Source organism: Streptomyces sp. NPDC001880 (genome assembly GCF_053594575.1).
Window position 1 is genome coordinate 113,244 of the sequence record NZ_JBSFET010000005.1, and the last position, 57,142, is coordinate 170,385.

Annotated in this window: 48 protein-coding genes, 5 tRNA genes and 3 pseudogenes (1 of these 56 running past the window's edge); 22 read left to right on the plus strand and 34 right to left on the minus strand. The window is 69.6% G+C overall.

All coding sequences use genetic code 11. The features are described from left to right. On the plus strand, window positions 1–386 hold the 3' portion of the coding sequence (locus ACWCQ6_RS05010; protein ID WP_451085636.1) for a DUF3515 domain-containing protein. It extends 67 nt beyond the left edge of the window; only the last 386 of its 453 coding nucleotides appear in the window; the start codon falls outside the window, past its left edge; the stop codon is at window positions 384–386. Between the two features lie 48 nt (window positions 387–434). Here ACWCQ6_RS05010 and ACWCQ6_RS05015 read toward each other — a convergent pair whose 3' ends face one another. From ACWCQ6_RS05015 to ACWCQ6_RS05025, 3 genes are all read right to left on the minus strand, one after another. Then, complete coding sequence (locus tag ACWCQ6_RS05015) at window positions 435–1,592, minus strand: D-alanine--D-alanine ligase family protein (protein WP_451085512.1); 1,158 nt, start codon at window positions 1,590–1,592, stop codon at window positions 435–437. A 101-nt stretch (window positions 1,593–1,693) separates the two neighbouring features. After that, window positions 1,694–2,704, minus strand: a complete 1,011-nt coding sequence (locus ACWCQ6_RS05020; RefSeq protein ID WP_451085514.1) for an NAD(P)H-dependent glycerol-3-phosphate dehydrogenase — start codon at window positions 2,702–2,704, stop codon at window positions 1,694–1,696. Further along, window positions 2,701–3,453, minus strand: coding sequence for a lysophospholipid acyltransferase family protein (locus tag ACWCQ6_RS05025; protein WP_451085516.1), 753 nt, complete (start codon window positions 3,451–3,453; stop codon window positions 2,701–2,703). Before ACWCQ6_RS05025 ends, ACWCQ6_RS05020 begins: the two co-directional genes overlap by 4 nt. 167 nt (window positions 3,454–3,620) lie before the next feature. Between ACWCQ6_RS05025 and cofC the strand changes: the two genes are divergently transcribed. After that, window positions 3,621–4,340, plus strand: coding sequence for a 2-phospho-L-lactate guanylyltransferase (gene cofC, locus ACWCQ6_RS05030; protein WP_451085638.1), 720 nt, complete (start codon window positions 3,621–3,623; stop codon window positions 4,338–4,340). A 10-nt stretch (window positions 4,341–4,350) separates the two neighbouring features. Further along, a complete protein-coding gene (locus tag ACWCQ6_RS05035; RefSeq protein ID WP_451085518.1) occupies window positions 4,351–4,554 on the plus strand; it encodes a hypothetical protein in 204 nt (67 codons plus the stop codon). Window positions 4,555–4,662: 108 nt separating this feature from the next. Here the strand turns inward: ACWCQ6_RS05035 and ACWCQ6_RS05040 are convergent, their stop codons facing one another. The 4 genes from ACWCQ6_RS05040 to leuC form a co-directional block, all read right to left on the minus strand. Then, a complete protein-coding gene (locus ACWCQ6_RS05040) occupies window positions 4,663–5,322 on the minus strand; it encodes an HU family DNA-binding protein (RefSeq protein WP_451085520.1) in 660 nt (219 codons plus the stop codon). A 143-nt stretch (window positions 5,323–5,465) separates the two neighbouring features. Then, complete coding sequence (locus ACWCQ6_RS05045; RefSeq protein ID WP_072487271.1) at window positions 5,466–5,693, minus strand: SCO5555 family protein; 228 nt, start codon at window positions 5,691–5,693, stop codon at window positions 5,466–5,468. Between the two features lie 104 nt (window positions 5,694–5,797). Next, a complete protein-coding gene (gene leuD, locus ACWCQ6_RS05050; protein WP_451085522.1) occupies window positions 5,798–6,391 on the minus strand; it encodes a 3-isopropylmalate dehydratase small subunit in 594 nt (197 codons plus the stop codon). A 5-nt stretch (window positions 6,392–6,396) separates the two neighbouring features. Beyond that, the gene (gene leuC, locus ACWCQ6_RS05055) at window positions 6,397–7,821 is read right to left on the minus strand and encodes a 3-isopropylmalate dehydratase large subunit (RefSeq protein WP_451085524.1); all 1,425 of its coding nucleotides are present in this window, start codon (window positions 7,819–7,821) and stop codon (window positions 6,397–6,399) included. 174 nt (window positions 7,822–7,995) lie between these two features. Here leuC and ndgR point away from each other — a divergent pair, with 174 nt between their 5' ends. After that, window positions 7,996–8,712 carry an IclR family transcriptional regulator NdgR gene (gene ndgR / locus ACWCQ6_RS05060; RefSeq protein ID WP_030928691.1) on the plus strand — a complete coding sequence of 239 codons (717 nt, stop codon included), beginning with the start codon at window positions 7,996–7,998 and terminating at the stop codon, window positions 8,710–8,712. Between the two features lie 58 nt (window positions 8,713–8,770). Continuing rightward, window positions 8,771–9,322, plus strand: a pseudogene (locus ACWCQ6_RS05065) (MerR family transcriptional regulator); the annotation flags it as partial. An 85-nt stretch (window positions 9,323–9,407) separates the two neighbouring features. On the opposite strand, the gene ACWCQ6_RS05070 reads toward ACWCQ6_RS05065, so the two are convergent. From ACWCQ6_RS05070 to ACWCQ6_RS05110, 9 genes are all read right to left on the minus strand, one after another. Next, window positions 9,408–9,480 (minus strand) — tRNA-Glu (locus tag ACWCQ6_RS05070). A 26-nt stretch (window positions 9,481–9,506) separates the two neighbouring features. Then, window positions 9,507–9,578, minus strand: a tRNA-Gln gene (locus ACWCQ6_RS05075). 12 nt (window positions 9,579–9,590) lie between these two features. Continuing rightward, window positions 9,591–9,663 (minus strand) — tRNA-Glu (locus tag ACWCQ6_RS05080). A 60-nt stretch (window positions 9,664–9,723) separates the two neighbouring features. Beyond that, window positions 9,724–9,796, minus strand: a tRNA-Glu gene (locus ACWCQ6_RS05085). A 26-nt stretch (window positions 9,797–9,822) separates the two neighbouring features. Then, a tRNA-Gln gene (locus tag ACWCQ6_RS05090) sits at window positions 9,823–9,894 on the minus strand. A gap of 88 nt (window positions 9,895–9,982) precedes the next feature. Continuing rightward, window positions 9,983–10,702, minus strand: a complete 720-nt coding sequence (locus tag ACWCQ6_RS05095) for an HAD family hydrolase (RefSeq protein ID WP_451085526.1) — start codon at window positions 10,700–10,702, stop codon at window positions 9,983–9,985. Window positions 10,703–10,814: 112 nt separating this feature from the next. Beyond that, window positions 10,815–12,287 (minus strand): glutamate--tRNA ligase, encoded by a 1,473-nt coding sequence (gene gltX, locus ACWCQ6_RS05100; RefSeq protein ID WP_451085528.1) that lies wholly within the window; start codon window positions 12,285–12,287, stop codon window positions 10,815–10,817. After that, window positions 12,280–13,056: a fumarylacetoacetate hydrolase family protein gene (locus tag ACWCQ6_RS05105; RefSeq protein WP_072487282.1), complete on the minus strand. Its 777-nt coding sequence runs from the start codon at window positions 13,054–13,056 to the stop codon at window positions 12,280–12,282. Before ACWCQ6_RS05105 ends, gltX begins: the two co-directional genes overlap by 8 nt. 152 nt (window positions 13,057–13,208) lie before the next feature. Further along, window positions 13,209–13,397, minus strand: a complete 189-nt coding sequence (locus ACWCQ6_RS05110; RefSeq protein ID WP_451085530.1) for a hypothetical protein — start codon at window positions 13,395–13,397, stop codon at window positions 13,209–13,211. A gap of 580 nt (window positions 13,398–13,977) precedes the next feature. Here ACWCQ6_RS05110 and ACWCQ6_RS05115 point away from each other — a divergent pair. The 9 genes from ACWCQ6_RS05115 to ACWCQ6_RS05155 all read left to right on the plus strand — a co-directional run bounded on the left by ACWCQ6_RS05115 (window position 13,978) and on the right by ACWCQ6_RS05155 (window position 25,891). Continuing rightward, complete coding sequence (locus ACWCQ6_RS05115) at window positions 13,978–17,715, plus strand: nitrate- and nitrite sensing domain-containing protein (RefSeq protein WP_451085532.1); 3,738 nt, start codon at window positions 13,978–13,980, stop codon at window positions 17,713–17,715. Further along, window positions 17,716–18,138, plus strand: a complete 423-nt coding sequence (locus ACWCQ6_RS05120) for a roadblock/LC7 domain-containing protein (protein WP_003966009.1) — start codon at window positions 17,716–17,718, stop codon at window positions 18,136–18,138. It abuts the gene before it with no gap. Window positions 18,139–18,271: 133 nt separating this feature from the next. Further along, window positions 18,272–18,679 carry a DUF742 domain-containing protein gene (locus ACWCQ6_RS05125; protein ID WP_003966010.1) on the plus strand — a complete coding sequence of 136 codons (408 nt, stop codon included), beginning with the start codon at window positions 18,272–18,274 and terminating at the stop codon, window positions 18,677–18,679. Continuing rightward, window positions 18,660–19,241 (plus strand): GTP-binding protein, encoded by a 582-nt coding sequence (locus ACWCQ6_RS05130; protein ID WP_072487286.1) that lies wholly within the window; start codon window positions 18,660–18,662, stop codon window positions 19,239–19,241. The genes ACWCQ6_RS05125 and ACWCQ6_RS05130 overlap by 20 nt, the downstream gene beginning before the upstream one ends. A gap of 347 nt (window positions 19,242–19,588) precedes the next feature. Further along, window positions 19,589–22,681 carry a nitrate- and nitrite sensing domain-containing protein gene (locus tag ACWCQ6_RS05135; RefSeq protein WP_451085534.1) on the plus strand — a complete coding sequence of 1,031 codons (3,093 nt, stop codon included), beginning with the start codon at window positions 19,589–19,591 and terminating at the stop codon, window positions 22,679–22,681. A 10-nt stretch (window positions 22,682–22,691) separates the two neighbouring features. Beyond that, window positions 22,692–23,105, plus strand: a complete 414-nt coding sequence (locus ACWCQ6_RS05140) for a roadblock/LC7 domain-containing protein (protein ID WP_006127847.1) — start codon at window positions 22,692–22,694, stop codon at window positions 23,103–23,105. An 89-nt stretch (window positions 23,106–23,194) separates the two neighbouring features. Next, window positions 23,195–23,818, plus strand: coding sequence for a DUF742 domain-containing protein (locus tag ACWCQ6_RS05145; protein ID WP_451085536.1), 624 nt, complete (start codon window positions 23,195–23,197; stop codon window positions 23,816–23,818). Then, entirely contained in the window at window positions 23,799–24,380 is a 582-nt protein-coding gene (locus tag ACWCQ6_RS05150; RefSeq protein WP_014048542.1) for a GTP-binding protein, read from the plus strand. The genes ACWCQ6_RS05145 and ACWCQ6_RS05150 overlap by 20 nt, the downstream gene beginning before the upstream one ends. A 272-nt stretch (window positions 24,381–24,652) precedes the next feature. Then, window positions 24,653–25,891, plus strand: coding sequence for an IS30 family transposase (locus ACWCQ6_RS05155; RefSeq protein ID WP_451085538.1), 1,239 nt, complete (start codon window positions 24,653–24,655; stop codon window positions 25,889–25,891). Between the two features lie 75 nt (window positions 25,892–25,966). Here ACWCQ6_RS05155 and ACWCQ6_RS05160 read toward each other — a convergent pair whose 3' ends face one another. The 9 genes from ACWCQ6_RS05160 to ACWCQ6_RS05200 all read right to left on the minus strand — a co-directional run bounded on the left by ACWCQ6_RS05160 (window position 25,967) and on the right by ACWCQ6_RS05200 (window position 40,618). Beyond that, window positions 25,967–26,170, minus strand: coding sequence for an acyl-CoA carboxylase subunit epsilon (locus ACWCQ6_RS05160; protein WP_451085540.1), 204 nt, complete (start codon window positions 26,168–26,170; stop codon window positions 25,967–25,969). A 70-nt stretch (window positions 26,171–26,240) separates the two neighbouring features. Next, on the minus strand, window positions 26,241–27,824 hold the full coding sequence (locus ACWCQ6_RS05165) for an acyl-CoA carboxylase subunit beta (RefSeq protein ID WP_451085542.1): 1,584 nt from the start codon (window positions 27,822–27,824) through the stop codon (window positions 26,241–26,243). Between the two features lie 153 nt (window positions 27,825–27,977). Further along, complete coding sequence (locus ACWCQ6_RS05170; protein ID WP_451085544.1) at window positions 27,978–29,228, minus strand: carbohydrate ABC transporter substrate-binding protein; 1,251 nt, start codon at window positions 29,226–29,228, stop codon at window positions 27,978–27,980. After that, entirely contained in the window at window positions 29,225–30,229 is a 1,005-nt protein-coding gene (locus tag ACWCQ6_RS05175) for a hypothetical protein (RefSeq protein ID WP_451085546.1), read from the minus strand. Before ACWCQ6_RS05175 ends, ACWCQ6_RS05170 begins: the two co-directional genes overlap by 4 nt. Further along, window positions 30,226–31,635, minus strand: a complete 1,410-nt coding sequence (locus ACWCQ6_RS05180; RefSeq protein ID WP_451085548.1) for a hypothetical protein — start codon at window positions 31,633–31,635, stop codon at window positions 30,226–30,228. The genes ACWCQ6_RS05175 and ACWCQ6_RS05180 overlap by 4 nt, the downstream gene beginning before the upstream one ends. Continuing rightward, entirely contained in the window at window positions 31,636–33,981 is a 2,346-nt protein-coding gene (locus tag ACWCQ6_RS05185; RefSeq protein ID WP_451085550.1) for a tetratricopeptide repeat protein, read from the minus strand. Next, a complete protein-coding gene (locus tag ACWCQ6_RS05190) occupies window positions 33,978–35,360 on the minus strand; it encodes a S1 family peptidase (RefSeq protein WP_451085552.1) in 1,383 nt (460 codons plus the stop codon). The genes ACWCQ6_RS05185 and ACWCQ6_RS05190 overlap by 4 nt, the downstream gene beginning before the upstream one ends. A gap of 160 nt (window positions 35,361–35,520) precedes the next feature. After that, window positions 35,521–39,396: an endo-alpha-N-acetylgalactosaminidase family protein gene (locus ACWCQ6_RS05195; RefSeq protein WP_451085554.1), complete on the minus strand. Its 3,876-nt coding sequence runs from the start codon at window positions 39,394–39,396 to the stop codon at window positions 35,521–35,523. A gap of 124 nt (window positions 39,397–39,520) precedes the next feature. Next, window positions 39,521–40,618 (minus strand): GlxA family transcriptional regulator, encoded by a 1,098-nt coding sequence (locus tag ACWCQ6_RS05200; RefSeq protein ID WP_451085556.1) that lies wholly within the window; start codon window positions 40,616–40,618, stop codon window positions 39,521–39,523. A gap of 158 nt (window positions 40,619–40,776) precedes the next feature. Between ACWCQ6_RS05200 and ACWCQ6_RS05205 the strand changes: the two genes are divergently transcribed. Together ACWCQ6_RS05205 and ACWCQ6_RS05210 are read left to right on the plus strand one after the other, a co-directional pair. Next, a complete protein-coding gene (locus ACWCQ6_RS05205) occupies window positions 40,777–41,613 on the plus strand; it encodes a S1 family peptidase (protein WP_451085558.1) in 837 nt (278 codons plus the stop codon). Between the two features lie 110 nt (window positions 41,614–41,723). Further along, entirely contained in the window at window positions 41,724–42,695 is a 972-nt protein-coding gene (locus ACWCQ6_RS05210) for a GlxA family transcriptional regulator (RefSeq protein WP_451085560.1), read from the plus strand. Window positions 42,696–42,705: 10 nt separating this feature from the next. Here ACWCQ6_RS05210 and ACWCQ6_RS05215 read toward each other — a convergent pair whose 3' ends face one another. Continuing rightward, window positions 42,706–43,578: an MBL fold metallo-hydrolase gene (locus ACWCQ6_RS05215; RefSeq protein ID WP_451085562.1), complete on the minus strand. Its 873-nt coding sequence runs from the start codon at window positions 43,576–43,578 to the stop codon at window positions 42,706–42,708. Between the two features lie 118 nt (window positions 43,579–43,696). Then, on the minus strand, window positions 43,697–44,146 hold the full coding sequence (locus ACWCQ6_RS05220; protein ID WP_451085564.1) for an ATP-binding protein: 450 nt from the start codon (window positions 44,144–44,146) through the stop codon (window positions 43,697–43,699). A gap of 111 nt (window positions 44,147–44,257) precedes the next feature. Between ACWCQ6_RS05220 and ACWCQ6_RS05225 the strand changes: the two genes are divergently transcribed. From ACWCQ6_RS05225 to ACWCQ6_RS05240, 4 genes and pseudogenes are all read left to right on the plus strand, one after another. After that, window positions 44,258–45,082, plus strand: coding sequence for a helix-turn-helix domain-containing protein (locus tag ACWCQ6_RS05225; protein ID WP_451085566.1), 825 nt, complete (start codon window positions 44,258–44,260; stop codon window positions 45,080–45,082). Then, window positions 45,079–45,342 (plus strand): DUF397 domain-containing protein, encoded by a 264-nt coding sequence (locus ACWCQ6_RS05230; RefSeq protein WP_451085568.1) that lies wholly within the window; start codon window positions 45,079–45,081, stop codon window positions 45,340–45,342. Before ACWCQ6_RS05225 ends, ACWCQ6_RS05230 begins: the two co-directional genes overlap by 4 nt. Before the next feature lie 45 nt (window positions 45,343–45,387). Beyond that, a pseudogene (locus tag ACWCQ6_RS05235) lies at window positions 45,388–45,755 on the plus strand (beta-1,3-glucanase family protein); the annotation flags it as partial. 57 nt (window positions 45,756–45,812) lie between these two features. After that, a pseudogene (locus tag ACWCQ6_RS05240) lies at window positions 45,813–46,101 on the plus strand (DUF1905 domain-containing protein). A 19-nt stretch (window positions 46,102–46,120) separates the two neighbouring features. Here ACWCQ6_RS05240 and ACWCQ6_RS05245 read toward each other — a convergent pair. After that, window positions 46,121–46,879: a hypothetical protein gene (locus tag ACWCQ6_RS05245; protein WP_451085570.1), complete on the minus strand. Its 759-nt coding sequence runs from the start codon at window positions 46,877–46,879 to the stop codon at window positions 46,121–46,123. A gap of 328 nt (window positions 46,880–47,207) precedes the next feature. Here ACWCQ6_RS05245 and ACWCQ6_RS05250 point away from each other — a divergent pair, with 328 nt between their 5' ends. After that, window positions 47,208–48,119, plus strand: coding sequence for a winged helix-turn-helix domain-containing protein (locus ACWCQ6_RS05250; RefSeq protein WP_451085572.1), 912 nt, complete (start codon window positions 47,208–47,210; stop codon window positions 48,117–48,119). Window positions 48,120–48,143: 24 nt separating this feature from the next. Here ACWCQ6_RS05250 and ACWCQ6_RS05255 read toward each other — a convergent pair whose 3' ends face one another. The 5 genes from ACWCQ6_RS05255 to ACWCQ6_RS05275 form a co-directional block, all read right to left on the minus strand. Further along, complete coding sequence (locus ACWCQ6_RS05255) at window positions 48,144–48,653, minus strand: SUKH-4 family immunity protein (protein WP_451085574.1); 510 nt, start codon at window positions 48,651–48,653, stop codon at window positions 48,144–48,146. A gap of 113 nt (window positions 48,654–48,766) precedes the next feature. After that, window positions 48,767–49,198 (minus strand): hypothetical protein, encoded by a 432-nt coding sequence (locus ACWCQ6_RS05260; protein WP_451085576.1) that lies wholly within the window; start codon window positions 49,196–49,198, stop codon window positions 48,767–48,769. 90 nt (window positions 49,199–49,288) lie between these two features. Continuing rightward, entirely contained in the window at window positions 49,289–53,161 is a 3,873-nt protein-coding gene (locus ACWCQ6_RS05265; RefSeq protein ID WP_451085578.1) for an RHS repeat-associated core domain-containing protein, read from the minus strand. Window positions 53,162–53,723: 562 nt separating this feature from the next. After that, window positions 53,724–54,335: an ALF repeat-containing protein gene (locus tag ACWCQ6_RS05270; RefSeq protein WP_451085580.1), complete on the minus strand. Its 612-nt coding sequence runs from the start codon at window positions 54,333–54,335 to the stop codon at window positions 53,724–53,726. Between the two features lie 221 nt (window positions 54,336–54,556). Next, the gene (locus tag ACWCQ6_RS05275) at window positions 54,557–55,081 is read right to left on the minus strand and encodes a hypothetical protein (protein ID WP_451085582.1); all 525 of its coding nucleotides are present in this window, start codon (window positions 55,079–55,081) and stop codon (window positions 54,557–54,559) included. Between the two features lie 247 nt (window positions 55,082–55,328). Here ACWCQ6_RS05275 and ACWCQ6_RS05280 point away from each other — a divergent pair, with 247 nt between their 5' ends. Further along, window positions 55,329–55,961, plus strand: a complete 633-nt coding sequence (locus tag ACWCQ6_RS05280; RefSeq protein WP_451085584.1) for a YceI family protein — start codon at window positions 55,329–55,331, stop codon at window positions 55,959–55,961. Window positions 55,962–56,114: 153 nt separating this feature from the next. Here the strand turns inward: ACWCQ6_RS05280 and ACWCQ6_RS05285 are convergent, their stop codons facing one another. After that, window positions 56,115–57,128, minus strand: a complete 1,014-nt coding sequence (locus ACWCQ6_RS05285) for an NAD(P)/FAD-dependent oxidoreductase (RefSeq protein WP_451085640.1) — start codon at window positions 57,126–57,128, stop codon at window positions 56,115–56,117. Window positions 57,129–57,142: the final 14 nt, after the last annotated feature.

A 57,142-nucleotide genomic window follows, 5' to 3' on the forward strand; every position in this document is an offset into this window, starting at 1 on the left:
CGGCGTCGATCACGGTTCCCACGCCGTCCCCGGAAGCCGCGGGCTACTGCCGTGCGCTGCACAAGGAACTGCCGAGAACCGTTGCCGGTCTCGAGCTCGGTGACTCCGGGCCGGAGTCCGAACTGACCGCCGAGTGGGGGGACGGAGAGATCGTACTGCGCTGCGGTGTCCCCCGGCCCGCGAAGATGGACGACCCCATGGCGAAGGGGACCGAGGCGAACGGCGTCAACTGGCTGCTGGAGCAGCCCGAGGGCACCGGTCCGCGTTTCACGACGACCTACCGCAAGGCATACGTCGAGGTGACCCTCTCGGAGGCGTACGCCCATGACGCGAGCCCGTTGGCCGCGTTCGCCCCGGCCATCCGCAAGACGGTTCCCGGGCTGTAGGGCGTGCGCTCCCCGGCGGGAGCGCACGCCGTGCGGCGCGGGTCCGGCTCAGCGCAGGCCGGTCGGGCGGCTCAACGCGGCCTGGATCAGCCGGTCCACCAGCTCCTGGTAGCTCACACCGCTCTCCTGCCACATCCGCGGGTACATGGAGATCGGGGTGAAGCCCGGCAGGGTGTTGATCTCGTTGATCACGAAGGTGCCGTCCTCGGTGAGGAAGAAGTCGGCGCGGACCAGCCCCTCGCAGGACGTGGCCTCGAAGGCCTCGATCGCGAGCCGCTGGACCTCGGCCGTCTGCTCCTCGGTGAGCGGGGCGGGCACGATCCCGGAGACCGAATCGATGTACTTGGTCTCGAAGTCGTAGAAGTCGTGCGAGGTCACCGGGGGGATCTCGGCGGGCACGCTGGCGCGCGGGCCGTCCTCGAACTCCAGCACCCCGCACTCGATCTCGCGGCCCCGCAGCAGCGACTCGACCAGGAACTTGGGGTCGTGGCGGCGGGCCTCCTCGATCGCCTCGTCGAGGCCGGACAGATCGTCGACCTTGGTGATACCGATGGACGAGCCGGCCCGTGCGGGCTTGATGAAGAGCGGCCAGCCGTGCTCGCCGGCGAAGTCCACGATGCGCTTGCGGGCGCCGGAGGGGTCGTTGTCCCACTCGCGGGGACGCATCACGAGGTACGGGCCGACCGGCAGCCCGAAGGAGATGAAGACCCGCTTCATGTACTCCTTGTCCTGGCCGACCGCCGAGGCGAGCACCCCGGCGCCGACGTAGGGCACCCCGGAGAGCTCCAGGAGCCCCTGCAGGGTGCCGTCCTCGCCGTACGGGCCGTGCAGCACGGGAAAGACGACGTCGACCTCGCCGAGCGCCTTGGGGACCGAGCCGGGCTCGCTGTACACCACTTCGCGGCTGCCGGGGTCGACGGAGAGCACCACGGCGCCCTCGGTGGACTCGGCCAGCTGGGCCACCTCCGGCATCTGCCGGTCCGTGATGGCCATGCGTTCGGGTTCGTCGGCGGTGAGGGCCCAGCGGCCGTCCGTCGTGATGCCGATCGGAAGAACGTCGTACTTGGTCCGGTCGATGGCGTTCAGGACGGCGCCGGCCGTGACGACCGAGATGCCGTGTTCGGAGCTGCGGCCGCCGAACACGACGGCCACGCGCGGCTTGCGGAGCTGCTGCTCCGGGCTCTGGGGGAGGTTCTCGCTGCTCATATCGCGTTGAGCGTACCTGCTGGTACCACTCGCGTCAGCGCGGCCGGGGCGGCCGGAGCGGTGACCATGAACGTTCACCGCTCCGGCTGCCCCGGCCCGCTTCAGCGCCGCTCGGGCTTGGCGCTGCGCGACATCAGCTCACCCAGCGCGACCATCGGCGGCTTGCCCTCGTGGACGATGCCGACGACCGTCTCGGTGATGGGCATGTCGACGCCGTGCCTGCGCGCCAGATCGAGCACCGACTCACAGGACTTGACGCCCTCGGCGGTCTGCCTGGTGACGGCGATGGTCTCCTGGAGCGTCATGCCGCGGCCGAGGTTGGTGCCGAAGGTGTGGTTGCGCGAGAGCGGCGAGGAGCAGGTCGCCACCAGGTCGCCCAGGCCCGCGAGTCCGGAGAAGGTCAGCGGGTCGGCGCCCATGGCCAGGCCGAGCCGGGTCGTCTCGGCGAGGCCCCGGGTGATCAGCGAACCCTTGGCGTTGTCGCCGAGGCCCATGCCGTCGGCGATGCCGACCGCCAGGCCGATGACGTTCTTGACCGCGCCGCCGAGTTCGCAGCCGACCACATCGGTGTTGGTGTACGGGCGGAAGTACGAGGTGTGGCAGGCACTCTGGAGGCGCCGGGCCACGGACTCGTCCTGGCAGGCGACGACGGCAGCCGCGGGACGGCGTTCGGCGATCTCCTTGGCCAGGTTGGGCCCGGTGATGACGGCGACCCGGTCCGCGGAGACCTTGGTGACATCCTCGATGACCTCGCTCATCCGCTTCGCGGTGCCGAGTTCGACGCCCTTCATCATCGAGACGAGAACGGTGTCGGAACCGAGGTGCGGAGTCCATTCGGCGAGGTTGGCGCGCAGGGTCTGCGAAGGCACCACGAGTACGGCGAAGTCGGCGCCGTCCAGCGCCTCGACGGCGTCGGTGGTGGCCCGGACCGAGGCGGGTAGCTCAATTCCCGGCAGGTAGTCCGGGTTGGTACGGGTCGTGTTGACGGCCTCGGCGATCTCGGCACGACGGCCCCAGAGGGTGACCTCGCAGCCGGCGTCGGCGAGGACCATGCCGAAGGCCGTACCCCATGAGCCGGTTCCGAAGACGGCCGCCTTTGCGGGGTGCGTCACTTGGTTCCCTCTCCTTCGGCCTTGCGTCGCTGTTCCGCGCGGGCCTGGCGGTGGTCGTAGGGCTGTGCGGGAGCCTGCTCGCCCCGCACGATCTCCAGCTGAGCGGTGACCGCGGCCATGATGGCCTCGGTCGCCTCGCGCAGGATGTCGGGCGTCGGGTCCTGATCGTAGAACCGGGAGAGGTCCACGGGCGGCCCGGCCTGCACCTGAAGGGTCTTGCGGGGGAAGAGCCGGAACTTGTTCTCCTTGGCGTACGGCGGCATCGCGAAGTTGGCGCCCCACTGCGCGACAGGGATGACCGGGGCCTTCGTCATCAACGCGACGCGGGCGGCACCGGTCTTGCCCGCCATCGGCCACATGTCGGGGTCGCGGGTGAGCGTGCCCTCCGGGTAGAAGGCGACGCACTCGCCGCGCTCGATGGCGTCGACGGCGGCCCGGAAGGCGTCCAGCGCGTTGGTCGTCTCGCGGTACACCGGGATCTGTCCGGTACCGCGCAGCATCATTCCCACAAAGGGGGTCTTGAACAGGCCCGCCTTGGCAAGAAGCCGCGGCACCCGTCCGGTGTTGTACTGGAAGTGACCATAGGAAAGCGGGTCCAGATAGGAGTTGTGATTGACCGCGGTGATAAATCCGCCGTCGGCCGGAATGTGTTCCATCCCCCGCCAGTCACGCTTGAACAGAACCACCATTGGCGGTTTTGCGATGACCGCCGCCAGGCGGTACCAGAAGCCGATTCTGCGGCGGGACACTCGGACACCTTCCTCTAAGGACCTGAACTCTGCCTGGCTACCGACGGTCAAGTCTCGCCCCAGGCCCCTGCTCTGTCGAGAACACCGTACGCCCAGCTTTCGGGACCGACCCTCCAGGTTCTCGCACCGGCAGGCGAGAATAGGCGGCTACGTGCACCGAGGGGGAGATCGCCACGAACACCGACCCGACCGTTCCCTGGTCCCTGGTCGTTCCGTTGAAGCCCCTGACGCGGGCCAAGAGCAGGCTGGCGCCCGCGGCGGGTCCGGAACTGCGCCCCCGGCTCGCCCTCGCCTTCGCCCGGGACACCGTGGCCGCCGCCCTGTCCTGCCCGGCGGTGCTGGATGTGGTGGTGGTCACGGACGACCAGGAGGCCCGGACGGCCCTCGCCGCGATCGGGGCGCGCGTCGTCCCCGACGAGCCCGACCGCGGGCTCAACGCCGCGCTGGCACACGGTGAGCGGGCGGTACGGGTCCGGCGGCCCGGGGCCGCGGTCGCCGCGCTCAACGCGGATCTGCCCGCACTGCGCCCCGCAGAATTGACCCGGGTACTCAAATATGCCGCAGAATTTCCTCGCGCATTCGTTACCGATGCGGCAGGAATCGGGACAACATTTCTTTCGGCTGCGCCGGGAGTGGAATTGCGCCCGGCTTTCGGCGGCCCTTCCCGGTCCCGGCACCTGGACTCCGGCGCGGTGGAAATCGACCTGACCGGCATCGATTCGGTCCGCCAGGACGTGGACACCGGCGCGGATCTGCGGGCGGCACTGGTGCTGGGCGTCGGCGCGCACACCGCGGAACACTGGGACGTGGGGGGCTCCCGGGCCGCCGCCGCTCCCGGCCGGGCCCGCGGCGGTGAACCTTCAACGGCTGTCCCACCGGACCGATAGGCTTGTGGCCATGCAGGCGACCTCGTACACCTACGACCCCGAGACCCGCACCGGCAGCGTGCTGCTCGACGACGGCACCCCGGTGGATTTCGACGCCCGGGCCTTCGACGCGGGCGGTCTGCGGCTGCTGCGCCCGGGGCAGCGGGTGCGGATCGAGGGCAGCGGCGAGGGTGCGGAGCTGCGGATCACCCTGGTGACGCTGCAGACGCTCTGAACGCCGACGTTTCGCAGGGCGCGCACGGCGCCCATGACAGCCCGCGGGCCGGGCTCCCCGAGGGGAACCCGGCCCGGCCGCGTGTGAGCAGCTCTGCGCTGCTCGGTCTCACTTCTTCCGCGCAGTGGCCTTCTTCGCCGTGGTCTTGCGCGCCGTGGTCTTCTTCGCGGGCGCCTTCTTCGCCGTGGCCTTCTTCGCGGGCGCGGTCTTGCCTGCGACGGCCTTCTTGGCGGCCGTCTTCTTCGCCGCGGCGGTGGTCTTCTTGGCCGCCGTGGTCTTCTTGGCCGCCGCGGTGGTCTTCTTCGCGGCGGTCTTCTTGGCCGCCGCGGCCTTCGCCGCAGTGGTCTTCCTGGCGGTGGCCTTCTTCGCCGCGGCCTTCTTGGCTGCGGCCTTCTTGGCTGCGGCCTTGGCCGTCGTACGGGCGGAAGGACCGCCCGTGAGGCTGCCCTTGGGCGCCTTCTTCACGGCCACTTCGCCGCCCTTGGGGAGCTTCTTCGAGCCGCTCACCAGGTCCTTGAAGCCCTGGCCCGCGCGGAAGCGGGGAACCGAGGTCTTCTTGACCCGCACACGCTCCCCCGTCTGCGGGTTGCGGGCGTAACGGGCGGGGCGGTCGACCTTCTCGAACGAGCCGAAGCCGGTGACCGAGACACGGTCCCCCGCGACAACCGCACGGACGATCGCGTCGAGTACCGCGTCGACGGCGTCGGCGGCCTGCTGGCGGCCTCCGACCTTGTCGGCAATCGCTTCTACGAGCTGCGCCTTGTTCACGTCTTCCCCTTCGGAGACATTGCCAGAACGTAAGTGTTCAAGCGTTTTCGCACGTTAGGCAGATATATACCGCAAATCAAACACGAAACGGGCTAATCACCCTAGTGCCGCAACGAAGTCGACCGCTGCATAGTTCCGCAGAGTCAGTCACCTTCGGGGAATCGGCCCTCATCGAGGTCCTTCATCAACCGGTCCAGACGCCTTGCCGCATCCGGGAGATCGTGCTTAGCCGCGGCCGTGATGACCAACAGCTTCCGGGACAGCGCCATCCTCACGCCCTCCGGGACTTGCAGTGCGCGCACTCTTGTGTGCGCTTCCTTCAATCGGTCGGCGACTTGGCCGTAAAGCTTGAGTTGGCTGTCGCGTTCCATGCACCGATTGTGCCATCTGAGGCGAGTTGTCGCCCGACGGGGTCTCAACAAGCGACTGCGCCCCCTACCAGATGGCAGGGGGCGCAGTCCTGGAAACGCGCTGCTCAGGCGTTAATTGTACGCGGCTTGAAGGTCGGCCTTGCCACCTCATAAGACGCAATGTCCGCTTCGTCCCGAAGGGTGAGGCTGATGTCGTCCAGCCCGTTGAGCAGTCGCCAACGGGAGTTCTCGTCGAGCTCGAAGTCTGCGGTGATGCCCTCGGCGCGGACCTGGCGCGCCTCCAGGTCGACGGTGATCTCGGCCGTGGGATCGGCCTCGGTCAGCTCCCAGAGCGCGTCGACCACCTTCTGGTCGAGTACGACGGTCAACAGCCCGTTCTTCAGCGAGTTGCCGCGGAAGATGTCAGCGAACCGGGAGGAGACGACGGCCTTGAAGCCGTAGTTCTGCAGCGCCCACACGGCGTGTTCGCGGGACGATCCGGTGCCGAAGTCGGGCCCGGCCACCAGGACCGTGGCGCCCTTGCGTTCCGGGCGGTTGAGGACGAAGCTCTCGTCCTTGCGCCAGGCCTCGAAGAGTCCGTCCTCGAAGCCGTCCCGGGTGACCTTCTTCAGCCAGTGCGCGGGGATGATCTGGTCGGTGTCGACATTGCTGCGGCGCAGCGGGACGGCCCGGCCGGTGTGCGTGGTGAAAGCTTCCATGATTCTCAGACTCCGGCGGGCGTACGGGCGTCGGACAGGTCGGCGGGCGAGGCCAGGTGGCCCAGAACGGCGGTGGCGGCGGCGACCTGCGGGGAGACCAGGTGCGTACGGCCGCCCTTGCCCTGCCGGCCCTCGAAGTTGCGGTTCGAGGTGGAGGCGGAGCGCTCGCCGGGGGCCAGCTGGTCGGGGTTCATGCCCAGGCACATCGAACAGCCGGCGTGCCGCCATTCGGCGCCCGCGGCGGTGAAGACCTTGTCCAGGCCCTCCTCGACGGCCTGGAGGGCGACCCGGACGGAGCCCGGGACGACCAGCATCCGTACCCCGTCGGCGACTTTGCGTCCGTCCAGGACTGCGGCCGCGTTGCGCAGGTCCTCGATCCGGCCGTTGGTGCAGGAACCTACGAAGACGGTGTCCACGTTGATCTCGCGCAGCGGCTGGCCGGCGGTCAACCCCATGTACTCCAGGGCCTTTTCGGCGGCGTTGCGCTCCGAGGCGTCCTCGTACGAAGCAGGGTCGGGGACGTTGGCCGACAGGGGCGCGCCCTGGCCGGGGTTGGTGCCCCAGGTGACGAACGGGGCCAGTTCGGCCGCGTCGATGACGACCTCGGCGTCGAAGACCGCGTCGTCGTCCGTGCGCAGCGTCTTCCAGTACGCGACGGCGGCGTCCCAGTCCTCGCCCTGGGGGGCGTGGTCGCGGCCCTTCAGATAGTCGAAGGTGGTCTCGTCCGGGGCGATCATGCCCGCCCGGGCGCCCGCCTCGATCGACATGTTGCAGATGGTCATCCGGGCTTCCATCGAGAGCTTCTCGATGGCGGAGCCGCGGTACTCCAGGATGTAGCCCTGGCCGCCGCCGGTGCCGATCCGGGCGATGATCGCGAGGATCAGGTCCTTGGCCGTGACGCCGTCGGGCAGTTCGCCGTCGATGGTGATCGCCATGGTCTTCGGGCGGGCCATCGGCAGTGTCTGGGTGGCCAGCACGTGCTCGACCTGGCTGGTGCCGATGCCGAACGCCAGCGCACCGAAGGCGCCGTGCGTGGAGGTGTGGGAGTCGCCGCAGACCACGGTGGTGCCGGGCTGGGTCAGGCCCAGCTGCGGGCCGACCACGTGCACGACGCCCTGCTCGACGTCGCCCAGGGGGTGCAGCCGTACGCCGAACTCCGCGCAGTTCTTGCGCAGGGTCTCCAGCTGGGCGCGGGAGACCGGGTCGGCGATCGGCTTGTCGATGTCGAGGGTCGGGGTGTTGTGATCCTCGGTGGCGATGGTGAGATCGAGGCGCCGCACCCGGCGTCCGGCCTGCCGGAGGCCGTCGAAGGCCTGGGGGCTGGTCACCTCGTGCAGCAGGTGCAGATCGATGAAGAGGAGGTCGGGCTCACCTTCGGCGCGCCGGACGACATGGTCGTCCCAGACCTTCTCCGCGAGTGTCCTACCCATCGCTTTCCCTCCGGCCGGCGTCTTCGCCGGCCCAACTAGAGATTCGGTGCGCCGCCGTCCGGACCCCCGTGCGGGGCGGTGGCTACGGGCCGTTGTGTGGCCGCCCGTACAGGTTCGCAACTTCCGCCGAATATTGAACTTGCGTTTCACAGAGTGAGACGGGAGTATCGTCGTATGGACAACTCTAGCGGCGTCGGCGTTCTCGACAAGGCAGCTCTGGTATTGAGCGCCCTGGAGTCCGGTCCGGCCACCCTCGCCGGGCTGGTCGCGGCGACCGGGCTCGCACGGCCCACGGCCCACCGGCTGGCCGTGGCACTGGAACACCACCGGATGGTGGCGAGGGACATGCAGGGCCGTTTCATTCTCGGCCCCCGGCTGGCGGAGCTCGCGGCGGCGGCGGGCGAGGACCGCCTGCTGGCCACGGCGGGCCCGGTGCTCACGCACCTGCGCGACATCACGGGCGAGAGCGCGCAGCTCTACCGCCGGCAGGGCGACATGCGGATCTGCGTGGCGGCGGCGGAGCGGCTGTCCGGCCTGCGGGACACCGTGCCGGTCGGCTCCACGCTCACCATGAAGGCCGGCTCGTCGGCCCAGATCCTGATGGCCTGGGAGGAGCCGGAGCGCCTGCACCGCGGCCTCCAGGGTGCCCGCTTCACGGCGACGGCGCTCTCGGGCGTGCGGCGCAGGGGCTGGGCCCAGTCGATCGGCGAGCGCGAGCCGGGCGTGGCCTCGGTCTCGGCCCCGGTGCGCGGCCCCTCGAACCGGGTGGTCGCCGCCGTCTCGGTCTCCGGACCGATCGAGCGACTGACCAGGCACCCGGGCCGGATGCACGCCCAGGCGGTCATCGACTCGGCGGCCAGGCTCAGCGAGGCCCTGCGCCGCAACGGCTGACACACCAGGCAGTTCTCCGGCCGCCCCAGCGTCGTGGCGGCCCCTCTCAGAACCTCGGCGGATCACCGCGACGCAGGCCGAATACGACGAGAGCCATGTGCACCGGCTGCGCCCGGTGCGGGCCCTGATCCGGGTGGGCCGCCTCCCCGTGGCCACGGCGCGCGAGGTCCTCTCCCACATCGACGACGACTCCCTGAGCCGGACGATCCGGCTGGGCGCGGCACTGTGGTCACTCCCGCACGGCCCCGATCCCGACGAGACGGCCCCGGAGACCGAGACCGCCCGGCGCGGAGGTCGAGCGACTCCTGGAACGGACCGGCTGGGCGACGACGCAGGAGATCGGCTCCTTCTCCTCCGCGTATCGCGCGCTGGTGTCCTCGGTGGCCACCCTGATCCGCCTCGGCCATCCATGCGACATCGATTACCTGGCCGAGCAGGCCGGTCCGATGCATCAAGTCGCCGTCCAGGACCTGGACATGATGGAGACGTACCCCACGGAGTCGGAGCAGGTGGAGATGGCGGTCGCGTCGCCGGTGCTCTACGAGCCGTTGCTGAAGTCCCTGCGCCGGAGGCCCAGGAAGAGGAGTCGGCCCGGCGTTACGGTCTCTGAACGGGCCCGCAGCTCGAACGGGCCTCGCGGACCAACGGCAAAGGCCCTTCATCTGGATGAAGGGCCTTTGCCTGTCCTGCTGTTGTACCCCCGACCGGATTCGAACCGGCGCTACTGCCGTGAGAGGGCAGCGTGCTAGGCCGCTACACAACGGGGGCTTGTTACTACTTGTTGCATTTCTGCGCTGGGCTACCAGGACTCGAACCTAGAATGACGGTACCAGAAACCGTAGTGTTGCCAATTACACCATAGCCCACAGTGTTACAAGTACCCCCGACCGGATTCGAACCGGCGCTACTGCCGTGAGAGGGCAGCGTGCTAGGCCGCTACACAACGGGGGCCCTAGCGATCCTGCATCGAGACCGTGGGTGCGACCCAGATGATCTCGCGGGAAGGATCTGTACCCCCGACCGGATTCGAACCGGCGCTACTGCCGTGAGAGGGCAGCGTGCTAGGCCGCTACACAACGGGGGCTTGTTACTACTTGTTGCATTTCTGCGCTGGGCTACCAGGACTCGAACCTAGAATGACGGTACCAGAAACCGTAGTGTTGCCAATTACACCATAGCCCACCAGAACTCAACCCCCGATGAGGGGTTTTGTTCGGCTTGCGCCTCCCGTTCGGATCTTTCGTCCCGCTCGGGCGGCGCAGGAAGAACATTACCCGAAGGTGTCCGGCGCTCCAAAACGGGTATTGCCCGCCAGCAGTCCGGGCAGCTGATCGAGCCCGCTGATGCGGACGAGCTCGGGCCGTCCGCCGCGTCCGCCCCGGTCCAGCCAGATCCCCATCAGCCCGGCGGCGACCGCCCCACCGGCGTCGATGTCCGGCTCGTCCCCCACGTACGCGACCTCCCCCGGCTCCAGCGCCAGCGCGTCGCAGGCGGCGTGGAAGGCGCCGGCCTCGGGCTTGGAGACGCCCAGCTCCACGGCGCACACCACGGCCTCGAAACGGTCCCGCACGCCGAGCGCGCGCAGCTTGCGGTCCTGGTTGTGGATGCTGGAGTTCGAGAGCACCGCGTGCCGGAACCCGTCCGCCAGCAGATCCAGTACCGGCAACACATCCGGGAAGAGCGCCCAGGCGGCCTCGTAGTGGGCCGCGTGCCGAGCAAACCAGTCGTCGGCCTCCTCGTCCTCCAGCGGCCGCGAGACGAACTCCCTGACCCGGTCCCGGCGCTGCCCCAGGAAGTCCGTCTCCCCGGCCGCGAACCGCGCCCAGTGCACATCGGTGATCGCCCGCCATGCGGCGAGGGCCTGCTCGGCGGAGTCGTATCCGTCGGGCAGGCCCTCCTGTTCGAGATGCTTGCGCATGCCGATGCTGTCGGCACCGGAGTAGTCGAAGATCGTGTCGTCGATGTCCCAGAGGACCGCGCGGATCGTCATGAGGTCAGCGTAGAGGCCCGTACGGCGGACACAGCGGGTACGAGACCGCGGGAGGGGCGGCAGCCGTCGTGACTGCCGCCCCTCCCGTGGGTGCGCTTCGATGGAGGCGCCGTTACGCGGCCAGCTTCGCCAGCGCCGCGTCGATGCGGGCGATCGTCTTCTCGCGGCCCAGGATCTCCAGGGACTCGAAGAGCGGCAGGCCGATCGTGCGGCCGGTGACCGCGACGCGGACCGGGGCCTGGGCCTTGCCGAGCTTCAGGCCGTGCTCCTCACCGGCGGCGAGGATGGCGTTCTTCAGGGCGTCCGCGTTCCACTCGGCCTCGATCAGCTTGGCGCGGGCCGTGGTGAGGAGGGCGTCGGAGCCCTCCTTCATCGCCTTGGCCCAGGACGCCTCGTCCGTCGCCGGCTCTTCGAGGAAGAGGAAGTCGACGTTGGCCGTGATGTCGGAGAGGACCGTGACGCGGGTCTGGGCGTGCGGGGCGATCGCCGCGAACTGCTCCGCGTCGAAGGCCTCCGGGGCCCACGGGGCGAACGGGGCCTTCAGCCAGGGGCCGCAGGCCTCGGTGAACGCCTTCACGTCCATCTTGCGGATGTGCTCGGCGTTGATGTGCTCGCACTTCTTCAGGTCGAAGCGCGCCGGGTTGGCGTTGACGTCCTTGATGTCGAACGCGGCCACCATCTCCTCGACGGAGAAGATGTCGCGGTCCTCGGCGATCGACCAGCCCAGCAGGGAGAGGTAGTTGAGCAGCCCCTCCGGCAGGAAGCCGCGCTCGCGGTAGAGGTTGAGCGAGGCCTGCGGGTCGCGCTTGGAGAGCTTCTTGTTGCCCTCGCCCATGACGTACGGCAGGTGGCCGAAGGCGGGGGTGTCCTTGGCGATGCCCAGCTCGATGAGCGCCTTGTAGAGGGCGAGCTGGCGCGGCGTGGAGGAGAGCAGGTCCTCGCCGCGCAGGACGTGGGTGATCTCCATCAGCGCGTCGTCGACCGGGTTGACCAGCGTGTAGAGCGGGGCGCCGTTGGCACGGACGATGCCGTAGTCCGGCACGTTCTCCGGCTGGAAGGTCAGCTCGCCGCGGACCAGGTCGGTGAAGGTGAGCGCCTCGTCGGGCATCCGGAAGCGGACGATGGAGGTGCGGCCCTCGGCCTCGTACGCGGCGATCTGCTCGGCGCTCAGCTCGCGGCAGTGGCCGTCGTAGCCGGACGGCTTGCCGGCGGCGCGGGCGGCGTCGCGGCGGGTGTCGAGCTCCTCGGTGGTGCAGTAGCAGTGGTACGCGTACCCGCCCGCGAGGAGCCTGTCGGCGACGTCCTTGTAGATGTCCATGCGCTGCGACTGGCGGTACGGGGCGTGCGGGCCGCCGACCTCGGGGCCCTCGTCCCAGTCGAAGCCGAGCCAGCGCATCGAGTCCAGGAGCTGGTTGTAGGAGTCCTCGGAGTCACGGGCGGCGTCCGTGTCCTCGATGCGGAAGACCAGGGTGCCGCCGTGGTGCCGGGCGAAGGCCCAGTTGAACAGGGCGGTGCGGACCAGGCCCACGTGGGGGTTGCCGGTCGGGGAGGGACAGAAACGTACACGGACGGGTGCGTTAACCACGCTTGATCACCTTGTTGGTGAGAGTGCCGATGCCTTCGATGGTGACGGCGACCTCGTCGCCGACATGGAGGGGTCCGACCCCTGCGGGAGTGCCGGTGAGGATCACATCGCCCGGGAGCAGCGTCATGGCTTCCGTGATGTGGACGACCAGATCCTCGATCGAGCGGATCATGTCGCTCGTACGGCCCAGTTGGCGTTGCTCGCCGTTGACCGTGGCCTGGATGGTCAGGTCGTGGGGGTCGAGGTCGGTCTCCACCCAGGGGCCGAGCGGGCAGGAGGTGTCGAAGCCCTTGGCCCGAGCCCACTGCTTCTCGCGCTTCTGGGCGTCGCGGGCGGTGACGTCATTGGCGCAGGTGTAGCCGAAGATGACGTCCTTCACGCGCTCGCGCGGCACTTCCCGGCACATGCGGCCGATGACCACGGCCAGTTCGGCCTCGTGGTGGAGTTCGTTCGAGAAGGAGGGGTACTCGATCGCGTCGCCCGAGCCGATCACCGAGGTGGTGGGCTTGAAGAAGGCGACGGGGACGTCCGGTACCTCGTTGCCGAGTTCCGCGGCGTGCTCCGCGTAGTTGCGGCCGATGGCCACGACCTTGTTCGGGAGCACGGGCGGCAGAAGGCGGACCTTGTTCAGCGGGACCTTGGTGCCGGAGAGCTCGAACTCGGCGTACGGAATGCCCTTGATGATGTCGAGGACGAGACCATCGGGCCCCTCGCCCTCGACGGCGCCGAAGGCGACATTGCCGTCGATGGAGAACCTGGCGATGCGCACGGGATGCTGTCGCCCCTCACTTGCTGGCTGAAGACTGACGCTCCAGGCTAACGCGTTGCCCGGCGGGGATTGCTTCAATTGCCGGGCGGCATGACGGGGCGGCCGCGCGGGAGCGGGGCGCCGGCGCGGGTGAGGGGGACGAGGGCCTCTCGCTACTCCGCGACCGCGGCGGTGACCGGGGCTTCCATGAGGATGGTGCGGCGGGGGTTGGCCGTCTGGGCGGGCAGGGCCACGGCGTGCTCCGGCTGCTCCGGCGTCTGCAGCGCGTCGGCGTCCTTGAGGTGCGCCAGCGTGGTGCGCCGGGGGTTGGCAATGTTGCGGAACATCATCGTCGTCTTCATCTGCCGTTCGGACCCTGTCGGTTGCGGGCGCCGCCCTCAGGGGCGCCGGTTGTCGGATTTGCCATCCGTGTAAAGCGTCAGGCTAAACATCCAATTCCCTCCAGAAGCCCGGAAGAGACGGCGATCATCATGTGAGTTTGCTCACGACCGCGCCGACAATTCCCTTATTTCGGGCGCTCGATCGCGCCCACAGAAACGGACATTACGGCACTGAATCAGTCATTCCACTCCTGACCATGGCGACTGGGACACCGTTCACGCCTCGCCGATTCACCCGCAATCGTCCGGTTTACCCGTGATCACGTTCCACCGCTTGTTACTCATCCGTCACAACGCGTCACTCAACTCGCAGCCCGGTGCCGGGCCCTTGTTGGAGATCCGGCACTGTGCTGGAATTCCACGCACCGCCGCGGGTTTCAAGCCGGCGCGCAGGGGGCGCAACGGAGCGCCGAGTGGCGGCGGAAAGGGGAGGAAAGCCGGTCACTCACGACCACCATGGGGCGGAGACAACGTCCCACGACGCCGACACCGTTCCACCGTCTCGCACGGAGGAACGCCTGGTCCAGAGGTTGCGACGCTAGTGCAGGGACGTTTCAAGAGGGATGGCAGCGCTGCGGCGGAGCAGGAGCCGCACGGCGGGACCGACCGCGGTTCCTCGGCCCAGCACGCCCAGAACCCCGGGCCTGCCGCGGCCGGCGACAGCGGCGACCGTGCTCAGCGCCCCGGTGCCACGGCGAACGACGACGTCGATCCGGTCTCGTCACCGAAGTCCCAGGGCCCCGTCAGCAACGGCTCGCGAGTCGCTCTTCGCAACTGGCGCATCAGCACACGCCTGGTCTCCCTGCTCGCCCTTCCGGTGGTCGCCGCGACCACGCTGGGCGGACTGCGGATCAACGAGTCCATGAACGACATCCAGCAGCTGGATCACATGCAGTTGCTGACCAAGATGACCAAGCAGGCGACGGCGCTCGCGGTCGCGCTCCAGGAGGAGCGCGACCGTTCGGCCGGTCCGCTGGCCAACGGGGTGAAGCCCACCGACTTCAAGGTCACCGAGCCCCGCAAGAAGACCGACCGGGCGAAGACGGCCTTCCTCGAAGCGACGACCTCGATCGGCGACCCCACCGACGACGAGGCCCTCGAAGGCATCTATTCGAGCGTCACCCAGATCGCGAGCCAGCTCTCCGAGATTCGGGACATCCGCAAGACGGCGTACGCCAAAGACACCCCGAGTCTCCAGACCGTCGACCAGTACAGCCAGCTGATCACCTCGCTGCTGAGCCTCTCGCAGGACATGGCGCAGGCGACCAGCAACTCCGAGATGATCAAGCGGACCCGGGCACTGGCGGCCTTCTCCTCCGCCAAGGAGTACGCCTCGGTCCAGCGCGCGATCATCGCCGCGGCCCTGCCCGGCGGCAACGACAAGCAGCCGCACCTCAACGAGAACGACAAGCAGTTCGGCCGCGCCGCGCTGCGCAAGGAGAGCTCGGCCCTCCGCTCCTTCAAGGCCGTGTACACGACGACCGGCAACAACGCCGACGAGCTGACCGCCACGCTCGACGAGGGCAACCCGGAGATCAAGGCCGCCAACGCCTACGCGAAGAAGGTGCTGGACAGCCCCTCGGGCATGACCGGCACCGCGAGCCGTTCCTACCTGGACTGGTACGACCAGAGCTCCACCAAGATCCAGGCGATGAAGACCATCGAGGAGACCCTCCTCAGCGACATGGAGGGCAAGGCCCGCGAGCTCCGCGACGAGTCGAAGCGCGAAGCGATCGTCAGCGGTGCGCTCATCCTGCTGGTGCTCGGCGTCTCGCTGGTCGGCGCCTTCGTGGTCGCCCGGTCCATGATCCGTTCGCTGCGGCGGCTCCAGGACACGGCCACGCGCGTGGCCCAGGACCGGCTGCCCGAGCTCGTCAAGCAGCTCTCCGAGGCCGACCCGCAGGACGTGGACACCTCGGTCGAGTCGGTCGGTGTGCATTCCCGGGACGAGATCGGTCAGGTGGCCGCGGCCTTCGACGACGTGCACCGCGAGGCCGTCCGTCTCGCCGCCGAGCAGGCCCTGCTCCGGGGCAACGTCAACGCGATGTTCACCAACCTCTCGCGCCGCAGCCAGGGCCTCATCCAGCGTCAGCTCTCGCTCATCTCCGAGCTGGAGTCGCGTGAGGCCGACCCGGACCAGCTCTCCTCGCTCTTCAAGCTCGACCACCTCGCGACCCGTATGCGCCGTAACGGCGAGAACCTCCTCGTCCTCGCGGGCGAGGAGCCGGGCCGCCGGTGGACCCGTCCCGTCCCGCTGGTCGACGTGCTCCGTGCCGCCGCCTCCGAGGTGGAGCAGTACGAGCGCATCGAGCTGGCCGCGGTGCCCGCCACCGAGGTCGCGGGCCGCGTGGTCAACGACCTCGTGCACCTGCTCGCCGAGCTGCTGGAGAACGCCACGTCGTTCTCCTCTCCGCAGACGAAGGTCCGGGTCACCGGTCACGCGCTGCCGGACGGGCGGGTGCTGGTCGAGATCCACGACACCGGTATCGGCCTCTCCCCCGAGGACCTCGCCGCGATCAACGAGCGGCTCGCCTCGCCGCCCACCGTGGACGTCTCGGTCTCCCGCCGCATGGGTCTGTTCGTGGTCGGCCGGCTGTCCCTGCGTCACGGCATCCGGATCCAGCTGCGGCCCTCGGACTCCGGTGGCACGACCGCGCTGGTCATGCTGCCCGTCGACGTCGCGCACGGCGGCAAGCAGCCGGCCCCCAAGCAGGCACCCGGGCAGCAGTCCGGCGCCCCGGGCGGTCCGCTCGCCGGTGGCCCGGCGGGCGCGGGCAACGGCTCCCGTCCCGGCCCCGGCGGCGCCCCGTCCGGCCCGGCCGGACGTCTCGCCACGGGTCCGGGCGCCTCGCGCGGTCAGGTCGGTGCGGGCTCCGCGCCGCGTGCCGCGCTGCCCTCGCGCGACGGCGGTCCCCGCCACCAGCAGGGCCAGCCGAACCAGCAGGGCCGGCCGAACCAGCAGGGCGGGCAGAACGCCGGATTCCAGTCCGCCGGGCTGTCCGGCACCGGACCGCAGGACGGTTCCCGTCCGGCGCCGCAGCGTCAGGGCGGCGGCCTCGCCGGCGCCTTCGGCAACGGCGCCCGCCTCGGTGCCCACGGCCAGGGCGACGGACCGGGCCGTCCGGAGTCGGGCCGGCCCGACCTGTTCGGCCAGAACCGCCAGGACCAGAACGGCCCGCAGGACCGGCCGAACGGCCCCGGCGCCCCCTGGCAGCCCTCGCAGCCGCAGCAGGCCCGGCAGAACCCGGCCGGCCAGGGCGGCTTCCAGCAGCCCGTCGGCCAGGGCGAGCCGGACCGTCAGCTGCCCCCGGTCGGCGGCCCGCGTGCCGAGCTGCCCGGTGGCAACCCTCAGCCGCAGCGCCCGCAGACCACCAGCTGGGGCGCCGAGGCCCCGTCCGCGCCGCGGCGTACTCCGCTGGACGCCCCGCGCGGCCACGAGGAGCCCGAGTCCACCGGCCAGTTCCAGCGGCCGACGAGCCCGCCGCTCAACCCGCGGGCGCCCATGGACGACAGCCAGGGCCCCGGCTCCACCGCCGAGTTCGCCCGCCCGGACTTCTCGGCTCCGGCCCCGCAGGACCCGTCCCAGGACCCGGCGAGCACCGCACAGTTCGCCCGTCCCGACTTCGGCCGGCCGCAGCCCGTCCGGGCGCAGGACCAGGGCCTGCCGACCCCTCGTCAGCGCGGCCGGGACGACGAGGACCTCGGTGCCCCGCGTCCGACCGCCGGCGACGCGCAGTACCGCCCGGTGCTGCCACCGCAGCCGCAGCCCGAGGCGCTGCCTCCGGCGGCCGGGCCCGGGGACGGTCGTACGCCGCTGTACGACACCCTGGAGACGAACTGGTTCCACGGCCCGCAGCAGGGCGGCCAACAGCCGCCCGCCGAGCCGCAGGCGTCCGCACCGCTCTCCCAGCAGCCGGCCCCGGAGTCCTCCGCTCCCGCGGCGCCGAGCCGCGACGGAGGCGACACGGGCAGCACCACAAGTTCCTGGCGCCCCTCGCCGAACGACGAACTCGTACGGCAGGCGGAGCGGGTCAAGAAGCCCGCGGCAGGCGGAGTCACCACTTCCGGACTGCCGCGCCGGGTACCTCGCGCCAACCTGGTGCCGGGTACCGCTCAGCAGCAGAACCATCAGTCCGGTCCGCAGGTGTCACGCGCCCCCGATGATGTTCGCGGGCGGTTGACCAATCTCCGCCGGGGCATCCAGCAGGGACGGCAGGCCAACAACAGCCAGTCGACCGGCAGTTTCCCACTCGGCCCCACTCACCAGCAGGAGCGTTAGTTGAGCCCGATGAGTCAGGCCGCGCAGAATCTGAACTGGTTGATCACCAACTTCGTGGACAACACCCCCGGGGTGTCGCACACGGTGGTGGTCTCCGCCGACGGACTCCTGCTGGCCATGTCCGAAGGATTCCCCCGTGACCGCGCCGACCAGCTGGCGGCCGTCGCCTCCGGGCTGACCTCGCTGACCGCGGGCGCCTCCCGGATCTTCGAAGGCGGCGCCGTCAGTCAGACCGTGGTGGAGATGGAACGAGGGTTCCTCTTCCTGATGTCCATCTCGGACGGATCCTCCCTGGCCGTCCTCGCCCACCCGGACGCCGACATCGGTCTGGTGGGGTACGAGATGGCTCTGCTGGTCGACCGTGCGGGCACCGTCCTCACCCCCGACCTCCGTGCCGAGCTCCAGGGCAGCCTGCTTCATTAGGCGGCCATGGATCGATGACAGACTCGATCGCCCCAGCCAACGCCCTCATCCCTCGCCCGTCCGGCCGCTCAGAGCCCCCCACCGGCCCCTTCAGACGGCAAGCCGACGTACTGCTGTCACGCCCGGAGGATTCATGACCCCGCCACCCGCCTCACCCGATCCGTACGGCGCACTGCACCACGCGTCGTACGACGGTGAAGGCGACCAGCCACTGGTCCGCCCGTACGCCATGACCGGTGGCCGGACCCGGCCGCGCTACCAGCTCGCCATAGAGGCGCTGGTCTCCACCACGGCCGACCCCGCGCATCTGGGGACGCTGCTCCCCGAGCACCAGCGGATCTGCCACCTCTGCCGTGAGGTCAAGTCGGTGGCCGAGGTCTCGGCGCTGCTGTCGATGCCGCTCGGTGTGGCCCGGATTCTCGTCGCGGACCTGGCGGAAGCCGGCATGGTGGCCATCCACCAGCCGGGCAATGGAGAGGCCGGCGGCGCGCCGGATGTGACACTGCTCGAAAGGGTGCTCAGTGGACTTCGCAAGCTCTAGCGGCGGTGCGGCCCGGGCCACCACCTCGGCGAAGATCGTGGTGGCCGGGGGCTTCGGCGTGGGTAAGACCACGTTCGTCGGTGCCGTCTCGGAGATCAACCCGTTGCGTACGGAAGCCGTGATGACGTCCGCGTCCGCGGGCATCGACGACCTGACGCACACCGGGGGCAAGACGACGACGACCGTCGCCATGGACTTCGGTCGCATCACCCTGGACCAGGACCTGATCCTGTACCTCTTCGGTACGCCCGGTCAGGACCGGTTCTGGTTCATGTGGGACGACCTGGTCCGCGGCGCCATCGGCGCCGTCGTCCTCGTCGACACCCGCCGCCTCGCCGACTGCTTCCCCGCCGTCGACTACTTCGAGAACAGCGGGCTCCCCTTCGTCATCGCCCTCAACGGCTTCGACGGACACCAGCCCTACACCCCCGACGAGGTCCGCGAGGCCCTCCAGATCGGACCCGACACCCCGATCATCACGACGGACGCACGCCACCGCGCGGACGCCAAGAGCGGTCTGATCACGCTCGTCGAACACGCGCTCATGGCGCGGCTCAAGTAGGAACAAGTCGGTATTGCCATACGGTAGTTGCCGCAGTCGGGCGGAGGTGGACTGTGTCCTTTGACACGATCCACCCTCGCATTCATAACGTTTCGACAGAGAATTGCCCCGCGGTCGACACCCGACGCATCCGATTGGTGTCACTGCGCTCACACGAGCCCCGCCTTTTGACGGGGCTCGTTCTTTATGCCCGTTATATCCGAGGCCTGGGCCACTCGGAATGACAGATTCCGACTGTTTGGAACGCGACCGGTCCCCGTGCTGGAATTCGTCGGACTCCCGAGTAGTACGGCCCTGAACAAAACACGGCACAACGTAGGTGCCGACGCCGAGAGGTTGTTGGTCGAGTGAGGCGAAACAACGCGGGCTCCACGGCGCAGCAGGAGCGGGGCAACTTCACCCCGCCGCCGCGCGCCGCGGCGTCGTCCGCCGATGCGGCGGTGCGCGGTGGCGGCTCCAGCCGGTTCTCCCCGCGCAACTGGCGTGTGCCCACCCGGCTGAACGCCATTCTCCTGCTCCCTGTCCTGGTCGGCCTGGTCATGGGCGGATTCCAGGTGAAGGAATCGGTCGACACCTGGGACGAGGCGCAGGACGCCGAGAAGACCGCGCTGATCGTGCGCGCGGCCGCCGAGTACGGCCAGGCGCTCCTCAACGAGCGTGACCTCTCCGCTCAGCCCCTCCTCTCGAACAAGCGTGACGCCGAAGTCATCGGGAAGGTCCAGGCCGCCACCGACAACGCCGCGGGCAAGTTCAACGAAGCCGTGAAGGACATGCCCGAGAAACAGGGCCTGGAACGGCGCCTGCAGCTCTTCCGGCTGGAGGAGCCCACTCTTCCCGAGTTGCGCAAGTCGGCCTTCGTCGAGGGCATGGACCCGGTGAAGACGGAGGAGGGCTACGTCAAGGTCCAGCACTCCCTGATGGAGTTCAGCAACGAGCTGGGGCTGGGCACCGGCAACATCACCAGCTACGGCCGTACGGTCTACGCGATCGAGCTGGCCAAGGCCGCAGAATCGCTTCAGCGCTCCATCGGCATGCATCTGCTGGTGCGTCCGAGCCAGGAGAGCGCCAAGTTCGACGCCCAGGTCAAGGCCTTCAACTCGTACAACTACCTGGAGCAGATCGCGCTCGGCGAGTTCACCTCCGGTGGTACGGAGGCCGACGCGGCCCGGCTGAAGCAGGTCATGTCCGCCAAGGCCGACGAGGGCGCCGAGGAGCTGAAGAAGGCCAGGGAGAAGGCCGACGCGGCCGGTACCCCGTTCGTCGCCCCGCCCAGCATCGACGGCTCGTTCTTCGACGGCATGGCCCAGCAGATCGGGCAGGGCAAGTCGCCCGAGCAGCTGGCCGCGAAGGGCATCACGCCCGAGACCTGGATGGCCGCCGCCACCGCCAAGTTCGACGGCTACACCACGGTCGAGGAAGAACTCGTCGACAAGGCGGTGGCCGAGGCCGCGGAGATCTCGTCCAGTGCCAGGAACGACGCCATCGTCAACGCCGCCGTCGTGATCGTCGCGCTGCTGGCCGCGTTCGCCCTGGCCGGCCTGATGGCCCGGCAGATGAGCCGCTCGATGCGCCAACTGCGCACGGCCGCGTTCCAGGTCGCCGAGCAGCGGCTGCCGATGCTGGTCGACCAGCTGTCCCGGGCCGAACCGGGCCGGGTCGACACCCGCGTCCAGCCGATCCCGATCCACAGCCGCGACGAGATCGGCGAGGTGGCCCGCGCCTTCGACCAGGTGCACCGCGAGGCGGTCCGGCTGGCGGCCGAGCAGGCCATGCTGCGGGGCAACGTCAACGCGATCTTCACCAACCTCTCGCGCCGCAACCAGTCGCTGATCGAGGGCCAGCTGACCCTCATCACCGACCTGGAGAACAACGAGGCCGACCCGGACCAGCTGGAGAACCTCTTCCGGCTGGACCACCTGGCCACCCGCATGCGCCGCAACGGCGAGAACCTCCTGATCCTCGCGGGCGAGGAGCCCGGCCGCCGCTGGAACCAGCCGGTCCCGCTGGTCGACGTGCTCCGTGCCGCCTCCTCCGAGGTGGAGTCCTACGAGCGCATCGAGCTCTCCGGAGTGCCCGAGACCGAGATCCACGGCCAGTCCGTCACCGACCTCGTGCATCTGCTGGCCGAGCTGCTGGAGAACGCCACCACCTTCTCCTCGCCGCAGACCAAGGTGCGGGTCACCGCGACCCGGCTGCCCGACAGCCGCGTGATGATCGAGATCCACGACAAGGGCATCGGCCTCACCGCCGAGGACTTCGCCGACATCAACCACAAGCTGGCCAATCCGCCGACCGTGGACGCCGCGGTCTCGCAGCGGATGGGTCTCTTCGTGGTCGGCCGGCTCGCCGACCGGCACGGCATCCGGGTCCAGCTGCGCCCCTCGGGCGAGCAGGCCGGCACCACGTCGCTGGTGATGCTGCCGGACGCGATCACCCACGGCGGCGGTGGCGAACCGTCCGCCGCGGCGGACGACTTCACCGTCTCCTCGATCATTCCGGAGCAGCAGAGCTTCGAACAGCCGTCGCACGCGCGCACGGCTGCGGAGCTCGGCTTCGACGACTCCCGCTACGAGCAGCCCTCGGCGGACGCGGCACAGCTGGACCCGGTGGGCCGTTCGCTGCTGCGCGAGGAGCGCCGGGCGGCGCTGGAGGCGCAGACGGCGGGCGAACACCAGCGGTTCCCCCAGGAGCCGTACGCCGACGGCTACCCGCAGGAGCCGCAGCAGACCTCGTACGAGGGCGGCTACGACCCCTACGTCGCCGACACGGGCTTTGCCCCGCAGCCCGAGCAGGGTCGGCCCGGTGGCTATACGGAAGCCGCCTACGCGGCCGGTGAAGCCTCGCAGCCGTCGTACGAGGAGCCGTTCGCTCCCCGGGCCCATCAGGATGTCTGGCCGGACCAGGGCGCCTACCAGGGTGCATTCGAGCCATCGGCGCCAGCGGAAGCGGAATCCGTCCCGAGCGCCCCCGCCGAGCCGCAGGAGCGCGTAGGCTTCGACCGTCCGGGACCCACGCCCAACTCCGGCCACGAGCTGACCGAAGCCGGTCTGCCGCGCCGGGGCGGTCAGCAGCACTGGCAGCCCACCGGTCGCGGGAACAACCGGCCCGCCGCCGCGCAGCAGCCGCAGCAGGAGAAGGAACTGCCGCAGCAGGGCGACAACGGCTCCGACGACTGGCGCTCGGCCAACGACGAGCGCTGGGAGCGGGCCGAGAAGCTCCGGGAGCCGAAGGCGGGCGGGATCACCCCGTCCGGACTCCCCCGGCGGGTGCCCAAGGCCAATCTGGTCGAGGGCGCGGCGGAGCAGACCCCGCAGGGCGGCCCCCAGGTTTCCCGTGCCCCCGAGGACGTCCGCGGCAGGTTGAGCAACCTGCGGCGGGGCGTACTGCGGGGACGCAGCGCGGGTTTGGACGACAGTAATACCTACAACCAGGAGCGTTAGTGTGAGCCCGATGAGCCAGGCGGCGCAGAATCTGAACTGGTTGATCACCAACTTCGTGGACAACACCCCCGGGGTGTCGCACACGGTGGTGGTCTCCGCAGACGGACTCCTGCTGGCCATGTCCGAGGGATTCCCCCGTGACCGCGCCGACCAGCTGGCGGCCGTCGCCTCCGGGCTGACCTCGCTGACCGCGGGCGCCTCGCGGATCTTCGAGGGCGGCGCGGTGAATCAGACAGTTGTGGAGATGGAACGCGGATTCCTCTTCATTATGTCCATTTCCGACGGATCTTCCCTGGCCGTTCTCGCACACCCGGACGCCGATATCGGTCTGGTTGGGTACGAAATGGCCCTTCTCGTCGACCGTGCGGGCAGTGTCCTGACTCCGGACCTCCGTGCTGAACTGCAAGGAAGTCTTCTTAACTAGTAGACAGACAGTGCGTTTCGCGCCACCGGGCCATAAAGTGCGGTGGCGCGGACCCACTGGGATCGGGACCGGTAGTCGGAGGAGGAATCGTGGACACACCCCAGGGCGGACACCCGTACAACGGTGGCCGGCAGATGCCGGGTGAGCACGGGGACAACCGGTTCAACTTCCCCTCCACACCCAGCAGACAGGGCGCCCAGCAGCCTTACCGGCCCTACCAGCAGCCGCAGCAGTCCCAGCAGCCGCCTCAGGACACCCTGCAGGGTTCCGGGTGGCCCACCCAGCGTCCGCACCACTACGACTCGCCCCGGACGCCCCGTATTCAGCCGGTACAGCCGCGGCAGGCCCCCGAGCCTGCCGCGCCGACCGCGCACAATCCGCTGGTTCGTCCGTACGCCATGACCGGCGGCCGGACCCGACCGCGCTACCAACTCGCCATTGAGGCGTTGGTCAGTACCACGGCCGATCCGTCCCGGCTGCAAGGGCAGTTGCCCGAGCACCAGCGGATCTGCCGACTGTGCTTCGAGATCAAGTCGGTCGCCGAGATTTCGGCACTGCTCTCGATCCCGCTCGGCGTTGCCCGGATCCTCGTAGCCGACCTGGCAGAGGCCGGACTCGTCGCTATTCACCAGCCCGGCGGCGAAGAGTCCGCCGGCGGCCAGCCAGATGTGACACTGCTCGAAAGGGTGCTCAGTGGACTTCGCAAGCTCTAGCGGCGGAGCAGCCCGCTCCACTACCTCGGCGAAGATCGTGGTGGCAGGGGGCTTCGGCGTGGGTAAGACCACGTTCGTCGGTGCCGTCTCGGAGATCAATCCGCTGCGCACCGAAGCCGTGATGACGTCCGCCTCGGCGGGCATCGACGACCTGACGCACACCGGAGACAAGACCACCACGACGGTGGCGATGGACTTCGGTCGCATCACCCTGGACCAGGACCTGATCCTGTACCTCTTCGGTACGCCCGGTCAGGACCGGTTCTGGTTCATGTGGGACGACCTGGTCCGCGGCGCCATCGGCGCCGTCGTCCTCGTCGACACCCGCCGCCTCGCCGACTGCTTCCCCGCCGTCGACTACTTCGAGAACAGCGGGCTCCCCTTCGTCATCGCCCTCAACGGCTTCGACGGACACCAGCCCTACACCCCCGACGAGGTCCGCGAGGCCCTCCAGATCGGACCCGACACCCCGATCCTGACCACGGACGCACGCCACCGCGCCGATGCGAAGAGCGCGCTGATCACGCTCGTCGAGCACGCACTGATGGCGCGGCTCCGCTAGGCCGTATCCGCAAAGTCCCGCCGTCCGCCCGAAGGGTGGGCTCCGCGGCGTCCGGCGCGTGCGGCCGCAAGGCTTCCGGAAAGTCCCCGCAGCAGAGCTATCAGGGCTTTCCGGAAGCCTTCGCGAGCGTGCGTGCCGGACGCCGCGGAGCAGGCGGGACTTCGCGGACATGGCCTGGAACCCTCCGCGGTCGGTCCGGACATACGAATGGGCCCCGCACTCCTTGACTTCCGTTCTAGTGGTCGTTGCAACACCCCAGTTCAGGGGGTGCGATGGACTTCAAGATCCGGGAGAACCGGGGGGAGTCTCAAGGCCGCAAAGCCCTGGTCCATGAGCGGGCGGAATACTTCCGGCTCATGGACCAGGGTGTCAGCAGCATGGAGGCCTGCCGGATCGTCGGTATCAACCAGCGGACCGGCAAGCGATGGCGGAACGGCCGCCAGGCCACGGGAAACACATCAGCCGCCCCGCCAATCCGCCGGCCGATCCCGCCCCACGGCTCGTCGCGATACCTGCGTGAGACCGATCGCATCCACATCGCAGACCGGCTGCGCGAGAAGGCGTCCATCCGGCAGATAGCCGCTGAGCTGGGCCGCAGCCCGTCCACGATCAGCCGGGAGATACGCCGCAACGGCATGCCTCTGCGCAGGGACACCTCCCGCTGGGCCTACCGGCCACACGCCGCACAGTCCCGCGCCGACGCCCGGCGTCCTCGCCCGAAGCCGGGGAAGATCGGCCAGAACGCCGAGCTGCGTGACTTCGTCCAGGACCACCTCGCACGTCGCTGGAGTCCAGAACAGATCTGTCAGGCTCTGCGGGCACGCTTCCCCGACCGGCCGGAGATGCACGTGACTCACGAGACCATCTATCAGGCCCTCTACGTCCAAGGCCGCGGAGAACTCCGCCGTGAACTGGCCAAAGCCCTGCGCACGGGACGGACCATGCGCCGTCCGCACCGTCAGTCCTACAAGCGCCAGCCCCGCATGTCGAAGGACATGGTGATGATCAGCGAACGGCCCGCCGAGGCCGCTGACCGTGCGATCCCCGGACACTGGGAGGGCGACCTCATCATCGGCAAGGCCCACAAGTCCGCGATCGGCACACTCGTCGAGCGCTCCAGCCGCTTCGTCGCCCTCGTCCATCTGCCCGACGGTCGGCAGCCCGCCCAGGTCCGCGACGCACTCGTCCAGATCGTCTCAACCCTCCCCGCCCAGCTCAGACGCTCCCTCACCTGGGACCAGGGCTCCGAGATGCACCTGCACAAGGAGTTCAGCACCGCCACCGACATGCCGGTCTACTTCTGCGACCCCGGCAGCCCCTGGCAGCGCGGCTCAAACGAGAACACAAACGGCCTGCTGCGACAGTACTTCCCCAAGGGCACCGACCTGGCCCGCTACGGACGTGAAGAACTGGACGCCGTGGCCGCCGAGCTGAACAGCCGCCCACGCAAAACGCTCGACTGGGAAACCCCAGCCGAGCGCCTCGCTAAGCTCCTGGCAACAGCCAGTTGATCACTCGTGTTGCAACGACCCCTGGAATTCGCCTGATGGAGTGCGGGGCCCATTCACGCTTTCTCGCCTTGCGGCTCAGCCCTGCCAGGAGTGCGGGGCGCGGAAGCCCGGGGTGCGTTCCAGGCGGCGCCATCCGGCGGTGTTGCGGCCTCGGTGGGCGGGGGGTGCGGCGGGCTGGGCGGCGGCGCGGGCGAGCAGGACCGCGGTTATCGCGGCGAGTTCCTCGGGGTCGGCGAGGCCCTTCTCGACGCGCAGCACGGACTCGGCGGCAGTGGTCATGGGTGGTTTCTCCGTCTTCTCGGCAGGCAGGTCTTCGCGGGCTCGGCAGGGGTACTGCGCGGAGTGCGGACTACTGCGGGGGGTTGCCGTGCTTACGGGACGGCAGGTCGGCGTGCTTGGAGCGGAGCATGGCGAGCGAGGCGATCAGCACCTCGCGGGTCTCGGCGGGGTCGATGACGTCGTCGACCAGGCCGCGCTCGGCCGCGTAGTACGGATGCATCAGTTCCGCCTTGTACTCCTTGACCATGCGCTTCCGCATGGCTTCCGGGTCCTCGGCGCCGGCGATCTGCCGACGGAAGATGACGTTGGCGGCACCCTCGGCGCCCATCACCGCGATCTCGTTGGTCGGCCAGGCGTACGTCAGATCCGCTCCGATGGACTGGCTGTCCATCACGATGTAGGCACCGCCGTACGCCTTGCGCAGGATCAGCGAGATCCTCGGCACGGTGGCGTTGCAATACGCGTAGAGCAGCTTCGCGCCGTGCCGAATGATTCCACCGTGCTCCTGGTCGACCCCGGGCAGAAAGCCGGGTACGTCCAGAAGAGTGATGATGGGAATGTTGAATGCATCACACATCTGGACGAATCGAGCGGCCTTCTCGGAGGCCTCGATGTCCAGGACGCCGGCCAGGGTCTGCGGCTGGTTGGCGACGATGCCGACGACCTGGCCGTCCATGCGGGCCAGGGCGCAGACGATGTTGCGGGCCCAGCGCTCGTGGACCTCCAGGTAGTCGCCGTCGTCGACGAGCTCCTCGATGACCTTGTGCATGTCGTACGGGCGGTTGCCGTCGGCCGGGACCAGGTCGAGCAGCACGTCGCCGCGCCGGTCGGCGGGGTCGTCGCTGGCGGCGGTGGGCGGGTTCTCGCGGTTGTTCGAGGGCAGCATCCCGATCAGGTACCGGACCTCGGCGATGCAGGTCTCCTCGTCGTCGTACGCGAAGTGCGCGACGCCCGAGGTCTCCGCGTGCACATCGGCGCCGCCGAGCCCGTTCTGGGTGATCTCCTCGCCCGTCACCGCCTTGACCACGTCCGGGCCGGTGATGAACATCTGCGAGGTCTCACGGACCATGAACACGAAGTCGGTCAGCGCCGGGCTGTAGGCCGCGCCGCCCGCGCACGGGCCGAGCATCACGCTGATCTGCGGGATCACACCCGAGGCCTTGGTGTTGCGCTGGAAGATACCGCCGTACCCGGCGAGCGCGGAGACGCCCTCCTGGATACGGGCGCCCGCGCCGTCGTTCAGCGACACCAGCGGGGCACCGGCCGAGATGGCCATGTCCATGATCTTGTGGATCTTCGTGGCGTGGGCCTCGCCCAGTGCACCGCCGAAGATCCGGAAGTCGTGCGCGTACACGAAGACCGTACGGCCGTCGACCGTGCCCCAGCCGGTGATGACACCGTCGGTGTACGGCTTCTTCTCCTCCAGGCCGAAGCCGGTCGCCCGGTGCCGGCGCAGCTGCTCGACCTCCTTGAACGAACCCTCGTCCAGGAGCAGTGCGATGCGCTCACGTGCCGTGAGCTTGCCCTTGGCGTGCTGCGCCTCGGTCGCCCGGTCACTCGGTCCGCGACGGGCCTGCTCGCGCAGTGCCAGCAGTTCGGCCACACGGCCACGCGTGTCGCTCGGCTCGCCCGGGGTTTCGTCCACAACGGTCATGTACCGACCCTACGAAGCCCGGCAAGTAAATCCTGCCGTTGACTCCGTACAGTCTCCTGACCCGTTTCCTGGCGGAGCCCAACAGAATCCGAGCGGCATGCAGGCGAAGTACCAGCCAGTACGGGGCAGTCCTTGTGCGAGTCCAACAAAGACTCACTGTGGTCTGCTGCACACCCCGGTCAGCCTCGGGGTGTGCTCCGGTTGGGCGTTCTGCACTCTTTGGACGTCGTCGAGCCGGTCCCGCACCGGGGCTTCGGGGTGGGCGATGGTCAGCAGCACCGCCTCGTAGAAGGCGTCCCGCACGGCGGCGGGCATCACATCCGACGCGTCCAGACAGAGCGGCACCTGGTGGTCGGTGAGACGGCTGCTGATCTGCTTCTCGACCGTGCCCCTCCTGGCGGGCACGTCGGGGTCCGGCGAGAATACCCCGGCCTTGCGGCCCCACTCCTCCTGCGCCGGGCGCGAGGTGAGCCGGGTGAGCAGATCGCGGGCCTGTACGGAGTTGCCGAAGAGGGCGGCGAAGTCGGCGGACACCTCGCGGCCCTTGAGCCTCGGGCCCGAGGGCAGCAGCGGCGCGGAGTCCGTGAAGGCGGCCCGCCCGCTGCGGTCCCCGTAGAAGGAACGGGCGAAAGAGCCCTGGTGCTCCAGCTCGCAGCCACCGCCGAAGAGCAGTCCGTGCCCGCCGGGCCGGCCCCGGTGGTCGTCGAGCAGGGCCCGGCGGGCGGCGTCCGGGTCCTGGGCCAGCAGACCGGCCCACAGGCTCCAGGCGTTGACCACCTTTCCGTCCGTCCAGTCCAGGTCACCGGTCGCCCATCGCTCGTACAGCACCGGGCCCGCCGTCTGCAGGATCAGGTCCTCGATCCAGTCGCTGCCCGGCCAGCCCGACGCCCCGTCGTCGCCCATGCCGATGCACCAGGAGGCCAGCGGCGCGGGGCCGGAGGGCGGCGGCCGGTCCTTGCGGTGCCAGACGATGCTCTTGAGGTCCGCCTTGAGCGGCACCCAGAGATCGGGATCTATGGGCTTCGCCCCCGGTATGCGCTTGGCCTCCGGCTGCCAGGGCCTTCCGTACTTGGTGCCCGCGCCCTTGCCCAGCGGACGCAGCCGCCCCTCAGCGGCGTACTCGACGAGGTCCCCGACGCCCGGCAGGATCGCGATGTCGGGCGGATCGCCGGCCTGCACGGCGGCGAGCAGGACCTCCCGGGTGGCGGCGGTGCCCTGGTAGGTGTACGGGGTGCCCAGGGTGTCCAGAACGGCCTTGAACTGTTTCTCCTGGTTGTCGGTCCACGGCCCGAGGATCGTCACCTTCGGCTGCTCGTCACCGCTGCCGGGCGCGGCGAGCCCGCAGCCCGCCGCGGCCAGCGCCAGACACAGGACGAGCAGGACGGTGCGGGCTCGCAGCATCATCCGCTCCTCCAGTAGTCGGCGTTCAGATGGCGGCCGAGGCCGACTGCGGGCAGCAGCACGATCAGGGCCCCCGCCGCGAGTGCCCCGTAGTAGATGCCGCTCTGCCAGCCCTGGGCGGCCAGTCCGGCGCGGACCCGGGTCGACGTCTCGGTGACGGCCTGCTGGGAGTCGCCCAGATCGCCGTGGTCGTGGGCCTGTTGTTCGATCCGGATCAGCCCGTCGCGGGCGGTGGCCAGCCGGTCCTGGGTGTTGCTCGTCGCGATCAGCGGGCCCGTCGCCAGGAAGACGACGGCCAGCAGTGAGACCAGCAGGCAGAGATCGAGGCTGTGGCCGCAGCGGGTGCGCAGCACCCACAGCGCGGAGAGGGTGATCAGGACCATGGCCAGCAGGCCGAGTTCGGCGACCGCCCAGCCGGACCACTGCAGGGGGCTCATCGAGGTGAGCGTGCCGATCCGGGCCATCTGGTGTCCCTGGAGGATGTCCAGACGCGGCACCACACCGGTGCCCTGGCGGGTGAGGAGCGTCTCGGCCTCGGCGAACTTCTCCTTCTGCATCGGCTCGTCCGACACGTATTTCACCGCGCCGGGGGTGATGGAGCTGCTGTACGAGGTGAGCACCCCGTTCACGGTTTCGAGCACCCCGCGTCCGCGGTCCCCGTCGATCTGTACGTCGGAGAGCCGGGACAGGCCCTGGTCGGCGGCGGCGAGCTGGGTCTCGTAGCGGGCACCGGCGCCGACCACATCGGCGATGCCGCTCTTCACGGATGACCGGGCCTCCTTGTGCGCGCGCAGCAGGGCGAGCTGGGTGGCGGCCACCCCCTGCACGGCCGGGGCGCCGCGGTCGCGCATCTCGCCCGCCGAGATCTGTACCTCGCGGTACGAGACGAGCAGGGCGCTCATCGAGACCAGGGCGGTCACCAGCATCGCGGCCAGATGCCGCTCCAGCAGCCGCCGGGTCCTGGACCGGTAGGTCCGCTGGTCCGATCGCCGTCCGAACCTCACAGCTGCCTCCCGCAGTGGATGCAGAACACGGCCGCGGGTCCGGCCGGGCGGTCGCAGTACGGGCAGTGGAGCGCCGGCTCGTCCGGGGGTGCCGGGGGCAGCTCCATGGGGTGCCCGGAGGTGATGCTCAGCATCCCCTGGCGGACGGCGCCCGGGTCGACGGCCGGCCCGATCCGGACGATCCCGCGCGGGCCGTCCATGATGCGGGCGACCTTGCGGACCTCGTCCAGGACCCAGTCCGCGGCGATCTCCGTGGCGAGCCGTACGGCGAGTCCGAGCCGCGCCTCGGCCCGCTCGCGGCTTCCCAGGTCGAGGGCGGCGTACCCGTCGTTGAGGGCGGTCCGCATCCGTGTGGAGACGTTCATGGTGTGGATGTCGCGGCCCACGGCACCGGAGATGCGCGCGGTGGCCGCGGCGGTGCCCGACGGCAGCCAGCGCACCACGACCGCTTCGGTGGCGCCGCCGACGGTGACTGCGGCGAGCTGGAGTGGCACGCCCAGCGGGTCGTTGCCCGCGTCGGCCCGAAGGGTGAGGAGGTAGTCGCGGGATTCCGGCTTCCACTGGTGGGTGCGGAACTCCAGCCGTCGCGGGTCGTCCCGGACCGGTTCCGGCTCCAGCCGCTGCTGGAGCGGTGCGGTCTCCGTCAGCGTCGCTTCCCGCACGTTCGGGCGCACGGTCACCTCGATGGGCAGTTCGGGGCTGCGGACCTTGCGCAGCCTGCCCAGGGCGGTGGCGACGGCGGGGGCGAAGGCGTCGGGCGAGGAGGCGGCGGCGCCGTGCAGCCGTTCCGCGACGGCGATCAGCGGGGCCGGGTCCCAGCCCGCTCCCGGGGCGATGACGTCGACGGTGAACTCCCCTTCACAGCGGGCCAGTTCGAGGCTCAGGGCACTGTCCGGGCGGGAGGCGTCGTCCTCGTCGGCCCGGCCGGCGCCGTCGGTGACGAGCACGAGATGCCGTACGGGGAGGGCGCGTTCGGCGAAGAGTTCGCGGGCCCTGGCCAGCCAGGTGGTGTAGCCGGCCGGCTGCTGTCCCTCGTCGGCCGCGGCGATCCGTCCGACGCTGAAGGCGGCGTTCCGCCGGTCGTCGGCATCGGCGAGCGCCCACCGTCCGTGCAGCGGGTAGCACTGCGAGGCCCCGCCGCCCAGCACGGTGTAGGAGATTCCGTCGGGCAGGGCGCCCACGGCCTCGGTCAGCGCCGCGACGGCCGCGTCACGCCGCCCGGCGGCCACGTCCACCGCGACGACCAGGGCGATGTCGACGGCGGGTATCCGGTCGCGCGGCCCGACGGCGACGGCCCGGACCCGCACATGGGCGTCGATCCGGGCGTCCTGGTCCGGCCGCTGCTTCTCCGCGGTCTGGACGGACAGGCTGATCCCGAGACCGGCCAACGCGGCGGTGCGGCCCATTCAGCTGCCTCCAGGGGTGCGGCGTCGGAGTGGTGACCAGAACCGGGTCTGCGGGCGGACGGCGTGCGAGAGGTCGATGAGCTTCTCGTGGTCGGCGATGTCCTTGCACTGCCGGGCCATCCAGCGATAGCACCGGGCCAGTTCCTCCCGTACGGCCCGCTCCCCGGGCACCGGAGCCGGCGGCAGTCCGCGCCGCCACCAGCGGGCGTCGGGCCACGGGCTGCCGGCCTCGGCCCGGACCGCGTCGAGCTTCCACTCGTACAGTTCGGTGCGCAGCAGCCGGGCCGGCTCGTCGCCCGTCACCACGGACGCGGGATGCGGCCCGGGGCCGCCCTCGCGCAGCGGGACGGCGGCGAGCACGGTGTCGATCCGCCGCTTCCCCGGCAGCGGCCGCCCGCCCGCCGCGAGCCGGGCCGCCCGGATGCGCAGCGCGGCGATCCGGGCGACGGCGTGGTCGCGCGACTCGTCCGGCACCAGGTCCAGGACCTCGGCCGCCGCGTCCCGGTCGCCGCGCGCCAGGGCCAGCCTGGCCAGACCCAGCGCGGCCCCGACGTGGGACGGGTTGCGGGCGTGCACGGCCCGGAAGAGCTCGTACGCCGAGGGGACCGGACCGGCCGGGCGGTCCGCTCCGAGCTGTTCCGCGGCATAGGCCAGGGCCAGCTTCGCGGCGTACTCGCCGGGCAGTGCCCGGTGGACGGCGGCGAAGTGTTCCAGGGCGGCCTCCAGCAACTGCCTCCGGTCGTCCAGGACCTCCGCGCCGCGCAGCGCGACGAGTCCCCGGTGCCAGCTGAGCCGCCACTGCCGCACCGGTCCGGGGCCGGGGATGGCGTCCGCCGCCTCCACCTGTTCGCGCGCCAGGGCCAGCGCCTCGCCGCCCTCCTGGCCGAGCAGCAGCCGGACGTTGTGCAGACAGATCTCCACCGACCGCTCCCCCTCGGCGGGCTGGGCGAGCAGGCGGCCGGGGTCGTAGCTGCTCACCAGGAACCGAGCCGCCTCCGGGTCCCCGGGGTAGGGCCTGGGGACCGGCAGCCGCCGGGCGATCTCGGTGGGGGTGGGGAGCCCGGAGTCCAGGACGGGTGCCTCGGGCGTCTCGTCGCGGCGGTGCGGGGCGCGGTCCAGCCAGTGCGCGTACTCGGGCACGGTGCCCAGCCGGGCGCCGAGCAGTTGGGCGGACGGGGTGAAGTAGGCGGACGGTTCGGTCCGGTCCCCTTTTCCGCGCAGCGCCCGGATCTCGCGCAGCACTCCGCGCAGCTGGCCCGCCATCTCCTCGGCGTCGGCGAACCGGCGTTCCGGGTCCTCGTCGGTCGCCCGCTCCACCACCAGGCGGAACGAGCTGGTGCCGAGGCCGGGTACGTCGTCGCCGACCGCCCAGCCCGCCAGTTCGGCCAGGGTCACCCCGACGGTGTGGATGTCGTGGGCGACGGTCAGCGGAGTGCCGCCGACCGTCTCGGGCGCGGCGTACCTGGGGGTGATGACGGGCGGCGGCCCGGCGGTCCCGCTCTTGCGTACCCCGCCGAGGTCGATGACCTTGACGCCGTCGTACTCGTGGACGACGTTGGACGGCTTCATGTCCCCGTACAGGAATCCCATGCCGTGCAGATGGGCGAGGGCTTCGAGGATCTGGCAGCCGTAGGTGATGACGTGTTCGATGTCGAGGACGAAGTTGCCCTGCCGGGTCGCCTCGATCACGGCGGAGAGCGTGCGGTCCCCGACGTCCTGCATCACGATGTAGCCGCCGGAGACCGTGCCGTCCGCGCTGCCGGTGCTGACGAAGTCCCGGATCTGGACGATGCGTTCGTGCCGGATGGCGACGAGGCTGCGGCGCTCCTCGGCGGCTTGGGCGGCGCCCCGCTCCGCGTACCGGTTCAGCATCCCCTTCACGGCGACCAGGTCTTCCAGGTGGGTGTCGAGGGCGAGGTAGACCCAGCCCTGGCCGCCGTGGGCGATGGGCCCGAGGATCCGGTACTGGTCCTGGAGGAGGGGCCCGTCCCGGCTGAGTTCGGGGCGGTAGGAGTACGGGGCTCCGCACTTGGGGCAGTGGCCCTCGTCGGGCGGCGGGGCGGCGGTGTACGGGGCGACGAAGTACGTGGCGCAGGACTTGGACGAGCAGCTCATCCGGACGTGCGCCTGTGTCACGGCGGCGCCCAGCCGCTGCTCCGGGGTGCTCGGGCTGAGCGGGGGCAGTTCCAGCAGCCCTCTGGGGCCGCATCTGTCGGGGGCGGTGGGCAGCGGCGGGAGTCGCGGGCCGTCCTCGGAGCGGCCGCAGGTGTCGCAGTAGCCGGTGGACAGCACGGCGCCTTCGCAGGGGGCTCCGGTGAACCGGCGGTGCGGGCAGGGGATCCTCATCGGCGGCCCGCCCGGCCCTGGTCGCCGCGGTGTCCGGGTAAGCCCGCCCGGCCGTACCGCTCCAGGTCCGCCCGCAGTTCACGCAGCAGGGCGCGCAGCCCGCGGAGCTGCTCGTGCGGGTCCGGGGCGGTGCGCAGCCGTGCCAGCTGCCGGCGGCGGCGGGCGGCGCCGGTGCGCGGGAGGGGGATCAGGGAGCCCGACTCCACCAGGCCGTTCAGCCCGGCCCATTCCGTTTCGATCTCCTCGACGCGGCGGACCAGTCGCTCGGCCCAGCCGTCGAGCGCGGGCAGCAGCAGCTGCCGTGCGACCTCGGTCACCTCTTCGCCGTGGCTGTCCCGCACGATGACGAGCAGCCGGAAGCCGAGCGTCTGCACCCGTGCGAGCAGGGGCACCAGCCGGAGCGGCCGCGGGTCCTCGTCGAGTCCGATCACGGCGAGGGTGGGCCCCGCGCTCCCCGGGTCCCCGTCCGCCGGCCGCTCGGGCGGGGTGCCGCCCGTGAGCAGCCAGTCGCGGTAGGACCGGGCCAGGTGGAGGGGCAGCCGCAGCCGGGTCACCAGCTCGTCGGTGAAGTCCTCGGGGGTGGTGCGTCCGCCCCGGTAGACGAGGTGGGCGCGGTGCAGATGGTGCTTGAGGGTGCGGTCACGGCCCCCGTCGTGGGGTACGACGCTGAAGCGCACCGCGGGCTCCTCGCCTCCGGCGAACCATCTCCGCAGCCGCCGGTCCAGACCGTGGTCCCAGCCGTCCGGGCCGCTCAACTCGGCGACCAGCGGGACGAGTTCGGCGATCCGGTCGATCGGGATCATGTACGAGAACGCCAGGTCGTTGTCGGCGGGCAGCGCCAGATCGAGGTCGCCGCGCCAGCTGACGACCATCCCGACGACCCGCTCGGGCGATCCGGCCGGCCCGCCGCGCACCTGCACGGCGGCCCCGCTGAACCCCGGTTTCACCACCTGTTCGTTGCGTCCGGCGTCGAGCTGGATCCACGCGCCGTGCGCCCCGCTGATCCGCCCGGTGAGCCACATCCCGTCGGCGAAGGACCGCGCGTACCCGCCGATCCACACCTCGTCGCCGCGCTCCAGGCGCCGTTCGAGGGTGGCGGGGGTGGCGTGCGGGCGCGGGCTGTCCAGGGCGAGTACGGCGATGTCCTCGCGGGTGGCCCCGAGGCCGGGCAGCCAGCCGCCCTCGGCGACACGGGCCGCGACGGGGGCGATGGCGGGGTTCTCGGCGAATTCCACCCAGATCCGGGCGTCCGGCTCTCCCACGACGTGCGCGCAGGTGAGTGCCCGGTCCCGGGTGAGCAGCACCCCGGCGCCGCAGACCGGCCCGTCCGCGCCGCCCCGCCGTAACCGGAGCCGCCAGTCCGCCTTCAACTCCCCCATGGCGCAAGAGAATACGCGCGCAACGGGCGCTGCTCCCAGCCTTCGGACACACTCCGGTCACCCGTTGTCCACCAAATGTCACGACCGGGGAGGGCCGGTGCCGCACGCGTGTGCGGGGCGGGCGTGCCGGTCAGGCGTGCCCGCCCCGCACCGTGAGGATTCAGCCACCGCAGTGGAAGCGCGCGTCGCCCCAGTCCGCGTGGTCGTTGCCGTTGCCGTCGCCGCCGTCGCCGACGACGAGTTCGACGTACTTGGCTCCGGTGACGTCCGCCGTCAGCGACCAGGCGCTGTCGGCCGCCCTCAGCACGGGCGACTTCACCTTCTCGGTGCCGTCGGCCTTGACGGAGAACTGCACGCTGCCGGCGCTCTTCTGCACGTCGTCCACGCCGACCTGGGCCGTGAACGAGGTGCACTTCCCGCCCAGGTAGTAGCGGATCTTCGCCGGTGCGTGACTGCCGAGGCCCTTGGTGTAGACGGCACCGCCGATGGTCAGCGGCGAGCCGTCCCCGGTGCCGGTCTCACCGTTGGAGAGGTCCTTCTCCACCGGGCCCCAGCCATTCTCGGCGGCCGTCCAGTCCAGGTCGCCGGCCCAGCTGTCGGTGGTGGGCGGCGGCGGCAGGGTCCGTACGGAGGTCTGCGCGCCGAGGGTGCGCCGTGCGCCGCCGACGGTGTACCCGGCCTCGGAACCCAGACCGTACGTCCGGTACTCGGCGTCGGCCGGCGGGGTGACCTGCCAGCTGCCGGTGACCTCGGCGCCCGCCGCGACCGAGTCGAAGGAGACGGCGCCGGTGGGCTCCGCCTGCCAGCCCTCGGGGACGGACAGGCTCAGGGTGACACCGGTCGCCGCCGTCGCCTCGTAGTTGGCGAACGAGACCTTGACGGTGTTGGCCGTGCCCGGCTCCAGGGTCTCGGCGGCCGGCTCGACGGCGAGGGTGCCGCAGGCGGCCTGTTCGGAGCCGGGGGCCGGGCCGAGGTCGGTCACGGTGAAGGAGTCGAGGACGAAGTCGGCGCCGTCGGGGGCGTCGCCGCGCTTGCGCAGCCCGGTCCAGGTGTCGCCGCAGCCCGCGGTGACGGTCTCGGCGAAGTGGCCGGTGGTGTGCTGCTGTCCGATGGCGGTGGTCCGGGTCTCGACCGAGCCGGGCCTGCCGTCGGCGGTGATCCGGTCGTAGCCGTCGACCCATTCGTAGGCGCCCGCGTGGCTGGACTGGTAGTCGTATTCGACCCTGTAGCGGTGCCCGTCGGTCATCGGCACGGTCCACGGGGCGGTGCGGTAGACGAGTCCGGCGTTCTCCTCGTGGGACTTGAGGGACTCCTTGCCGCCGATCACGTCGTCGATCAGCTTCCCGTTCCACCCGGCCTGGGTGTACGGGGCGTGCAGCTGGGAGATGACGGTGCGGGGGTCGGTGGAGCCGCCCGCGTCACCCTTGAGGAAGGGGCCCCAGCCCTGGTCCACGGCCTCGAAGTCCTCGTAGGAGAGGGTGTTCTCCTTGGTCTTCGGGGCATTGGCGACGATGCGTACGTCATCGGCCCGCACGTTCGCGGCGCTGCCTTCGGCCGCCTCGATGCGCAGGGTGGTGCGGCCGTTCGCGGGGGCGGTGAAGTTCACCTTGGCCCGCTGGAAGTACGTGCCGTGCCGTTCGGACGCGGCGACCTGGTCCTTGACGGTGGAGCGGTCCACGGCGACCGACTTCCCGCCGATCGAGAGCGTGGTGTGCCGGGTCTTCCCGGGCTGGACCTCGATGAGCGCGGAGGCGGTGTAGCGCTTGCCGGGGGTGAGGCCGTCGATGCGCTGCGCGAGCGCGGCGGTGCCTCTGCCGGAGAGCCGGGCGCCGTTGAGGCCGTTGGCGTCGGTCTCCCGGGCGACGGTTCCGGTCTTCGACCAGGCGGTCAGCCCCTTGTCGTTGAAGCCCGGGTCGTCGACCGGGGTGCCCTCGCCCCACTGGGGGTCGGCGGCCTTCGGTGCCTGCCGCGGGTAGAGGACGTACGGCCGGCCGGCCTCGGCGGTCAGCGTGATCTTCCCGTCGACGGGCTTGACCGTGCCGGTCTCGACGCGCCCGTTGTCGGTGAGTTCGTAGACGGTGTACGGGCCGTTCGACGGCACCGTCCAGCTGCTCGTGCCGCCGGACCTGCTGTAGTGGTACAGCTTCTTCCCGCCGTCCCACGGCAGCAGGTAGTCGGTGCCGCTGAGGACCTTGCGGCCGTGGTCGTAGAAGGTCCGTCTGCTGTCCTCGACCGTGCCCCGGACACCGCCGGTGAGGGTGATGTCGTTGCCGTCCCAGCGGGTGATCTGCTGCTGCTGGAGGTACTTGGCAGGCAGGTTGCGCTGCCAGATGTTGTCGTAGAAGGCGTTCCAGTCGGTCTCGTCGGTCCAGCCCTCGAACTCCTCGATGGCACTCTGGCCGAGGACCGGGTCGTTGTTCCAGACGTCCTTCTCGCCGTTGCGGATGAACCGGATGATCTTCGAGTTGAGACCCTTGTTGGTGGCGCCGCCGTAGTCGAGGTCATTGGCCCAGTGCGACCAGAGCGAGCCGCGTTCGAACTTGTCGGCCCACTCGGTGGCGACGTTCCATCCCTGCTTCTGCACGGACCGCAGGGTCTTGTCCGCGATCCAGCCGTGCGAGTAGTAGACGTCGATGTAGAGCAGGCTCAGGTTCGGGTCGGTCTCGTCGCGCAGCTGCTGGAAGCGCTTGGCCAGGTCGCCGCTGTTGATGTCGCGGCGCTGGTCGATGTAGTAGCTCTGGCCGAGCCAGTTCCAGCCGGGCCTGGTCTTGTCGACGAGCTTCTCGTCGAAGGCGTTGGCCTCCGGGTACGCCTCGGTGGCGTTGACGTGGACGCCGAAGGTGGCGCCCCACTTCTTGCCGTCCTTCAGGAGCTCGTTGAGGTCCTTGAGCCCGCCGGCCCGCTTGTTGTAGTCGCCGCCGTAGTCGGGGTGGGCGGAGTCGTGGCCCTCGGAGGCGTATCCCTTGAGGAGCGCCAGCTGCCCGAGGCCGTCGGTGGCCAGCGAGATCCGCTTGACGTCGTCGAGGGTGCGCAGGAAGGGGTGGGTGGCCTGGCTGGCGAAGTTGAACGGGATGTGGGTGACGACCCGGTCCGGGGTGTCCTTGCCGCCGGGCGCCTTGACGCCGATGGAGCGGAACGCGACGGCGCCGTCCTGCCAGTCGACCGCCTTGTCGCCGTTGACGTCGGGGGTGACGACGACCTTCGCCCAGGGGAGGTCGTCCCCGCTCTCCGGCTTCGGTGCCCCGTCGCCGCGGTAGGTCCACTGGCCGGACCGGACGCCGACCCGGACGCTGCCGTCGTCGGCCTTGCGGGCTTGGTGCCAGAACCGGGCGTCGTCGCCGCCGGTGGCGCCGGACGGCTTGTCGTACGAGGAGTTGGACTCGACGGCCGCGGCGAGCGAACCGGTGTTGAGGATCGCGTACGAGGCACCGACCGGCGCCTTGTCGGCGGCGGTGTCCGCGGTGACCTTGCCGAAGACGTCGGCGGTCTTCGTCGAGTCGTTGTCCAGCCGGGTGAAGGCGGTGGCCCCGCCGGTGTCCGTGGAGCCCACGGACACCAGGTCGTGGCCGGGGATGTCGATGGTGCCGACGCGGAACGCCTCGGTGTCGCGAACGGCCGTCACCTTGAAGGTGGTGGCGCGTCCGGCGACGGAGAGCGAGGCGTCGATCTCGACGCCGGGCAGGTCGGTGAAGGTGAGCGTGTAGCGGGCGGCCGAGGCGGTGACCAGGGGGGCGCCCTTGAGCTTCACCGGGTGCGCGGTGCCGTTGAGGGTCACGGCGGTGACCGGCTGCGTACTGCCGAACAGCCGGGCGCCACTGGCCTTGTCCGTGTACGCCAGGACGCGCGGGAAGTCGTCGGCGACGGCGACCGAGAGCTGCGCGGACCCGATGACGGCGGCGCTCGCGGGGACGGCCGGTTCGACTGCGGCGGGTGCGGGAGCGGAGGCGGCGGTGGCGGGGAGCGTGGTCCCCACCAGCGCCAGGACGGCGGCTGAGGCGGCGGCGACAGCGCCCGCCGAAGTGAATCTTCGCGACATGTGCTCTGAGTAGTCCCCGTGACCGGACACCGTCAACGACCTGTGACGACTCGGGGCCCTCCAGTCCAACAACCGCGTTGCGTAAGTCCAAGTGGACGGTAAGTGCCCTGCCGGGTACGGAACATCAGCTGCGGCGGTCGTCGGCGCCGCCGGACGCTTCGGGCTCCGCCGCTTCGGCGTTCCTGCCTTCCGCCCAGGTCAGGGTGGCCACCAGGGAGCGGAAGGCGGTGCGGTAGACGCGCGGACCGGTTCCCGTGTGGTGCTGGAAGTGGTGGCGCAGGTTGGCGGGTGTGCCGAAGCCGGTGCGGGCGGCGATGCGCTCGACCGGCTCGTCCCCGCGCTCCAGCAGTCGCTGCGCGGCCTGGACTCGGGCGCGCAGCAGGTACTGGAGCGGGGAGAGCCCGGTCTCGGCCCGGAAGCGCCGGTTCAGGCCGCGCACGGTGAGCCCCGCGTGGTCGGCGATGTCGTTCAGCGTCAAGGGGTGGTCGAGGTGCGCCTCCATCCACCGGGTGGTGGGCCCGAGGGAGTGCCGGGCCTCGGCGGAAGGGGCCGCGGCGGGCGGGGACTGGGCGGGCGGGGACGCGGCGAAAGGGGCCACGGTGGAAGGGGACGCGAATCCCGTGGCGTCCTCGGTGTCGGCGGGTGCGTGGAGCTGCATGAAGACCTGCCGCTCCGTCTCGGTGGCGACCGTCACGCCGTGGTCCAGGGTGATCAGGCGCAGGCAGAGATCGAGGCCGCCGAGCACTCCGGCCGCACTGTGGATGGGGTCCGCGTTCACGACGGCCCCCTCCGGATCGACATCGATCAGGGGATGGCGTCGCGCCAGCTCCGCCGCGTACTGTCGGCGGGTCGCGGCCCGGCGTCCGTCCAGGAGCCCGGTGGCGGCGAGGGTGAACGTCCCGGTGCCGAACGCGCCGATGCGGGCGCCCCGTTCGGCGGCGGCCCGCAGGGCGTCGGCGACCCCGGGGTCCGGCTCGTCACGGAAGCCCGCGTGGCCGGGCAGCAGTACGGTGTCGGCGTCCGCCAGCCCGTCCAGGCCCCAGGGCGTGTCGATGGCGAAGGGCGCCGGGGAGCCGGTGCCGCGAAAGCCCGGGGCGGTGCAGTACCGCAGCTCGTACGCGACCTGCGGGTGGTGCCGGGCGGCCGTGCCGAAGCACATTCCGGGCCCGGTGAGTTCATGGCCCGGCACCCCGTCGAGCGCGAGGACGGCGATCACTGGCATGTCCAGAATTTAGCCGAGGGTGACATCAGGGCCGCTTTTTCCGGACGGGCCCGGTCCGGAGGATGGGTGTTGCCCGGCACCGGAGGCGAGACGACGCCCGGTAGCCGGTCCGCACACCCACCACGCGCACGACGCGCATCGGAACGAAGGAATCACCCGTGTTCACACGCAGTTCGACATCCGCCGCTCCGTCCCGGTCCCGCACGTCCCGTTCCCGCCGTGCGGGGCGGTTCGCCGCCGTCGCCCTGGCCGCGACGGCGTGCGTCACGGCGATGTCCGGCAGCGCCAACGCCATCGTCAACGGGCAGGAGGCCACGCAGCGTTACCCGTTCATGGCCACGCTCCCCCAGTGGGCGGGCGAGGTGCACGCCCAGTGCGGCGCCTCGCTGATCGACTCGCGCTGGCTGGTGACGGCGGCCCACTGCGTCAACCCGAAAGCACTGGACGGCATCGTCCGCATCGGTTCCCACGACCGCGAGTCCGGCGGCACCGTACGCCACGTCAAGCGGACCGTCACCCACCCCGCCTACGACGTCGAGTCCGACCCCAGCACGAACGACATCGCGCTCGTCGAGCTGGACCACCCGGTCAAGGAGAAGCCCATCCGCATCGCGAAGTCGGTGGGCGAACCCGGCACCCCGACCCGCCTGTTCGGCTTCGGCACCGTCCTGGACACCCACAACCTCCCCGACGCGGTGTTCCCGGACCGGCTTCAGCAACTGGACACCCGCATCGGCGCCGTGAACGAGTGCTCGCCCGGCCGCGCCGACAAGACCCGGATCTGCACGGTCAGCAGGACGCCGGGCGCCATGGCCTGCTTCGGCGACTCCGGCGGCCCGCAGATCCAGCGCGGCCGGGACGGACGCTGGGAACTGGTCGGCGTCACGTCGGGCGACGGCGACACCGATCCGACCTGCGGCACCGGCCCCGGCATGTACACCAACGTTCCCGCGTACGCGAAGTGGATCGACAAGACCATCCACACGCACCGCTGACACGACACACACCCGGGCGGGCGAGACGGACCACCCGTCGGCCCGCCGGGTACGCCCCGCCCCGGTGCATCCCGGGCCCCGCCCGTCCCTCCTCGGATAGGTTCTGCAACATGTCCGTCATCGCCGTTCTTGTACCCGACAGGCTCCCCGGACACCAGCTGACCACCCCCGGGCTGGTCTTCGGGACAGCGACGGCCGGCCACCCCGGCGCCGACTACGAGGTGCGCCTCTGCGCCACCCCGGGCCTCACCGCCACGGGTGCACCCGCCCCGCTCCGGATCTCCGTCCCGTGGGGGCTCGACGGCCTCGCCGACGCGGATGTCGTCCTGGTCCCCGGCCAGGACGGCGACGGGCCGCGCGACGAGCCCACGCCCGAGGTGCTCGCGGCGCTCCGGGCCGCCGCCGCACGCGGCTGCCGCACCGGCGCGATCGGCACGGGCGTCTTCACCCTCGCGGCCACCGGTCTCCTGGACGCCCGCCGCGCCACGACCGGCTGGCGCCACACCGAGGAGCTGGCCCGCCGCCACCCCCGTATCGAGGTCGATCCGGTCGGCACGGTCGTGACCGACGGCCGGTTCCTCACCTCGGCAGGGATCTTCGGCGGCCTGGACGTCTGCCTGCGTCTGCTGGCCCAGGACCACGGCGAGCGGGTGGCCGGTGAGACCTCCCGGGAACTCCTCACCCCGCTCCTGCCGCACGGCGACCGCGTCCAGGAGACCATCGACCGCGAACTCACCGAGAGCGCGGGCATCGAACCGACACTGCGCTGGCTGGAGGCCCGCCTGCACCTCCCCCTGACCCCGGCGGACCTCGCCGCGCACGCGGGGATCAGTCTCAGCAGCCTCAACCGCCGCTTCCACGCCCAGACCGGCGCCACCCCGCCCCAGTACCTGCTGCGGCGGAGACTGGAGCGGGCCCGCGAACTGCTGGAGGACACCGACGAGGGCGTGGAGCGGGTGGCGGCCCGGTGCGGCTTCACCTCCCCGGCCAGCCTGCGCCACCACTTCTCCCGGCTCACGGGCACCACCCCACGCGCCTACCGCAAGAGCCACCGAGCGGCATGCCCGGAGGCCGATGCCTGACGGCCCCTCCTCACCAGCGCAGGGCCGTGAAGTCGATCGGCCGGGGCCGCAACAGCGCCGTGCGTTCCGCCAGCGCGTGCAGCCGCCGCGACATCTCGCCTGCGTCCCGGCGCTGCCGGTCGCCGTGGCCGGGCAGCACCCACTCGAACCGCAACTGCCCCGCCGTCCGCGCCAGCGAGGCGGCCAACTCCTCGATGGAGTACCAGGTCACGCTCTCCGCGACTTCGAGGTCGTCGGTCGTACGCGACCAGTAGAAGCTGTCGCCGGTGAAGCAGTACCGGTCGTCCGCGAGGTAGAGCACGCTGCCCCGGGTGTGGCCGGGCAGCGGATGGGCGGTGACGCCCTCACCGATCTCCACCGGGTCGAGCCCCCGGATCACCCGGTCCGCGTCCGGCGCCGCGTCGAGGTCGCCTTCGTGGATCCACATCCTGGCCCCGAAGTGGTCGGCGTAACGGCGCCCGTGCGAGACGTGGTCGCGGTGGGTGAGCAGCACATCGGTGACGGGCCCCGTGGTCGCCACGTACCGCTCGGCCAGTTCGGTGCTCCAGCGCGGGGTGTCGATCATCATGACGGTGCCGGACGGGCGCCGCAGCAGATAGGAGTTGGCGCCGGCGGTCTGCCGGGAGTTGTGCCCGCAGACCAGTACGCCGTCGTCGAGCGCCATCGGGAACGGGTCGAGCGCCGGGTCGAGCTGCCCCGACGCGGGCCGGATCGAGCGGGTGTGGCAGGCGAAGACGGCAGCGTGTAAGCGCCGGTTCTCCGCCTCGTCGCCCGGTTGCCGCAGGATCCGCGACGTCCCTTCCTCTTCCGCGATCAGCTCGGGTGCGAACTGTCGGGCCACGTCGCAGTTGGTGCAGCGGTCGTCCACATACCAGTCGTCCACGGCAGGTTCTTCCTTCCACGTCCACGGAAACGCCCCGTGCGGGGCCGCCGTTCCAGGGATAACCCACGCGCGGCCGGAACCGGTAGACCCTCCCGATCTTGTTTCCCGGCCCCCGGGTCTATCTCCTCGGCATGCCGCGCCCCGCCCCCGCCCCCGACGACACCTCGAACTCGCACCACACCACCTTGCCGGGGTTCCGCTCCCCCACGCCCCACTTGTCGGCGAGCGCCTCCACAAGCCGCAGCCCACGGCCCCCTTCCTCGTCGGATTCCGCCCAGGAATCGGCGGGCCGGACCTCCCCGTCACCGCTGTCATGGACCTCGACGCGCAGGGTGCGGTCGGCCGGCTCCAGGTAGAGGTGGAGCCGGAATCCACGACCGGGCGGTACTCCGTGCAGCAGGGCATTGGTGACGAGTTCGCTCACGCAGAGCAACACGTCGTCGGCGCGGTCATCGCACGTCCAGTCGACAAGAGCCTTGCGCACGAACTGCCGTACGAGCGGGACGGACCGGCGTTCGCGGCGGTGGAACACCTCGCGGAAGTGCGGGATTTGAGTTGTCTCTTTCACGCTTCCAACGTCACACAAAGTCACTACCGTTGAGCAGCGCGTCGGGTCGTACAACGGAGATGTACGACCTCTGACGGGTCATCCGGGGTTCGTGACGGGGAGAGGCAGTTCATGCAACCGGCAAAGAAGAAGAGCAAGCGGATCACGTCCTGGCACCTGATCGGCGCCCAGCTGGCGATGTTCCGCAAGGCGGCCCGCATGACACAGGCGGCACTGGCCGAGCGGTGCTCGGTGGGCGAGGACACGATCGCGTCGATCGAGCAGGGGCGCCGAGCACTGCAGTGGGACCTCGCGGTCCTGCTGGACGAACTGCTGGACACGAAGGGGGCGTTGCAGATCGCGGTGTCGAAGGTGCCGCAGAAGGAGCGGTTCTCGGCGTTCGTACAGGACTTCGTGGACTACGAGCAGCAGGCGGTGACACTGCTCTCGTACCAGGACCGGGTAGTGCCGGGGCTCCTCCAGACAGAGCAATACGCCCGATTCCTCTTCTCTTGCCTCTACCCACCCCTGGAGGTGGACGAGCAGGAGGAGTGGGTGGCAGACCGACTCGGTCGGCAGAAGCTACTCAACCGCAAACCCCGCCCCATGCTCCACTTCCTGCTGGAGGAGAGCATCCTGCGCAGCCAGATCGGCGATCCAGCCGTGCTGCGGGAGCAGATCCGACATCTGCGCCAGTGCATGGAACTCCCTTTCCTGGGGCTCCAGATCATGCCGATGAAACTCCCGAAGCATGCCGGGCTGGCGGGGCCGATGGTGCTGCTGGAGACCCCCGATCACGACCACCTGGTCTACGTGGAGGGACAGCTGACCAGCTACCTTCACGAGGATCCGGATGACGTCAGTGTGCTCCAGCAGAAATATGGGATGCTGCGTTCGCAGGCGCTCTCCGTCGAGGCGAGCGCACGCCTACTGGACGAACTGCTTGGAGAGACATGACCCGCGCAGCACACCCGGCCGCCCGCACCACCGCCCTCGCCTGGTTCAAGTCCAGCTACAGCAGTGACCAGGGCGGTGACTGCCTCGAAGTCGCCTACGACTGGCGCAAGTCGAGCTACAGCGGCAGCCAGGGCGGTGACTGCGTCGAGGTCGCCACTCACCCCGCCGCCGTGCACATCCGCGATTCCAAGGTGACCGACGGCCCCGTCCTCACCGTTCCTCCCGCCGCCTGGACCGCGTTCCTGAACGCCACGGTCTGACGACGCCGCGGCCCGGCGTGCCGGGCCGCACACCCCCTTCTTTTAAGCTCCGCTGCCCCCGCGGCCTGTGAACTGGCCCTGAAGAAGCGCTCGTTGCCGGGCAGGGTTAACGTCTCTGTCACCGGCCACGAGCAGGGAACCGACCGCTGGGGACTGCTGCGGGCCGACGGCAGCCTCTACCGCCCCGACTCCCCCGCCACCCCGCAGACCCCACTGCCGGTCGACTGCGCCATCCCCCTGAACACGGCGGGCAGCGGATCGGTGGTGCTCACCCTCCCCAGATGTACGGCGCCCGCGTCTACTTCGTACGCGACGACACGCTCACGTTCCATCTCGCCCCGGGCCCCGCCCTGGTCGAGCCGGCGTTCGCGACATCCACCGACGTCAACCACGGCCGCACCTGGTCCTTCTGCGTGGGCCCGCGTGTACCCTGCCCGGCATTCGGCTCCCGCGATGAACGGATCGACCTCGTGCACGTTGAATTCACCGGACGCGTCATCGAATGGCGGGGGCCTTCACCGTTCTACTTCGCCACCGTGCCGACCGAACAGGCCGTCGACATCCGCGAGGTGGCCGCGCTGGCCACGTACGGCTGGGGCGCGGTCCCCGTGGACGCGCGCATCGGCCGATACCGCCTTCACCACGTCACTCTTTCCCAAGGACGGCAGCTATCTGTTGCCGCTCAAGAACGCGGTCCGCAAGCCGCGGGGACTCTCGGCAGGTGACGAGGTGACCGTGACCATGACCGTTCAGCTGTAGCCGTCACGCGATGTGTGCGTCAGTCGTCGAACCAAACGGTCAGCCTGACACCGTCGCTCCCGTGGAGGTCGGCGAGAGAGCCCATGACGGACCAGGTGGGCCCCCACTGGTCGTCTGGCACGGCATCGCGTCGAGTGAGGCGCTCGACACGGAACATCTGATCTCCGTCGACCCACTGGGAGCCTTCGGGGAAGTGTTCACTGGCTCGTGCTGCGATGCGGGCCGGCTGCCCACAGAGATCGATGAACTCCTGAGGAGCTTGATAATGCCGCCGGAGAAGCCGCCATTCGCCCTGCGGATCACGGCGGTACTCGCGGATGTAGACGTCAGGACGAGCAGACTCTTCATCCCAGTCGATTCGTTTGATCTCCTCCCAGCTGACCCAGGTCGCGCTTCTCCCAGCCGTTGTCTCGTGTCCCTCACGGACACGGCTCGACGCATCGGCAGGAAGTCCGCGGACAGGGACCACTGGGGCGAACTGCTCGTTGCCACGCACATCGAATAGACAGCCAAAGGCGTCGTAGTTTCTCGGCACCTTCAGGTGTTCCAAGTCGACCGCAGCGTGCCAGAAGGAACCCCTTTCGCACTCCCGGTATTCAAGACGGCATTCGATGAAGCCCCGTATGTCAGTACCCATACGCGCGATCATGCTGATCCGGACACGGTTGAGCCACTCCTTTCTCCCCGACCCCCTCGCCCTCAGGGCGCCGATCAGGCTTCGGGTGCCGGGCTGGCCAGTCGGCGTCTTGTATCCGTACGTGGTGGTGGCATCGCCCATGGCCGCACTGGCCCGCCCGGCCTCCAGCTCCAACCGCTCCCCGACGCTCACCCACCCCGACCAGCCGAACAGCACCTCCACCGCCGACTACTGCTAGGACCCGACCACCAACCCACCGGCCCCGCACCGCCCACGCCAACACCCCGACCGGCTACGCCTGAGCCGACGGCACCGAGACACGCCGACGCCGCCCCTTCCCAAAGAAGGCAGCTACTGAACTTGATTGGGTGATGTCGGCGCCGTTCGCCTGACGGTGGCTGGTCCGGTCCGGTATCCCTGGACCGTGAGGTACGCACAGGGCGGCGGCTTGACCGACGCCGGGAGGGCCGTGAGGGAGCGGGTCCGGTTGCAGGCCGTGGAACGCTTCGAGAGCGGGCAGAAGAATCGGGAGATCGCTGCCGCGTTCCGGGTCAGCGAGCGGTACGTGGAGCGGTGGCGGCGCCAGTGGCGGGAGCGCGGCGAGGCCGGGGTCCTGTCGAAGGGGTCGCCGGGACAGCCGAGGCTCAGTGACCCGCAGATCGCCAGACTGGCACGGGAGTTGGAGCGTGGGCCACTGGTTCACGGTTGGGCAGACCAGCGGTGGACGCTGGCGCGGATCAAGACGCTGATCGGCCGCCTGTTCCAAGTGAGCTACGCGGTGGAGGGCACCTGGCGGCTGCTGAGGCGGCACGGCTGGTCTTGGCAGCAGCCGGTCCGGCGGGCGATCGAACGCGTTGACGCCGCCGCGCGCGAGGAGCTGGGGACGCAGGGGCTGCACGCCAGTGGTCCGGGTGCGCGGTCGGGGCTCGGGCCGGGTGTCTATGGCCGGGCTGACCTGCTACAGGCCCGGGAAGCGGTCGCGGATGTTCTGCTCGGTCCGGGAGTACCGGGGCCGCAAGGGCGAGCCGAAGGGGATCGGCTGGCGCGACCTGCGGGACCTGCTGGTCAGGGCGCACATCCAGCTCGGCGGCCCGATCGTGCTCGTGTGGGACAACCTGCGTATGCACCTGGTCAAGCCGATGCGCGATTTCACGCCGACCACGCCGACTGGCTCACCGTCTTCCAATTACCACATTACTCGACTGACTTGAACCCACAGGAGGGCATCTGGTCGCTGGTCAAGCGCGACATCGGCAACCTTGCCGCAGCCGACCTCGGCCAGATCACCAGCGCCGTCAAGCACAAGCTCAAGCAGATCCAGTATCGCCCGGACCCCGTCGACGGCTGCCATGCCGGTACCGACCTGATCATGGACGGCTGACCCGAGGCCGAGTTCGCCGCTGGATCACGCATCCCAGTCCGCATAGTCCCCGATCACCACGTCGTCGCAGAACGTCTCCCAGAACCCGTTGTCCGCGAGAGCGGTCTCGTCGATGCCGGAGATGAGATCGCGAAGCTCTTCCGCTACCTCCTCGTACCTGCCCTCGTCGCCGTCCGCATAGAACGGGAAGCGCTCGATCACCGCAGCCACGCATCGGTTGAAGGAGCCAAGATCGCTGTTGACGTGACGGGCCCTCACTGAATCGATCGTGGGGATCTGCACCATGTGACGAGTGGCAACGTCGACGGCGATGCGTCCGAACAGGCCACTCGTCGCGATGGCGACCAGCCCCCGCTTGCCGATCCCCCCGAGGAACACCGGCTCGCTCAGCGGCCGGTACTCGCATCCGATCAACCCGGCCGGGATGCCGGTCTCACCGAGGTCGATAGCAATCTGGGCGGGCGCCTCGGGCGGAGCCTCGACAAGGATCAAGACGAACTCGGGCTTCGGCAAATGCGGCAGGGGCTGACTCACGGGGAGATCTTCTCCCGAAGGACTGCCCCGGCAACACCCGCAGGCCCGCGAGACGAGCGACTCCTGTCGGGCGACTCTTCCCGACATCACCCAATCAAGTTCAGTACTTCAACCTACCAATAAACAAAGTCACCCAGGCTTTGAAAATCAGGGTGAGGGAAATTCATTTGCACCAACTGTTCATCATCATGAATCATGAACATGTCATACTTCTCAAGTGAATCCAGTGAGCGGAAAACGAATCGCGCGAGCCCCAAGGCGTCACCCCAATTCGAACAATCGGCACGATAACGCAGTTCAACATCACAGGGATGCTCGAGGAACACAGGGAGCACGAACTCTCCGCTTTCCTTAAACTCAGCAATCCATGCAGTCGCCGCCTCACCCTGGACCGAAAATGACCTATCACCCGCCCGATCCCAAGACTCTCGACATTCTCCTTCAATCACTCTTGCGACATCAAGGGATACTTCCACGTCAAGACCTTCGCCAGCATGGAGCCCATCTTTAAAGTTAATGAAGATATCGAAATCACCGATTGCCATTGCCCTGCCTTGTTTAACGAAAAATCAGATGACGAGTGTGACGGCAGCCTCGGCCGCCGTCACACTCAGGCCGTGAATCCGGCGAACTACTCAGTCCCCGTAAACTCGTATATCCCAGGCGCCGAAGGCCCCGCCGTTGAGGTATGCGTACGCTTCGCCTCCGACTGCCCATACCTCATTAAATGTAGCTCCCCCCGCGAAGGACTTTACCTGCCCGTTCACAGCCCTCTCCACGTCTCCTTGGTGTAGTCCGGTGCCTCGCACATCCAGGTATACGTGATCCGCATTTTGCTGGTTTGCCTTTTTAAGACGCGTCTGAATTGCGTTCCGGGACGTGGGCGCCTTGAACTCCGACCGAATCTTGTCCACCCAAGCATCTCCCGCCCCATCGGAATCGTCGCGCGACATGACCTTTTTACCCTTCAAGGCCAAATAAAGGGCAAGCGAATATTCCTTGTTGTCGAACCCTCTTCCATTATTCTTCTTACGCATTTCCGGGCTGGCCCAGGATTCATCGATACGCCCCACCGCTTTACGCACATCATTCCACCTATCCAGCTCGAAAAATTCTTCCACCCCGTTACATAGACGCCGGTCCCCTCCCCTTCCCATACAAGCTTTGAATACTTGGTCCCCGCCATCATCGATCTCGTCGCGCAATCCGAACTCTCCACCCAGAATCTGCGCCATCCGATCTTGCTGAAATCGGTCGGCCAAATCTTGATTCGCGCGCGTAGACTTCTCTACCTCATATGATTCACGACCACCAGAGGAAGTGGTTCCGCTCGTCCTTCCTGTGCGACTCCCGGATGTACCGTCGGTCTTGCCGGGCGTCGGGCTTGATGGCCCGGCAGGTCCTCCGTCACTCCTAGGCTCACTGTGGCCTGTGCCATCGTCGATCCACAGCCCGGTGGGATCGGCCGAAGTGACGGGGGTGTTGTTGGCATAGCTGTAACCGTTGAGCGACTGATGCTGATCGGGGGCCAGCACGGGGTCGACGCTGATGAATTGGCCGACGCTCGGGTCGTATTCGCGGGCGCCGATGTGGGTGAGGCCCGTGGTGGTGTCGGCAGGCTTGCCCAGGAAGGCCTTGTCGTCGGGCCAGGTCGTGGACTTTGCGCCGCGGGGAGCACCGAAGGGGGTGGTATAGCGCTTGGTGACGTCCTGGGTGGTGGCATCCATGGCGATGCTGCTGGTGCCGTGGTGATCGGCGGCCAGGAAGCTGAGCTTGCTGCCCGCGGTGCCGGACGTCGTGGTGCGGACCGCGAGGGTCTGGCCCGCCGCGCTGTAGTAGCGGGTGCCGGAGATCGTCTTGGTCGCGCCCTTGGTGGTGAGACGTACCTCCGTGGCGCCGAGGTAGAGGACGGTGTCGCCGTCTCCGGTCGCGCGGCGGATGAGGAGTTCACCGTCGGCGTCGTAGAGGTAGGTGGTGCCCAGGGCGGGCTTCGCGCCGGCTGCCGGTTCGGTGGTGGAGGCGAGTTCGCCCTCGGTGTTCCAGTCCAGGGTCTGGGTGGCCTGGGTGCCGGGACGGGCTGTGGTGTTGCCCGCCTTGTCGTACGCGTACGTGGCGGCCTTGGCACCCGTGGTCTTGACGAGCGGGTGGGGCTGGCCGGTCGGCGTCTTGTATCCGTACGTGGTGGTGGCGTCGCCCGTGGCCGCGTGGGTTGTCTCGGTGTCGCGCTGGCCGGCGTCGTTGTAGGTGTAGCTGGTCCAGTACGGGGCGGCGCCATCCAGGTTGGCAGTGGTGCGGCCATCGGTGGCGCAGTCGGCGGTCTTGGGGGTCCAGGCTTCGGTCAGGCGCCGGTTGGCGTCGTAGGTGAAGCACTGGTTGTCGGCCTTGGTGGTGTCGCCGAGGGTGGTGGGGTCGAAGATGGACTGGACGTTGCCCGCGTCGTCCTGGGTGAAGTTGAGGTCCTGCAGCATGTACGGATGGGTCTGGTCCGTGACGTTGCTGCGGGTGAGCCGACCGGTGCCTGCCTCGTACGTGTTGTTGATGTAGGCGTTCTTGGCACCCGCGCCGAGGGCGAGCCGTTGTGGCTGGCCAAGGGCGGAGTAAGAGACGTCGAGGAGGTACGTGTTCGTTCCGGTGAGTTTGATGGGCAGGCCGACGGAGTTGTGTTTTTCTTCGACGATCTCCTTGGGAAGCCCGCCGGCTCCAGGCTCCTTGGTGTTGTTGAGACTGCCGTCGAGGAAGTAGTCCGCACCGAAAGTGAGCCTGGAAGTTACCGCTCCGGAGGTGACCAGCGGGTCGTCACTCGGCAGCACGATGTCGGTACTGGTGGCGCGGCCGAGGGTGTCGTAGGCCGTGATCTCTTTGGTGTACTCCTTGCCGCCGGTGCCGCCGACATAGCGGGTCGAAGCAGTGGGCTTGCCCTTGAGGAGCGTGTCGTAGCTCCAGTGGGCGAGCTTGTCGGCGTCCGTCTTCGATACTTGCCACAGGTCGGTCTTGCGGCCGATCTCGTCGTAGCCGTAGAGCAGTTTCGCGTTGCGTGAGTCGGTCGTGGAGTCGATCTGGTCGAGCTCCGTGTACTCGGTGGCGGACGCCCCCTTGTCCGGGTCGGTCGTGCCGGTCTGACGGCCGAACAGGTCGTAGGTGTAGGTCCACTTGGCATCGTCGATGCCGGTGATCTGCGACTGCTTGCCGTCGCGGGTGTAGTCGTACTTCACCCGGGTGTAGGCGGTGCCGGTCGTGGCTCCGTACGCGGCGTCGTTCGGCTCGGTGCCCGCGTAGGTGCGGGTCTCGGCGGTGCGGCCCAGGGCGTCGGTGATGGTGCGGGTGGCGTTGCCGCCCTTGACAGCCGTGGTGGCGGTCGAATCACCTGTGTAGCTGGTGGTGGTCGACCACCGGTCCACGCCGAAGACAGTGAACGTGCTGGTCGTGGGACGTGCCGCCTCGTCGTACGTGGTCCGGGTCAGGGCCGGGGTGTGAGCGTAGGAGGCGCGGGCGTACGTGCCGTCCGGGGCGCTCTGGTTGTCGTAGATGTCGGCGTACGTCTCGTAGGCGAGGCCGCGTGAGTCGTAGCGGGTGTCGGTCAGGATTCGGCCGCCGAGGGACGACTCGGTCTGCGTCTGGAGGGGACGCAGTAGCGCGTCGGTGATGGCGTAGCTGGTCCGGTAGCTCTGGCCGTCGGACTTGATGGTGGAGACCGATGTCCAGGGCTGGCTGCCGCGGGCGAAGTTGTAGGCGTACTTCGTGTTCGGGGTGTCGGTTTCCTTGTGGCGGTTGGGTTCCCAGGTGCCGGTGATGCGGCCGAGTGCGTCGTAGCTGTTCTCGGTCTTCTTGACGTTGGCGTCGAGGGTGCTGGTGACCGAGCCGCGTGCCGGGTCGACGTAGGTGTACGTCTTGTGGGACTGGCCGTTGGAGGCGAGCTTGGGTGCCGCCACAACGGTGGAGGTGAGCGGGCCGGCCGCTGCGGGGTAGTACGTCGTGGTGGTGGCGTTGCCCTTGGCGTCCGTGACGCTGAGCGGGCGTCCGAGGGTGTCGCGCGTGGTCCTGGTGACCGTCTGCCAGCCGCCGTCGAGGGCAGGGGTGCGGTCGCTCGTGCCGATCGCGGCCGGGTACGCCTTGGCCCTGCCGGTCCAGGTGGCAAGCCCTCGGGTCGGGGACTGGGAAGCCGACCAGCCAGTGGCTGTCGCGTTGTCGTACACGACGGCCGTGTCGGAGAGCACGTCGCCGCGCGTCTTGGAGTCCGCGGGGAGGTTCAGTTTGTCATCGGTGATGACGGCTCCGGAGCTCAAGCAGGCGGAGCCGACGACTCGGGTGCGGGAGACGAGGCCGGTGAGTCCCTTGTCGGGGTTGCGCGCGTACCAGACCCGGGTGCAGGCTTCGTCCCCGGCCCTGTCCTGGTCGCCGATGGCTTCGGTCTGGGTGACCATGCCGTACGTGTCGTCGTACGTGTGCGAGGTGTAGCTGCGACGCCAGGTGTTACTGATGGGCAGATAGGTGAAGGTCCTGCAGACCATGGGAACTCTCGCCCCGGCAGCCAGAGTTGCCCCCTCGGCACACCTGCGCACCTTTGGCGGGCCCTTCGCTCTGCGCCACACAATGTTCCGCAGTGCGAATCTTGCTCATCGCAGGCAGGGGCCGGCCTGAAGGTGCGCGCGGGCACTTCCTGGACGGCGGCCACCAGGCCAAGGGCGAGCGGCTGGCGGGGTGTTCGCCGTCGAGTCAAGGCGTTCCGCGCAACTCTGTGTAACGAGCATGGATTTCGCGGTTGTGGCGTGGCACGGCGCACGAGGCGCGCTTGCGCCATCAGGAAACTGTGCACCTCGGTCACGCGGGTTGGTGCAAACAACAGCCATCCACGCCACTGCACGCCCCACAAGGGTTGCCTTCCAGAGAAATCCGCAGGAGATCAGGTTGGCTGCCAGTTGTGCGGCGTCGGGAGTATCGGGAGTACCGAGCAGTGCCGCTGACATCTCGTCATGAATCGAGCCGCGATGTCACACGCCGCACGGCAGCACCATTCCGCTTGCCCCGTCTCCTCGCAGCCGCGTCCGCCGGGTGGCCGCCGGGGCCGGTCGGTCAGCCCGAGGTCGGCGGGGTTCGGCCGTCCACCTCGTACTGGCCGACTTCGATGAAGTAGCGCAGTTCCTCCGGGGTGCCGTCCACGACGTCCTGGGCCGCCGTGCGCAGGGCGTCGCTGATGTTCGGGTCGGCCAGGATCCTGAAGACGGCCTCGCGATCGTCCTCGGCCTGAGCGAGGCGCAGGCCCGTCTCCAGGAAGTAGCGCAGATCCTCGGGCGTGCCGTCCAGGGCCTTCTGCGCCTCCCGGTACACGCCCTTCCCGGTCTTCGGGTCGGCCAGGATCTTGAGGATGGCGACGCGGTCGTCCTCGGCCTGGGCGAGGCGCAGGCCCGTCTTCAGGAAGTTACGCAGGTCGTCGACCGTGCCGTCGAGTGCCTTCTGCGCCTCTCGGTAGACAGCGCTGCCGATGTCGGGGTCGGCCAGGATCTTGAGGACGGCGATGCGGAGTTCCTCCTCCGACATCGAGTCGTAAGGGGACTCGTCCTCCTGTGCTGCCGACGCGGTGATGGGTGAGGAGGCCGCCGCGGCGGCGAAGGACGGAGTGGAGAGCAGCAGGGCCGGGGCCAGGGCGCCTGCGGCCACGGCCAGTGCCGCACGGGTGAGTCTCATGGGTCTACCTGCCTCACGTCGAGGAAAGACCGGTACGCAGTGCACCGGCAGCCGCACGGCCTCCGGCGGCGAGGCATCTTCCCAAGGGGGCGGCTCCAGGCTCACTTCCCGGACCGGGCAGTGTTCGCCCCCGGCTCGTTGCCGACGTGATCACGCACCCGTGCGGGTGCCCCGTCCGGTGAACGGGGCACCCGCACGAACTGACGCTCGCGGTACGGAGATCAGCAGCCGCCGCAGTTGTAGTACGTCACGTCCCAGTGGTTGCCCTCGTCGGCGTAGATGTTGCCGGAGCCCGCCTTGTACTGGGGGGCACCGTCACCGCGCACACCGATGTAGGTGAAGACGTTGTGAACGTAGTTGGTGAGGCAGGTCGACTTGGCGAAGTCGAGCTTGTAGCCGTTCCAGTGGGAGTACGTGCCGCTGGCGTGCCCGGTCTCGGTGCCGCCGGTGATGTTCAGCGCGCAGCCCGTGGCGCTCTTGAGGGTCTGGGCGCCCTGGGCGGTGGCCAGGTTGAGCTGGTCGAACGAGGTGCAGGTGGCGACGTTGCGGTTGGAGCAGCCACCGGAGGACGACCAGGTGATCCCGGAGGAGCTGAACCGGGCGGTGGCCTGGGCGTGGGTGAGCTTGGTGACGGCGTGGGCCTGGGTGGCACCACCGCCCAGGACGCCGATGCCCGGGGCGAAGAGAACGCCCAGGACAAGGGCGAATGCGGTCAGGACGGGGCGCAGTCTCATAGCGGACGACATGGGGGGACTCCTCCTGCTCATGACAAGTAAGGGCATGCGCATACTGCCCGAGTTCTACGCGCGTCCGCCAGAGGGGGCGGCGATACGGCGCGGGAGTTGAGCCAGCGTTCGGCCGTCATTCACGAACACCCATGACATCAATGTTGAACATTGAACTAGATCGCGCTACAGTCTTGCTCGTTGAAGGTTAAACAACTGCTTCGACCGCTGGTCGCTACCGCTCGATCACGTCCCCCGAGGAGGAGCCATGGCTCTGTTCAACCGCAAGAACAACAACGCCCCGTCCGCCACCACCACCGCCACCGTCGCCCCCGCCGTGAATCCGGCCCTCGCCGCCCTCACCGGCGACTACGCGATCGACCCGGCCCACAGCAGCATCGGCTTCACCGTGCGCCACGCCATGGTCACCAATGTCCGCGGCACCTTCGGTGAGCACGAGGGCAGCCTGAAGCTGGACGGCTCCGATCCGGCGAACTCCACCGCGTCGATCGACGTCAGGATCGCCAGCGTCGACACCGGCATCGCCGACCGCGACGGCCACCTGGTCAGCGGCGACTTCTTCGACGCCGAGAAGTTCCCGCTCATGACGTTCCGCTCCACGCAGGCCGAGCAGCTCGGCGGCGACAAGTACCGCATCACGGGCGACCTGACCATCAAGGACGTCACCCGTCCGCTCTCCATCGACCTGGAGTTCAACGGCTCCGCCACCGACGTCTACGGCAACGAGCGGGTCGGCTTCGAGGGCAGCGCCGACATCCTGCGCTCCGACTGGGGCCTGACCTGGAACGCGGCGCTGGAGACCGGCGGAGTGATGGTCAGCGACAAGGTCAAGCTCAACTTCGACATCTCCGCGATCAAGTCCGCCGTGACGCAGGCCTGACGCCCACCGCCGCCCGACACTTCCGGCACCTCACGCCTGACGCCCGCCGCCGCCCGACACCTTCGGACCCTCGCCCCTCACGCCTGAACCCGAGCGCGCCCGCCCTCCCCTCCCCCGCCGGGGAGGGAGGCGGGCGCTCGGCGTCCGTCCCGGTCAGGCCCGGCGGGCGGCGACCGCGCGGTTCACGTCATCGGTGATCAGGTCCGCGTTGATCGCCGCGGCGGCCTGCACTCCGGCAGCAGCCACGGCGACGACCTGCCCCTTCGGGTCGGCGACATTGCCGGCCACCCAGACGCCGGGGGCCTCCGTCGCCCCGGCCGGGTCGGCGGCGACGTACGTGCCGATCACCTGGTCCGCCGCCTTCATCTCGGTCGCGTCCAGCCCCAGGCCCGCCAGGAAGTCGGCGCGGGCGGTGAAGCGGGGCTGCACCACGACGGCCTCGGCGGCGACGACCCGGCCTCCCGCCAGCCGGACGCCGGTGAGCCGGTCGTCCGTCACATCGAGACCGGTCACCTCGCCGTCCACCACGGCGATGCCACGGGCGGCCAGCTGCTCGTACTCCTCGTCCGTGAACTCGGGCCCGGTGTGGCGGAAAAGGGTGATGTCCGCACTCCACTGGCGCCACATCAGCGCCTGGTGCACGGCCAGCGGCCCGGTGGCCAGTACGCCGACCGGGCGGGAGCCGACCTCCCGGCCGTGACAGTACGGGCAGTGCAGGACCTCGCGCCCCCACCGTTCGGCCAGGCCCGGCACCGGGGGCAGTTCGTCGACGAGGCCGGTGGTCACCAGGAGCCGGCGCGCCACGACCGGGGCCCCGTCCTTCCGTACGACGCGGAATCCCTCGCCGTCGGACAGCCGCTCGGCGGCGACCGCAGCGTCCTGGACGACCTCTCCCCCGTAACGCGTCACCTCGTCCCGGCCGGCGGCCAGCAGCTCAGCGGGCGGAACGCCGTCGTGTCCCAGGTAGCCGTGCATGTGCGAGGCCGGGGCGTTGCGCGGCTGCCCGGCGTCGATCACCAGCACCGACCGGCGCGCCCTGGCCAGGGTCACGGCCCCGCTCAGCCCGGCGGCCCCGCCCCCGATCACCACCACGTCGTAGCGCCGGTCCCCACCGCCGTCCCCGGCGGTCGCCTCCTCGCGGCTGTTCACGCTGTCGTCTCCAGTCATTTCGCTCATGAGGA

Coding starts and splice junctions, on each gene's coding strand:
- ACWCQ6_RS05165 (WP_451085542.1), bottom strand. CDS start 27,824: ATGACCGTTGTGGACGAAACCCCGGGCGAGCCGAGCGACACGCGTGGC.
- ACWCQ6_RS05180 (WP_451085548.1), bottom strand. CDS start 31,635: ATGGGCCGCACCGCCGCGTTGGCCGGTCTCGGGATCAGCCTGTCCGTC.
- ACWCQ6_RS05140 (WP_006127847.1), top strand. CDS start 22,692: ATGAGCCAGGCGGCGCAGAATCTGAACTGGTTGATCACCAACTTCGTG.
- ACWCQ6_RS05245 (WP_451085570.1), bottom strand. CDS start 46,879: ATGGGCGATGCCACCACCACGTACGGATACAAGACGCCGACTGGCCAG.
- ACWCQ6_RS05200 (WP_451085556.1), bottom strand. CDS start 40,618: ATGCCAGTGATCGCCGTCCTCGCGCTCGACGGGGTGCCGGGCCATGAA.
- ACWCQ6_RS05155 (WP_451085538.1), top strand. CDS start 24,653: ATGGACTTCAAGATCCGGGAGAACCGGGGGGAGTCTCAAGGCCGCAAA.
- ACWCQ6_RS05260 (WP_451085576.1), bottom strand. CDS start 49,198: ATGGCAATCGGTGATTTCGATATCTTCATTAACTTTAAAGATGGGCTC.
- ACWCQ6_RS05125 (WP_003966010.1), top strand. CDS start 18,272: ATGACCCCGCCACCCGCCTCACCCGATCCGTACGGCGCACTGCACCAC.
- ACWCQ6_RS05270 (WP_451085580.1), bottom strand. CDS start 54,335: ATGAGACTCACCCGTGCGGCACTGGCCGTGGCCGCAGGCGCCCTGGCC.
- ACWCQ6_RS05015 (WP_451085512.1), bottom strand. CDS start 1,592: ATGAGCAGCGAGAACCTCCCCCAGAGCCCGGAGCAGCAGCTCCGCAAG.
- leuD (WP_451085522.1), bottom strand. CDS start 6,391: ATGGAAGCTTTCACCACGCACACCGGCCGGGCCGTCCCGCTGCGCCGC.
- ACWCQ6_RS05185 (WP_451085550.1), bottom strand. CDS start 33,981: ATGAGGATCCCCTGCCCGCACCGCCGGTTCACCGGAGCCCCCTGCGAA.
- ndgR (WP_030928691.1), top strand. CDS start 7,996: ATGGACAACTCTAGCGGCGTCGGCGTTCTCGACAAGGCAGCTCTGGTA.
- leuC (WP_451085524.1), bottom strand. CDS start 7,821: ATGGGTAGGACACTCGCGGAGAAGGTCTGGGACGACCATGTCGTCCGG.
- ACWCQ6_RS05285 (WP_451085640.1), bottom strand. CDS start 57,128: ATGACTGGAGACGACAGCGTGAACAGCCGCGAGGAGGCGACCGCCGGG.
- ACWCQ6_RS05275 (WP_451085582.1), bottom strand. CDS start 55,081: ATGTCGTCCGCTATGAGACTGCGCCCCGTCCTGACCGCATTCGCCCTT.
- ACWCQ6_RS05190 (WP_451085552.1), bottom strand. CDS start 35,360: ATGGGGGAGTTGAAGGCGGACTGGCGGCTCCGGTTACGGCGGGGCGGC.
- ACWCQ6_RS05280 (WP_451085584.1), top strand. CDS start 55,329: ATGGCTCTGTTCAACCGCAAGAACAACAACGCCCCGTCCGCCACCACC.
- ACWCQ6_RS05265 (WP_451085578.1), bottom strand. CDS start 53,161: ATGGTCTGCAGGACCTTCACCTATCTGCCCATCAGTAACACCTGGCGT.
- ACWCQ6_RS05225 (WP_451085566.1), top strand. CDS start 44,258: ATGCAACCGGCAAAGAAGAAGAGCAAGCGGATCACGTCCTGGCACCTG.
- ACWCQ6_RS05035 (WP_451085518.1), top strand. CDS start 4,351: ATGCAGGCGACCTCGTACACCTACGACCCCGAGACCCGCACCGGCAGC.
- ACWCQ6_RS05045 (WP_072487271.1), bottom strand. CDS start 5,693: ATGGAACGCGACAGCCAACTCAAGCTTTACGGCCAAGTCGCCGACCGA.
- ACWCQ6_RS05195 (WP_451085554.1), bottom strand. CDS start 39,396: ATGTCGCGAAGATTCACTTCGGCGGGCGCTGTCGCCGCCGCCTCAGCC.
- ACWCQ6_RS05160 (WP_451085540.1), bottom strand. CDS start 26,170: ATGACCACTGCCGCCGAGTCCGTGCTGCGCGTCGAGAAGGGCCTCGCC.
- ACWCQ6_RS05095 (WP_451085526.1), bottom strand. CDS start 10,702: ATGACGATCCGCGCGGTCCTCTGGGACATCGACGACACGATCTTCGAC.
- ACWCQ6_RS05230 (WP_451085568.1), top strand. CDS start 45,079: ATGACCCGCGCAGCACACCCGGCCGCCCGCACCACCGCCCTCGCCTGG.
- ACWCQ6_RS05110 (WP_451085530.1), bottom strand. CDS start 13,397: ATGAAGACGACGATGATGTTCCGCAACATTGCCAACCCCCGGCGCACC.
- ACWCQ6_RS05210 (WP_451085560.1), top strand. CDS start 41,724: ATGTCCGTCATCGCCGTTCTTGTACCCGACAGGCTCCCCGGACACCAG.
- ACWCQ6_RS05170 (WP_451085544.1), bottom strand. CDS start 29,228: ATGATGCTGCGAGCCCGCACCGTCCTGCTCGTCCTGTGTCTGGCGCTG.